This window comes from Micromonospora sp. NPDC048830, assembly GCF_043198215.1.
Lineage (GTDB): Bacteria > Actinomycetota > Actinomycetes > Mycobacteriales > Micromonosporaceae > Micromonospora.
This window is the reverse complement of record NZ_JBICUP010000003.1, coordinates 1-57,671: the sequence shown is the minus strand read 5'-3', so window position 1 is coordinate 57,671 and position 57,671 is coordinate 1. Positions and strand designations below refer to the sequence as shown.

The following is a 57,671-nucleotide window of genomic DNA, read 5'->3' as shown; positions in this document are numbered from 1 at the left end:
GTTTACCCAGACCGTAGACGAGGGTGAGCAGCTTGCGAGCCACCGGGACGGTGGCGATGTTGCACCCACGACGTTCCCCGATGCGGGCGCCGGCGACGACGAGCTTACGAATGAAGATCACCACTACCCGATCAACCTCCGCTCTGCTGGGCGCGCACGGAAAGGTTGGCGAGCTTTGTCAATGGGTGCAACACCGCCCGCAGCCCCTCAGCCGGCGGTGTGGGCCTGACCAAACGTGGTGAGCAAGCGGTCGAGCTGGTGCGGGGCGGCGGGGCGAACCAGGGGCATTGTGACGCCTGCCGCCCGGTAGGCATCGACGCGGGCCCGTACATCACCGACGGTGCCGGTCGCCGTCAGCGAGGTGACGTACCGCTCCGGCAACACCTTTTGCAGGGCCGCCTCCCCGCCGGCCTCGTACGCGGCGGCGAACCGGGGCAGGTCCGTCGGGTCGATGGTCGGCTCACCGACCGACATCTTCGCCTTCGGGGTGGAGGCGTACTTGAACTTGGTCGCCACCTCCCAGCGGATCGCCTCGATGGCGGCGGCGCGATCGTCCTCGATCGAGGTGTTGATGAGTTGGGCGACGGCGAGCCCGTCCGGGTCGCGGCCGGCCTGTTCGGCGCTGGCGCGGAGCAGCGCGACGGCGTTCGCCGAGTACTCCGGGGAGGTGCCGGCGTCGAGTAGCACGCCGTCGCCGATCGAGGCGGCGTTGACCAGACCCTTGCGGCTGGCGGCGGCGATCCAGATCGGAATGTCCGGCCGGAGCGGCTGGAAGTTGAGTGCGACGTCGTCGAGCCGTACGACCTCGCCGTGGTAGGTGACGGGTTCGCCGGTGAGTAGGGCGCGGATCGATTCGACATACTCGCGCAGGGTGGTGACGGGGTCGGTCAGCGGCCGGCCGTTGCGGGCGGCGTGTTTGGCGGTGTAGGCGCCGAGCACCAGCACGAGCCGGCCGCCGCTGAGTTCGTCAAGGGTGGCTGCGGACTGGGCCATCACCAGTGGGCTGCGCAGCCGCACGACCTGGGTGGCGCCGAGTGTGACTCGTCTGGTGGCAAGGCCGAACGCGGCCAGTGTAGAGACCGAATCGCGGTTGGTGAACAGCGTCTCGGAAAAGAACGCGGTGTCGAAGCCGGCTCGTTCTGCGGCGGCGGCCGAGTCGGCCATGCGGCGGACCGTGACCGTCGGGTCGTAGCCGAGTGCCAGGCCGATGGGGTTGGCGGAACTGGACGGCGTCACGTGATCTCCTCGAGGTCGGTCAGCACGATCTTGCCGATCAGGCCGCCGCGCTCAAGGTGGTCCAGAGCGGCGGCGACGTGGGCGGCGGGATAGCGGGCGGCGATGACCGGTCGCAGGTCGACCGGTCCGGCCCACGGTGTGGCTCGGCGTAGGTCGGCGATGATGGCGGCCTTCTCGGCCGGTGGCAGGCTGCGCAGGGAGCCGCCGGTGAGTACCAGGCGACGCCGGATCACCGTGCGTAGGCTCAGCGGCACCTGGTCACCGCCGAGTACGCCGACGCTGAGCCACCGACCGCCGGTGCGCAGCCCGGCCATGGTCATGTCGGCGACGGCGGCACCGACGAGGTCGAGTACGACGTCGAAGCCGTCGGGTGCCAGCCGGCGCAGTTCGTCGGCGGCGTTCAGGGCGGTGGAGACCACCACCGGGTCGGCGCCGAGCCGGTGCACGGCGTCGGCGAGGGCTGGGCCACGGACGGTGCCGGCGACGGTGGCGCCCAGCGACTGGGCGACCTTGACGGCGGTGGTGCCGACGCCGGAGTTCGCGGCGTGGACCAGCACGCGGTCGCCGGGGCGTACGCCGGCGATCATCCGCAGGTTCCACCAGGCGGTCGCCAGCGCCTCCGGCAGCGCCGCCGCCTCGGCCATCGTCCAGCCGGTCGGGACGGGCAGCAGTTGGTGGTGTGACACCAGAGCGTGGCTGGCGTAACCACCGCTGCCGAGCAGTGCGCATACCTGATCGCCGACCTGCCAACCGGCGACATCTGGACCGATCGCGGCGATGGTGCCGGCACACTCCAGGCCGGGTACGGCGGACTCGCCTGCCGGCGGCGTGTAGTCGAGGTCGCGTTGCAGCAGATCGGCGCGGTTGAGGCCGGCTGCATGCACGTGGATGAGTACCTGATCGGCAGCCGGCGCCGCCCGTGATGCCGACCGCCACACGGGTTGCGGCGGGGCCGGCCGGCCGCCGGCTGCGGCCTCGGCGGGGGTGAACAACACCTGCCGGGTCACCGGGTCGGCGGCGGTCACGGGGTGCTGTCCGGTCGCTGCGGCGGGCGGAACGGGTTCGGGGCGACGGCGCGGCCGTCGCGGACTAGCTGCTCGCCGTCCCGGTAGACGTGCCGGACCCGCAGGTCGGGCTCGAGAACGACGATGTCGGCGGGGCCGCCGGTGCGCAGGGTGCCGATGCCATGAGGGCCGGCGCTGTCCAGCCGCAGCGCGGCGGCCGGATTCGCGGTGACCAGGGCCAGCGCGTCCGGCAGGTCGAGGACGCCAGCGGCGACCAGCGCCCGCACGGTGGGCAGCAACTCCACCCGGTAGGCGAACGGTTCGACGTCGCCGCCGGGCAGGGTACGTGGCACCGATGCATTGCCGTCGCTGCTGAGGGTGAGCCGACCGGCGGGCACGCCCCCGGCCAGCAGGGCAGCGATCGCGTCCACCGGGGCGATGGCGCCGGTGATCCGGTCCGGATTGATCAGTGGATTGACGTCCACCCGGCAACCGAGCCCGCCGAGGCGGGTGGCCAGGCCGAGGGTGTCAGGGGTGTAGTTGGCGTGAGTGACCTGCACCCGGCCGGGGTCGGCACCGGATTCGTCGAGTGCCCGCGCTAGCAGGTCGGGGTCGCCGACGGCGGTGCCGAGGTGTACGTGCAGCAGGCCGGCCTTGCCGGTGGCGCCGGCGACCCATTCGAGTTCGCGGAGCAGTCGAGCCAGTTCGGTCGGCCCGGGGGCGGTGGCCTTGTGTTCGTACAGGGCGATCTTGACGCCGACGAGGTGGGGCAGCAGGTGCAGGTCGCGCAGGATCGAGCCGGTGACGGTCGGTGGCGGCCAGTGGAAGCCGCCGGCCATCGCCCAGGCGCGTGGCCCGGTGGCCGGTAGCGCGTACGCCCGGGCGAGCAACGCCTCGGGGTTCTTGGTGATCGGATCCACGCCGGGCATCCCGACGCAGCTCGTGGTGCCGGCTTCGACGATCACGTCAGCGGGCAGGTCGGGGATGCGCGTGTGGTATCCGCTGCCGCCGCCCCCGCCGAGGATGTGCAGGTGGCCGTCGACGACGCCGGGTGCGACGAGCAACCCGGCGCAGTCGACGACGGTCGCCTGGGCGGCCATGCCGGAGGTGGGGCCGGGCGGCCCGACCTCCAGGATGTCCCGGCCGGCGACGACCACGTCGCCGGTTCCGGCGGGCTGCGGCGCCAGCAGGACGCCCCCGCGCAGGACGGTAAGGGTCACGATCAGCTCGCCGGCTGGCCGTTGATCGTCACCGCCGGACGGAGGATGTCCGACAGGCCCCACTTGTCGCCGATCTGGGCGTAGGTGCCGTCGTCCATCACCGCTGTCAGCGCCGCCGCTACCGCGTCCCGCAACTCGGGCTGCTGCTTGCTCACCGCGATACCGACGGGAATCTCCGTGATCGGCTTGCCGATCAGGGCGTACTTGCCCGGTTCCTGCTCGCTGGTGACGTACCGGATCGACTCGGCACCCCGGATGCCGACATCGGCCCGCCCCTGCCCCATCTGCAACAGGGCGTCGGCGGTGCCGTTGGTGGTCAGCTCCTCCACCGGCGGTTTGCCGGCCGGAACGCAGACCTTCTGGCTGAAGCTGGCCAGGGCGTTCCGGTAGCCGGTGTCGCCGCTGTCGACGGCGACCTTGGCGCCGCAGACGTCAATCTCGGCGGGGAACCGGGCGGCCTTGTCCGCCAGGGTGAACAGCTGCGGGCCGGTCGTGTAGTAGTCGACGAAGTCGACCGTTGCCCGACGCGATTCGAGATCCTGCATCGCCGACTCGACCAGGTCGATCCGGCCGGTGGCCAATGACGGGATGTACTGTTCGTACTCCTGTGTCACGAAGGTCACCCGGACGCCGAGCTTCTCGCCGATGGCCCGCGCCAGGTCGACGTCGAAACCCTGCCTCTTGTTCCTGTCCTCCGTCCCCTTCGGCAAGTACGACATCGGGGGATATACCGGGCTGTTCCCTACCCGGAGTTCTCCCGCCTTCCGGATGGACTCCGGCAGCATCGCGTGCAACGCGTTCTCCGACTGGTCCGGGGCCGGCGCGTCGGCATCGGTGCCGCCGCATCCGGCGAGCAGGGCTGCGGCAAAGACCGCGCAGATGGCTCGCTTCTTCACGTGTGTCTCCTCCGGGTCGGCGGGGTGTCATCACACCCGCCCCGCACGTTCGCCACCGGTTTCCCTCGGCAACGTGGCCCCAGTGTTCAAGTAGCGGCGAAAGCATCGGAAGGGGACCGCTTGTCCAGTCGCCGCAGGTCGGACTGTACTTCACGGCCATGTCACCATCTGGCAACACTGGTCCAGAGCCGAGGAGATGGGATGTTCCCGTGACTGTGACGATTGCGCAGGTTCTGGCGCTGCCGGAGTTGAACCTGCGGGTATGCGCGGGCGACCGCGGTCTCGACAACGAGGTCCGGTGGGTGCACGTCAGCGAAACCATCGACCCGACCCCGTGGCTTCGCGGCGGGGAGTTGCTACTCACCACCGGCCTCAAGATCGATGATCCGGAGCAGTTCGGCCCGTACGTCCACCGGCTCGCCGATGCCGGCCTGGCAGGACTCGGCTTCGGCGTCGGACTCGGGTACGACCAGGTCCCTGGGCCGCTGATCCAGGCCGCCGAGGAGCGTGGCCTACCGGTGCTGGAGGTGCCGGTCGACGCGCCCTACGTGGCAATCTCCGAGGCCGTGTCGAACCTGCTCGCGGCGGAACGCTACGACACCATCGCCCGCGCGTTCGACGCTCAGCAGGCGCTGACCGCCGCGGCGGTCGAGTCCGGTAGAGGCGGCCTCGTTGCTGAGGTCTCGCGCGCACTCGGCGGCTGGGCAGTGCTCACCGACCTCGCGGCCAACGTTGTGCGGGCGCATCCGGCAGAGGCCGCCGACCGGCTGCCCGCGCTGCTGCCGGACGTGATGCGTACCCGCGAGCGCGGTATCCGCTCCAGCGGTTCGGTGGTCGGCCCGACCGAGTCGGTGGCGATCCACACGCTCGGGGCACGGGGCCGGATGCGCGGTTTCCTGATCGCCGGCGTCCCCGGCGCGGCCAGCGACTACAGCCGGATGGTGTTGGCCGGCGCGGTGGCGCTGCTGTCCCTGGAGATGGAGCGCTCGCAGGCGGCCCGCCAGCAGGTCCGCCGGTTGCGCGCCGACCAGTTGGCCCAGATCCTGCGCGGTGCGGTCACCGGCGAGGTCGCCGCCCAGCACGCCCTCGCCTGGGACCTCGACCCGGCAGCCGTCCGGGTTGGCGTCTATTTCTGTGCCGCCAGCCGGGGCAGTCAGGTCTGCGACGAACTCAACGAGCTGATGGCCGAGGCCAACCTGCCCGGCGCCGTCGTCGCGCAGGAGGCCGGTCGGCAGGCCCGGGTCGCCGTACTCATCGACGGCTCGGAGGCGGCCACCGCCGCGCTGGCCCGGCTGGCCTCGGTACGCCCGATGGTGCCGCTCGGGCTCGGCGACGTGGTGCCGATCGAGCAGGTGGGGCTGTCGTACCGGGCCGCGACCCACGCGGCCGAGGTCGGCCGGGCCGAGCGGCGGGCGGTGACTCGGTTCGACGATCTGGAGGCGCTGCACATGCTCTTCCGGGCCCAGTCGCCGCAGGCATTGGCCGGTTTCGTGCGCCGGGTCCTCGGCCCGCTGAAGCAGCACGACCGGGGTCGCGAGGGAGCCTTGGTGGCCACCCTGAGCACCTTCCTGGCGCACAACGGCCACTGGAACGAGTCCGCCGCGGAGCTGGGCATCCACCGGCACACGTTGCGGACCCGGATCGACCGGATCGAGCAGATCACGGGGCGCGACCTCGATTCGGCGTACGGCCGGATGGAGCTGTGGCTCGCGCTGCTCGCCGACAGCGCGGCCGACACCGACGACCAGCCCGTGCCGGAGCAGGGCACCGGACGGGCGGGCCGTGGCAGCGGGCCGGAGCAGGACAGGAAGTAGCGCCCGCCGTGCGCTGACTGGACCCGATGTCAGGTATCGCTGCCCCGGCCGGCCCGGTGAGACTCGGCGAAAGTACAGACGGGAGACGCGATGAGGAGCACTGGACAGGGCGGGGCCAGCACCTTGGCGACACCGCCGGGCCCCGGGCAGCTTGCCGGGCTGCCCCGGGTGCCGCTACGGCACTACGGCCGGTGGGTCTCGGCAGCCGTCGTGGTCGTGCTGGTCGCACTTCTGGTGCAGGCCTTCGCCCAGGGCAGCATCGAATGGTCGGTCGTAGGCCGCTACCTGACCGCCTCGGCGATCCTGCACGGTCTGGCCAACACCGTCATCATCACCCTCTGTTCCATGGCGTTGGCCATCGTCCTGGGTGTGCTGGTCGCGGTGATGCGGATGTCGGCGAACCCGGTGACCAGGACCATTGCCTTCGGCTACATCTGGCTGTTCCGCGGTATTCCGGTACTGCTGCAGTTGCTGATCTGGTACAACCTGGCGCTGGTCTTCCCCACGGTCGGATTCGGGCCGTTCGAGGCCCGCATGATTAACGTGATGACGCCGTTCATGGCCGCCCTGCTCGGCCTCGGCATCAACATGAGCGCCTACACCGCGGAGTTGGTCCGCGCCGGCATCCTCTCGGTCGACAAGGGCCAGATCGAGGCGGCCCAGGCGATCAGCCTGACCCCGAACCAGATCCGGCGCCGAATCGTGTTGCCGCAGGCCATGCGGGTCATCCTGCCGCCCCTGGGCAACGAGTTCATCAGCACGCTGAAGATGTCGTCGCTCGCCGCCGTCATCACGTACGGCGAGATGCTGGAGACCGTCGAGTTCATCTACTACTCCAACAACCGGATCATCGAACTGCTGATCGTCGCCGCGATCTGGTACCTGGCGGTGGTCTCCGTGCTCAGCGTCATCCAGCACTTCGTCGAGCGCCGGTTCGGCCGGGGCTTCCACGCCCTGCCGAACCGTAAGGCCCGGTCACTCGGGCGCCGGTTGAAGGGAGCCCCGCAGCAGTGAGCCAGCCACCACCGACAGACGGCACGACCCCGGTCGTCCGCGCGGTCGACCTGCAGAAGTCGTTCGGACCGGTACACGTGCTGCGCGGGGTGTCCCTGCAGGTGCGCGCCGGCGAGGTGCTGTGCGTGATGGGCCCGTCCGGCTCCGGCAAGTCCACCTTCCTTCGCTGCATCAACCAGCTGGAACGCCTCGACGGCGGCGAGCTGTGGCTGCGCGACGACCTGGTCGGCTACCGACTGCGCGGCGGCAGACTCCACGAGCTGACCGAACGCGAGATCGCACGGCAGCGGCGCGGCATCGGGATGGTCTTCCAGCGGTTCAACCTCTTCCCGCACATGACCGCGCTCGGCAACGTCGTCGAGGGGCCGATACGGGCGTTGGGGCACAACCGGCCCGACGCCGAGGCCGCCGCCCGCCGGCTGCTCGACCGGGTCGGCCTGTCCGACAAGTACGACGCCTACCCGGCCCAACTCAGTGGCGGCCAGCAACAGCGGGTCGCGATCGCTCGGGCACTGGCGATGGAGCCGTACCTGATGCTCTTCGACGAGCCGACATCGGCGCTGGACCCGGAACTGGTCGGCGAGGTGCTCGACGTGATGAAGTCCCTCGCCGCCGACGGCATGACGATGATCGTGGTCACCCACGAGGTGGGCTTCGCCCGCGAGGTCGGCGACACGCTCGTGTTCATGGACGAAGGGGTCGTGGTCGAGTCAGGTCCGCCCGGCATCGTCCTCGGTGCCCCGCAGCACCCGCGCACCCAGGAATTCCTCTCCCGCGTCCTCGGCTGAGAGCACCCACACCCCACCTCCGAGAGGCCCGTAATGCCACGTTCGCACCAATCGCGCAAGTTCGACCTGTGGGGAGTCCCCTTCGACGGGGGATCCACCCTGGGCTGGCCGGGCTCCCGGTACGCCCCCGGCCGGATCCGCGACGCGCTGCGCTGGATCACCCAACGCATCGAGGACGGCGCCATCTACTCGCTGGAGACCGACTCCGTCCACGAGGTCGGTGACGACCTGCTGCGCGATCGCGGCGACGTCGACGTCGTCGGGCACGACATCGAGGCCACACTGGACGCCTGCTCCGCCTCGGTCGCCGAGTCGCTGCGCGACGGCCGTACCCCGATCATGATCGGGGGCGACGACTCGGTGCTGTTCCCGGTCGCTCGCGGCGTGCACGACGCCTTGCCCGGCCGGATCGGAGTGATCCACTTCGACGCCCACCTTGATCTACTGGATCACAACCGGTTCCAGGGACGGCTCAGCCAGTCCAGCGGCATGCGCCGCAGCCTCGAACTCAGCCGGCTCAACGCCGACGACTGCATCCAGGTAGCCGTACGGCACTTCAACTTCCCGTCCTCGGCCCAGTTCAAGCGAAAGAGCGGCCTGACCCACATCACCGCCCGCGAGTTCCAGGCCCTCGGCCCGGTCTCCGCCGTCGAACAGATCCTCGACCGCGTCTCCGGCGCCGACCACATCTTCCTGTCCTTCGACATCGACGCGATCGACCCGGCGTTCGCGCCCGGCGCCGGGGCCCACGAGCCTGGCGGCCTCACCTCCGGCGAGGCCCTCGAAGCGGTCCGGCTGCTCGCCCCGCACTGCGACGCGCTGGCCGTCACCGAGGTCAACCCGCTTACCGACGACCGCACCTCGACGACCGCCACCCTCGCCGCCTACCTGCTGTTCCACTTCGCGGTCTTCGGCTCCGGGGCGGACCGCCGATGACGTACCAGGGCTTCCGGGGTACCGGAGTACGACTGACCGAGGAGCAACTGCCGCACCTGCAGGCGCACCGCACTGAGCTGCTCGGCGACTCACTGCCAGCGATCCACGCCTTCGACAAGGCACACGCGGTCATGCTCACCGAGCGCGGGTTGCTCGAGCCGGCGGCCGGGCGAGCCATCCTCACCGCGCTGCGGGGCATGGAGGCCGAGGCCGACGGAGTCACCGCGGCGCGCATCGAAGCCGGCGGTGGCATGCACTCCGGCGAGCAGTACCTGATCCGTGCGATCGGCGCCGACCTCGGCGGGCGGCTGCACCTCGGTCGCAGCTCCGGCGACCTGATCGAGGTGGCCCGCCGGATGACGATCCGCTGGCACCTGCACGCGATGCTGCCGGCTCTGGTCGACCTGCGCGCCGTGCTGCTCGGCCTCGCCGACACGTACCGGGAGGCGGTGATGCCCGGCTACACCCACGGCCAGCACGCCCAGCCGACCACCTTCGCGCACTGGGCCACCATGTTCGAGCGCGCCTTCGCCCGCGACACCGAGCGGCTGCTCAGCCTGCACGGCCGGCTCAACCTCTCACCAGCCGGCGCGGCCATCCTGACCGGCAGCGACCTGCCGCTCGACCGGCACCGGGTCGCCGACCTGCTCGGCTTCGACGCCCCGCTGCCGCACACCATGGACGCGATCCTCAGCCACGACCTGGAGATGGAGGTGGCCGCCGTTCTGGCCACGGCCGGCGCCACGCTGGCCCGGCTCGCCGACGACCTCTACCTCTGGTCCACCTCCGAATTCGGGTACGTCGAGCTGCCCGACAGGTTCTGCGGCACCAGCAGCATCATGCCGCAGAAGAAGAACCCCGACGCGTTGGAGGACGTCAAGTCGGTGGCCACCCAGGCGCTCGCGGCGCTGATCGGCGTGATCACCGCCGAACGCGGTCCGACCGGCTTCCCGATCATGGAGCGGCGCTACTCGCAGCAGGCGATCTGGTCCATGTGCGCGGCGATCACCGCCAAGGTCGGTGACACCACCCAGATCCTCACCGACCTTCGACTCGACGAGCGGCGCATGGCCGCCCGAGCCGGCGCCCACTGGGCCCAGGTCACCGACGTCGCGTCTGCCCTCGTCCGCTACACCGGCCTGGACTGGCGGCACGCCCACCAGGTCGTCGGTGTGTTCGTCCGGCTCGGCGTCGAACGTGGACTCGCCGCTCCCGCGGCGACGCTCGCACTGCTCGACGAGGCCGCCGGGCAACTTCTCAATCGACCCAGCGGACTCACCGCGGAGCAGTTCGCCGACGCCATGGACGCCCGCGCCTTCGTCGCTCGGCGCACCTTGTACGGCGGACCGGCCCCGGACGCCGTACGCCGGGAGAACGCCGAGTTCACCGACCGGCTCGCGGCCGACCGCACCCGGATCGACGGGCTGCGCCGCCAGGTCAGCGGTGCCGAGGTGGCCCTGGAAACCGCGATCGACACTATCCTCGCCACCGGCGGGACCAGCACCGAGGGGACTGAGGCCGGATGAGCGCGACTGCGGTCACCCCGACCACGGCACCGGCTGCCGCCGCGGCTGCCCACCAGGCCACCCGGCGGGAGTACCTGATGTGCCCGCCGACCTACTTCGACGTCGTGTACGCGATCAACCCGTGGATGGACCCCGGCGTGTCCGTGGACCGAGACCTCGCCCAGCGGCAGTGGGCCGAGCTGCGCGACACGTATCGCCGGCTCGGACATATCGTGCAGCTGGCCGACCCGCAGCCCGGGCTGGTCGACATGGTCTTCGCCGCCAACTGCGCCCTGGTCGTCGACGGACAGATCTACGGTGCCCGGTTCCGCGAGCCGGTACGGCAACCCGAAGCGCCCGCCTACCGAGCCTGGTTCGCCGCCGCCGGGTTCGGCGGCGTTCTCCTGCCGCGCTACGTCAACGAGGGGGAGGGAGACTTCGCCGTGGTCGGCGACATCGTCCTCGCCGGGGCGGGCTTCCGCACCGAACCAGCCGCCCATGGCGAGGCGCAGGAGTTCCTCGGCCGGCCGGTCGTCTCGCTGCGGCTGGCCGACCCGCGCTTCTACCACCTCGACACCGCCCTGTTCGTTCTGGACGACGACACCATCGCCTACTATCCGCCGGCGTTCACCCTGGGCAGCCAGCGGACGCTGGCCCGGCTCTTCCCGAACGCGATCGTGGCCAGCGAAGCCGACGCCCTCGTTCTGGGCCTCAACTCGGTGTCCGACGGCGCGAACGTCGTGGTCGCCCAAGCCGCGACCGGCCTCATCGACCAGCTCGCCGCACGCGGCTACCAGCCGGTGCCGGTCGATCTCTCCGAGTTGGCGAAGGCCGGCGGCGGTGCCAAGTGCTGCACCCTGGAGATCCGCCGATGAACCGTACTACCGCTGCCATCAAGATCGAGCGGGATGTGCTCGCCCACAATTACCACCCGCTGTCGGTGGTGGTCGAGCGCGCCGAAGGTTCCTGGATCACGGACGTGGACGGGAAGCGGTACCTCGACTGCCTCGCCGGCTACTCCGCACTGAACTTCGGCCACGGGCATCCGGCGCTGCTCGCCGCTGCCCGGGCTCAACTCGCGCGGGCCACCCTGACCAGCCGCGCCTTCCACAACGATCGGCTCGGTCCGTTCGCCGCCAAACTCGCCGACCTGTGCGGCATGCATCTGGTGCTGCCAATGAACACCGGCGCCGAGGCCGTCGAGACCGGCATCAAGGTCGCCCGGCGGTGGGCGTACCAGGTAAAGGGCGTGCCCGCCGACGACGCCGAGATCGTCGTGGCGGCCGGCAACTTCCACGGCCGGACCACCACTGTCGTCAGCTTTTCCACCGACGAGCAGGCCCGAACGGGTTTCGGCCCGTTCACCCCCGGCTTCACCGTGGTTCCCTACGACGACCTCGACGCCCTCGAGGCGGCCGTGGGTGAACGGACCGCCGCGGTACTCGTCGAACCGATCCAGGGCGAGGCCGGCGTCGTCGTACCGTCCGACGGCTACCTCGCCGGCATCCGGCGGATCTGCGACGACCGTCGCGCCCTGTTCGTCGCCGACGAGATCCAGTCCGGACTGGGCCGGGTCGGCGCCACGTTCGCCTGCGAACTCGCCGGTGTACGCCCCGACATCTACCTGCTCGGAAAGGCGCTCGGCGGCGGCGTCGTCCCCGTCTCCGCAGTGGTGTCCAGCCGCGACGTGCTCGGGCTGATCCGGCCCGGTGAACACGGCAGCACCTTCGGTGGCAATCCGCTGGCCGCAGCGGTGGGCTCGGCCGTCGTCGACCTGCTCGCCACCGGCGAGTACCAGGCCGCCGCCCGCCGGATCGGCGACGTGCTGCACCGCGGACTGCGGGACCTGATCGGTCACGGCGTCACCGCCGTACGCGGCGTCGGCGCCTGGGCCGGCGTCGACATCGACCCGGCGATCGGCAGCGGCCGGCAGATTTGTGAGGCACTGGCCGAGCGTGGCGTACTGGTCAAGGACACCCATGGCAGCACCATCCGGTTCGCCCCTCCCCTGGTCACCACCGACGACGAGATCCGCTGGGCACTGGACCGGCTGCGGGAGGTCCTCGCCGCGCGGCAAAGCACTGTCTAGCCGTAGGGTCGGCTGATCCCGTGGCCTGCGGACCTGACCCGTGCTCGGCCGCGTCGCCTGGTGGATACCGCGCTGGCTCGACCCCCACTGGCAATCCAGGGCGGTGGATTCTTGATCCAATACGCGATCGGCTACGGCACCTACCGTGCTACACGACCATGCGGACATCGACTTCCGAGCTACGCCGGCAGCAGGAGCACCTCCTACGTCGCCCGACCAGCCAACGAATTCCCGCTTGTCGTGGGATGAGCGGGCGAAATGGCGTTACTTCCCGCGCGGGAGACCTACGACTTCGCGGTGGACACCCTCATGGCCCGAGTCGGCCAGCTCGTCCCATACCGACCACAGACTGATGCAACAGGAGTAAGACACATGGCAGATCTCCCGCCCGAGTCGCTTGTCGGCAAGACTATCGCCGTCCTGGGTGGTACCGGACCGCAAGGCCGTGGCCTGGCCCGACGATTCGCAGCCGCCGGGCTGACGGTCGTCATCGGCAGCCGCGACCCAGAGCGGGCCGCCGACACCGCCACCGAGTTGGCTGGGGCGACGGGCGGCCTCGTGTCCGGCATGGACAACACCGGCGCGGCCGCTGCCGGGCACATCATCGTGATCGCCGTTCCCTGGCAGGGGCACGCGGACCTGCTGAAAGGGCTGGCGCCCAGCCTGGCTGGCAAGGTGGTGGTCGACTGCGTCAACCCGCTCGGCTTCGACAAGCAGGGTGCCTACGCGCTTGCGGTCGAGGAGGGATCAGCGGCCCAGCAGGCGCAGGCGCTACTGCCGGAAAGCACCGTGGTCGGTGCGTTCCACAACGTGAGCGCAGTCAAGCTCGACGACTCCGAGACCGCCTCGGTCGACACCGACGTTCTGGTGCTGGCAGACGTGCGGGAGGCGGCCGACCTGGTGCGGGATCTCGCCAGCTGCATCCCCGGCGTACGCGGCGTGTACGGGGGTCGACTGCGCAACGCACACCAGGTCGAGGCACTCACCGCCAATCTCATCAGCGTGAACCGCCGGTACAAGGCGCACGCAGGGATCCGGATCACCGACATCTGACACGCCCGCTCCGAACTGACCACGATGGGGCCCACCGTGCCATGACCACTGCTCCAGCCGCGCGATGTGCCGGCCCTAGCTGCTCACAAAGCACGAGGTCCCCTCGCACACCCGCACGTGCCGCCGGCCCCGGCGACCCTTCGCGAAGTCCGCGTAGGAGGTCGCCGTACCGGTCACGGCCGCCACCGCCAGGCGAACTCGCCCGCGGCCCGCGCCAGGTCCTCGGCACCGACCTGCCCGTCCTCGGCCTGTGCCCGCCGAAGCCGATCCAGCATTCGCGTATTCGCCACGATCGTGGCCGGGATGCTCGCGGGCGCGGACAGCATCGACGGCCTCGACATCGCCCGGCACGGTGGCATGCCCTCGCTGTTCACGAGTGTGTTCGCGCCGTCGACGCTCGGGGCGTTCCTGCGCACGTTCGCCCACGGACACGTACGGCAGCTGCAGGCCGCCGCCCGTGACACCCTGATCGGCCTGGCCGGCCGGGCCCCGATCCTTGCCGGCGCCGACGTGCTGACCTTTGTGGATATCGACTCGATGCTGCGCCGTGTCTACGGCAAGCAGAAGCAGGGCATCGGGTTCGGCCACACCAAGGTCGGCGGCTACAACGTCTACCTACGCGGCTACAACCCCCTGCTCGCCACGCTATCCACACCGCTGTCGGCGCCGGTGATCGCCGCGACCAGGCTACGTTCGGGTAACGCAGGCTCGGCCCGCGGCGCGGCGAGCATGATCGCCGAAGCGATCACCACCGCCCGATCGTGCGCCGCATCCGCCGCGACGACCCGCAACAGATCCCCGGCCAAGACGAACTGCTACCGACCTACCGGTATCACGCCGTGTTCACCGACAGCCCGTTCACGCTCATACAGGCCGAAGCCCAGCACCGCGGCCACGCGATCATCGAACAGGTCAACGCCGACCTGATCGCCGGGCCCCTAATACTGGCGCCATCAGCCCTCCTACCGTCCCAGCAAACCGAGCGCGGCCTCCACGATGGAGGAAGCGTCGATGCCGTGCAGCCGGTGGGCGTCGGCAAGGTCACTGGACTGCCCGAACTCCTCGACTCCAAGACACCTGATCGGGTCACCGCGCACGCCAGCCAGGAAGGAGAGTGTGTGCGGGTGCCCGTCGACCACGGTGACCAGCGGTGCGGGGTGTCGGCACGGGAAGAGTTCCTCCAGCAGGTCGGGACCGCCGGTCGCCTGCCGGTGGGCGCGTCGCTGGAGACAGCGGAATGCGAGGTCGGGACTGGTGAGGCAGACGACGCCAGCATCGAATCCCTTCTCCCGGAGGGTGGCGGCGGCCGCGACCACCTCCGGGAGGATGGCTCCGACTCCCACGAGGGTTACCTCGTCCGAGGTGGCAGGGCGCCCGCTGAGCCGGTACCCCCCTCGCACGACTTGTCGACGCCTTCGCTCGCGCAACAGCGGGTCCTCCGGGACCGCGGCGATCACCGGATCGATGGGTCGGGTCGACAGACGGAAGTACGCCGACGTTCCCCCCGCCAGACCCACCTGCGACATCGCGTGCAGGAAGGTCCATTCGAGGTCCTGGGCCGATGCTGGCTCCCAGGCCACGCACCCGGGCTGGGCGATGCCGATCACCGGCGTCGTGATCGACTGGTGCGCGCCACCCTCCGGTGCCAAGGTGATGCCCGACGGCGTCCCCACCAGGATCGACTGTCCGCCGGCGTACATGCCGTATGACCACGGCTCCAGCGCCCGGGTGACGAAGGGATCGTAGAGCGTGCCGATGGGGATCAAGCGCTCGCCCCAACGGCTCCACGTCGCTCCCAGCTCGCCCAGCAGGCAGACCAGATTGACCTCCGCGATGCCGAGCTCGATGTGCCGCCCCTGGCTGAGCTCCTGCCACTTCAGGAGCCGCTCCACGTCGTCAGCGAACCAGTCGCGTCGGTCGGCGGGGGACCACACCCCGCACTTGTTGATCCAGCCACCGAGGTTGGTGGAGGAGGCGACGTCCGGGCTGCAGGTCACCACGCGGCTCGCGAGCTCGGGCTGGTCCCGCGCCAGGTCGGAGAGCAGCCTGCCCAGCGCGGCCTGGGTGGACGTGGGCCGGCGGTGCGGACGGCCCAGCTCGTCGGGCACCGTTACGACGCAGCGTCCTGGCCCCGGGGGGCTCTCCTGTCTGCGGAGAGCCGCGCCGCGCCGTCGGCACAGCTCGGCCTCGTCCGAGTCCGCAGGGAACAGCTCCCAAGGCGCACTCGGGTCCGTGCCGCACCTCTTGGCGAGCTCGCGCATCTGGTCCCCGGTGAGGAGAGCGGAATGATTGCCGGGATGGCCTTCGGTCGGCAGCCCGTGCCCCTTGATCGTGTAGGCGAAGATCACGGTGGGCCGCTGCGACGACGCCGCTTGGTAGGTGTCGAGGAGCAGGGACATGTCGTGGCCGCCCAGGTCCCGGATAAGCTCGCCGAGCGCTTTCGGTCCGAGCGAGTCCACGAGGTGTCTCAGTGCCGGGCTGGCGTGATCGCCCGGCAGCCGCTGCGCGACCTGGTCCGGTGCCGACCGCAGGAGACGCTGGTACTCCTCGTTGGGCATGGTCTCCAGTCGCTGACGCAGGTCAGCGCCGCCCGGGCGCTCGAACACCTCCTGGATGCGGTGTCCCCACTTGAGGGTGATGACCTCCCAGCCCGCCGCCGAGAACATGCCGCGGAGTCGGTCGATCTGGATGTCGGGGATGACGCGGTCCAGGGACTGTCGGTTCACGTCCACGATCCACAGCAGTTCTCCGAGTCCGCCGACCATGGGGTCCACCAGGGCTTCCCACACGGCGCCTTCGTCGAGCTCCGCGTCGCCGAGCAGACTCACGAAACGCCGGGTGACCCGTGGGGAGTCGAAGTGCGAGTCGAGGTACCGGCGCGCCAGGGTCGCCCACAGCGTCGCCGTTGCTCCGATGCCCACTGAGCCGGTCGAGAAGTCGACGGTGTCGGGATCCTTGGTCCGGCTGGGATAGCTCTGCAGACCTCCCAGCGCCCGCAGCGAGCGGAGGTGCTCCTCGTCGAGTTCACCGAGCAGGTAGTTGATCGCGTGCAGCACCGGGGACGCATGGGGCTTCACCGAGACCCGATCGTGTGCGGTGAGCTCGTGGAACCACAGCGACACCATGATGTCGACCATCGAAGCCGACGAGGCCTGGTGCCCGCCGACTTTGAGGCCGCCCGCGCCCGGGCGGGCATGGTTGGCGACGTCGACGATCGCCGTGGCCAGCCACAGCACCCGCGCCGCCACCGCGCGCAGGATGGCCGGGTCCGGTCGCGAGGTACCGCCGACGGGTACGGCGCCGTTGTGGGATGGAGTCAGCACTCGTGCTCCCTGCGCCCCGGTCATCGGACATCGCACGCTGACTGGTGCACCGGTTCGCCGGTGAGGACCTCGGGCACGCGCTCGCTGCACTGGGGCAGAGCGTGGGGGCACCGCGTGTGGAACCGGCACCCCGGAGGTGGCGAGGCAGGGCTCGGCAGCTCCCCCTGCAGGACCGTGAACCCACGGCTGCGCTGCTCCCGCGGGTCCACGGAGGGGATCGCGTCGAGCAGACACTCGGTGTAGGGGTGACTCGCCTGCCCGTAGACCTCGTGCGACGGCCCCGACTCCACGATGCGCCCCAGGTACATCACCATGGTGCGGTGGGCTACGCGGCGCACCAGACCGAGATCGTGGGCGATGAACAGGTAGCCGAGGTTCAGCTCCTCCTGGAGGTCCATCAGCAGGTTCATCACCTGGGCCCGGACGCTGACGTCGAGCGCGCTCACCGGCTCGTCGCAGATCAGGAACCGCGGTTCGACCGCGAGCGCGCGAGCGATGGCGACGCGCTGCCGCTGCCCCCCGGACAGCGCTGACGGGGCGCGCTGGAGTGCGCTCTTGGGGAGCCCGACCAGGTGGAGCAGTTCGGAGGCTCGTGCTGCCCTGGTACGTCGCGGGTGGTCGACCACCGACAGCGCTTCTTCGAGCGTCTGTCCCACGGTCAGCCGTGGGCTCAGGCTGGCGTAGGGGTCCTGGAAGACGTACTGGACCTCGCGGCGGTACCGGCGCAGGGTTCGCCCGCGGGCGTTGGTGACGTCGGTGTCACCCCACACGATGGATCCGGACGCCGCGCGCTCGAGTCCGATGATCGACCGAGCCAGGCTGGACTTGCCGCAACCTGACTCGCCGACGAGACCGACGACCTCGCCGGGGCGGACCGAGAACGAGACATGATCGACCGCCCGGACCGTCTTGCGGGATCTGGCCCCGCCGAACTCGACCACCAGGTCGGTGACGGTGAGGGTACTCATCTTCGACTCACTTCCTCCAGGGCGGAGATGTCTGGGGGCTCGGCCCAGCACGCCACTTGGTGCTCGGCAGCCGGGGATTCGAACGGCACGAGCGCAGGGATGGCCGAGCACCGGTCGTGGGCCAGTTCGCAGCGCGCGGCAAAGGCGCAGCCCGAAGGGAGGTCGGCCATGTCCGGAGGCAGGCCCGGCAGGGTGACGAACCTGGTACCCGGCTCGACGTCCGCGCCGGGAATGGCAGCGAGGAGTCCGCGGGTGTAGGGATGCCGGGGGTTGGTCAGGACATCCACGACCGGGCCGAACTCAACCACCTTGCCCGCATACACCACCGCGACGTCGTCGGCCATGCCTGCCACGACGCCCACGTCGTGGGTGATGAGCACGATCGACATCCCGTGCCGTCGCTGCAGGCGCTGGAGCAGGTCCAGGACCTGCGCCTGCATGGTGACGTCGAGTGCCGTGGTCGGCTCGTCGGCGATGAGCACGCGTGGCTCATTCGCGATAGCCATGGCCACCAGGGCGCGCTGGCGCATCCCGCCGGAGAGCTCGTGGGGATAGAGGTCGTAGCGGTGCTCGGCCTCCGAGATGCCCACCTCGACGAAGAAGTCCTGCACCCGGCGGCGTACCTCAGCCTTGTTCATCTTGGGGTGCGTGCGCCGCACCGCGTCTGCCACCTGGGGCCCGACCTTGCGGGCCGGATTGAACGCCGTCAGCGGATCCTGGAAGACCATCCCGATCTGCGTGCCGCGGATCCGTCGATGACGCGCCTCGTTGAGCTCCATGAGGTTCTGGCCTTCCAGCCAGGCCTCGCCGTCGCACTCCGCGACGACCCCGGCGGGCCACAGGCCGGTCAGTGACAGGGCGCTGACGGTCTTGCCGCAGCCGCTTTCGCCCACCAGAGCCAGGGTCTTACCCGGTGCCAGGTGCCAGGAGACGTCATCGACCACCTGGACGCTGTCGTTGCGGGTGTGCAGCCGGACCGACAGATGACGGATGTCGAGCACGGGGTTGGCACTCATCGCGTCCTCCCGAAGTAGGCGTCGGTAAGTTCGTCGACCCTGTCCACCCGCCGGCCTACGCCCAGTGGCGGCAGCTTCGCGATGCGGCGGCGCAGCGTCCGACGACTGATGTTGCGGGGCAGGGAGTCGAGCGCGAGCGCCTCGCCGAGCAGGTTCAGGCCGACGATCGTCAATGTGAGCGCGAGGCCGGGGAGCACCACGAGCATCGGGTACCGCTCCAGGGTGAGCAGACCGTCCACGAGCATCTGCCCCCACTCCGCACCCGGGGGCTGCAGCCCCAGTCCAAGGAAGCTGAAGGTTGCCACTGCCAGCGCGACGAACCCGGCATCGCCGCTGGCGAACACCAGGGTCGGGGCGACCGCGGGAGGCAGCAGGTGCCGCACCAGCACCGTGAGGGGCGGCACGCCGATCAGCCGGGTCGCCTCGATGTGTGGCTGTTGGCGAAGCGAGACGACCGCCACGCGGGTCAGCCGGGCGTACGCCGGCCACCAGCACAGAGTCAGCGCGAGGATCATGTTGTAGTACCCGGGGCCCCGAGCGCCGAGCACCGCCAGCGCCATCACGAGCGAGGGAACCGACAGCCCGACGTCGGTGAGCCGCATGAGGACTTCGTCGACGATGCCCCCGGTCACGCCGGCGACCACGCCGACGACGGCGCCGATCAGGATCGAGAGGCCGAGCACGAGGGCGATGGCAACCAGGCTGGTACGAGCCGCGGTCAGCAGCCGGCTGAGCTCGTCGCGGCCCAGCGCGTCCGTTCCCAGCCAGTGCTCGCCGCTGAACGATTGCCGGACGCTGGCGAGATCGACTTGGTTCGGGTCGTGCGGCGCAAGCCAGGGGCCGACCACGCCGATCACGATGAACAGCCCCACGGCGACCAGCGCTGGCAACGGCACCCGGCGCAGCTGACGCGTAATCCGCGCCCCGGAGCGGGCCCGGGAACCGTCGGAAAGCACGATTTCCGATTCAGCCTCGGCAAGACTCACGTCCGGACTCCTTCGAACTGCCGCCTGATCCGCGGATCGAGGCGTGCCTGGATGATGTCGACCAGGGTGTTCAGCACCACGAACGCCAGGAGGAACACGAGCAGACTGCTTTGGAGGACCGGGATGTCACGGAACTTCACCGCCTCGTAGAAGTAGCTGCCGACGCCCTGCCAGGCGAAGACGGTCTCGATCACCACGGCCCCGGGCACCATCTGCCCGGTCTGCGTGGCGAGCACGCCCAGCACGGATGGTCCGATGTTGGGCAGGGCGTCCTTGACGAGTACCTGTCGCCGGGTGAAGCCCTTGCTGAAACCGGTCACGGCGAATGGTTCGGCCATGGCTCGTTCCAGGCCGACTCGGACCACGCGGCTGAACACGCCGGCGGGCCCGGTCCCGAGCGAGATCCAGGGGAGGATCCACGAAGCCGGACCGGAGAGGCCGAACGTCGGCACGACGCCGAGCTTCAGCCCGAAGAAGAGGATGAGCAGCGCGGCCAGGTAGAAGCTCGGGATGGAGGCGCCCAGCAACGCCAGCCCGCGGCCGATCCGGTCGATCCAGGAGTCGGGGTAAAGTGCCCCGAGCATTCCCAGCAGTCCCCCGACGAGTCCGGCGAAGACAGCCGCTCCGCTCACCAGGAGCAGGGTCTGGCCGGCGCGGTCCAGGAGCTCGGGCGTGATCGGGAGGTTGCGCTGGAGTGAGTCGCCCAGGTCGCCCTGCAGCGCGTGCCACACCCAGTCGACGTACCTGACGGGGAGCGGCCGGTCCATGCCCAGCTCGTGCGCCATCCGTGCGACGTCCTCCGAGGTCGCACCCGGCCCCGACCGCCGCTCCGCGACGAGGACCGTCACGTCGCCCGGAGCGAGGTTGATCAGGAGGAACCCGGTGAGTGACCCCAGGAACATCAGGAACAGGGCCGTGAGGAGGCGTCGTGCCACGAGCCTCCTCATGACTTCTCGATCCAGATGCCCTCAAGGGGGAACTCGTAGTCGGTCGAGGCCGGGCGCACGCCGTGGACGCGGGATCCCACCGCCCAGATGCGGTCCTGGACGAGCAAGGGACCGAAGCCTTGCACCTTGTCCAGGTACTGGTTGAGGGCCTGGTACGCCGCCTTGCGGTCCTCGTCCGACTGGGCTGCGAGTGCCTTGTTGATCAGGGGGTCGAACTCGGGGTTGCGGTAGATCTTGCCGTCGACTCCCGACTCCACGGTCGAGAGCATGAGGGCCTTGAGGGTGTTGTTCGGGTCGTACGGCGCGCCGTAGGTGGTGGTGAGGGCCATGTCGTACTGGCGCTTGGGGATGCGGTCGTGTGAGGTGGCGTGGTCGAGGTCGGCGAGTTCCACCTTGATGCCGACGTCTGCGAGCTGCGCCTGGATGGCCTCACCGACCTCGCGCGCCGCGGGGAGCCGCTCCTTGCTGATCAGCATCTCCAGCTTGAGCGCTTTCCCGTCCTTCTCCCGGACGTGGTCTCCGGTCCACCCTGCGTCCTCCAGGACCTGACGGGCCTGGTCGGGGTCGGGCGTCGGAGCATCCTTCGCGAACGAGTACGGCACGGCCGGTGGGAACAGGGACCCGATGGGCTTGGCACGGCCGAGGTAGATCGCCTTGGCGATCGAGACCCGGTCGATTGCCAGGTTCACCGCCTTGCGCACCGCGAGGTCGTGCATGACCCGGTCCTGGTCATCGTTGAAGGCGATGAGGAGGGAGATGTCGCCGGGCGCGGCAATGACCTGCGTGTCCCCGCCACTCAGCTGCTCGGCATCGTGCGGCGACAAGGGAGCGCTCATGGCGCCACCGATCATGTCGACCTCGCCGACGCGCAGGGCGGTGAGCCTGCCCATCGCGTCCGGGATGACGTCGAGCTCGACCTTGGCGACCTGGGGCTCCTTCCCCCAGTAGTGCGGGTTACGCACGAAGACGGTCTTGCTGCGGCTGTTCGACTGCAGAATGAAGGGACCGGTGCCCACCGGGTCGCCGCGGTACTTCCCGTTCGGTCCTGCCGCCTTGGGGCTGAAGAAGCGCACGGGGCGCACGATCGAGAGCTCCTGGAGCAGCCCCGGAAACGGCTTGGCCAGGGTAAGCCGCACTGTCATGTCGTCGAGAGCCTTGATGCCGCTGATCGCTTCCGTGGCTTCGAGGAAGTCGAAGCGCGAATTCCCCACCCACTGCTTCAGGCCGAAGACCGCCGCCTCCGCATTCCACGGGGCGCCGTCGGTGAACGTCACGTTGGGCCGGAGGTGGAAGTCGTAGTCGAGACCGTCCTCGGACACCGTCCAAGACTCCGCCAGAGCCGGTTCGGTCTTCCCTCCGTCGCCGTAGCGGACGAGCGGCTCGAACATCATCGCCTGGGCTTGCCAGAGCGCGTCGAAGGCATTGGGGTTCAGGTTGTCCCCCACCGGCGTGGAGATGGCGATGCGCAGGGTCGCATCGGGGTCGGGCTCGCCGGACCCGGAGCCGCCGGAGCCGTTGGCGTCGCAGGCGGCCAGGAACCATGTGGCGACCACCAGCGATAGCAAGGTGAGCCGAGTGTTACGATGGATCTTCATGGGTGTTCCCTCCACAGGATTTGACGTGAATCTAATGAGTGGAAGGGTGCTTGTCTAGAGCCTGCTGAGGAACGTGTCGGGGCGGCCCGGGAGTGGGATAGATAACTTCAAGTGATCATCTGACCACCGATCGTCCTCGCCGGTATCCATCGGACACCTCGCAGGCCGAGTGGGAGATCCTGGCACCGTACATCCCGGCGGGTGGGGATGGTATGGGTCGACGGCGCGTACAGTGGCGGACCGGTCACCCTCGGCGCCAGGCTCGGAATCGTCGTCGAGGTGGTCGCCAAGCTTGCCGGGCAGGTCGGGTTCAAGGTCCTTCCCCGCAGATGGGTGGTCGAGAGATCCCTGTCGTGGATCAACCGCTGCCGTCGCACCGTGCGTGACTATGAGCGACTCCCCGAACACCACGCTGCCATGGTCCAGTGGGCCATGGTCATCATCATGACCCGGCGACTGGCCCGCCATCAGACCTCAACCCTCGCGCCGTCGATCACCATGAAGGCCGCCTGACAAGGTTCTTCAAGCCCTCATTCGACATCAATTCGATGACTGACGAATCCTTGGCATCCCCTGGCGACCCATGATTAGATACATCTCGTGAGAAAACTCGATGTCGACCGAGCGCCGCTGGTGATCGACGTGACCGTGAGCACGACGGCGGAGCTCCTCATGCGCATGTACTCCTATGCGCACACGCTCCGTGGGGACTTCGTGCCCGCAGCGTCGCAGCTTGCTCCGGCACCCGAAGGTCATGAAGAGGCACTGTCCTGGTTCTTCGGCGACGACTTCGCTCTGGGCGGCAACCTCGCGGTCCACGCTTTCATCCAGGGATGGCACGACTCGCACAGCCTGCTCCTGGGACTGCGACAGTCCAGCGACGCCGAGGTGGTGAGCGGCTTGCTCCGACCCCCGTCGGCGACTCCTGCCGAGATCCGCAGGCGCAACCACCTGGTGAGTCGGATCTGTGAAGGCCGAACCGATGGCGTGAACGACCTAATCGCCCAGTGCGTCGCCGAGGGCTTCGAGCGAGAGACCCTCAGCCGGGTCCTGACCTCTCCCCAGCAGGCGGTGAGCCAGCTCGTTGCCCTGGTCGAGGCCGCGGCCCAGCTTTTCTCCGACGAGGTCGAGGTGCAGGAGCGCCTGACGAGGACCGTGCACGAGATCGAGGAGGTGCTCGAGAGCACACCGGACCTGCACGGTGAGCTCGCCCAGGTCACGGGTGGCTGGACCATCAAGGACGCCGAGGGCTACCACATCCAACTCGTCCCCAATGAGGCTATCCGTCCTTTCATGCTCCAGCGCGTGGTCCTCGGAGACTGCGCGATCGTCGTCTTCGCCCCGCCTGGCCCCCAAGGCCGCTCACTGGCCGAGGTCGCGGAGGCGTTCAAGACATTGGGCAACATCCAACGACTCACCATCCTGCGCAACCTCGTGGCCCTCCCGGCCACGGGACAGGATCTGGCGCAGCTGCTCGAACTGTCCGAGGCGACCATCCACCATCACACCTCGGCACTGCGCAGTGCCGGCCTCATCACGAGCGAACGTGAAGGGGTGCGCGTCTACCACCACGCATCGAGCGAGGCGCTGATCGATCTCCTGCAGGATCTTCGCCGGGTGGTGTTCGACCGGTGACCAAGGACGCGCCAGACAGCCCGCAACTGGTCCAGCTGCTCGCGTCATGGGACGCCCAGCAGGATGCCTACGTGCCACAGCGCAATCGCCGGTTCCACGTGATCGCCGAGGCGGTCCAGGCCGCGTGCGGCCCGCGCCCGACGATCCTCGACCTGGGTTGTGGCACGGGCACCCTCCTGCACATGATCGGCCAGAAACTGCCGGAAAGCACACTGGTGGGGCTCGACAGCGACCCCGTGCTGCTGCGGCTCGCGCGGACCCGACTCGGGCATGCGGCCCGACTCCTCGACAGCGACCTCCTCACCGGCGCGTGGCTGGGGGACGCGGAGTCGTTCGCGCCCTACGACGCCATCGTCTCCACCACTGCTCTGCACTGGCTCGGCGAGGAAAGCCTCGCGGCGGCGTACCGCTGGAGCGCCCAACTGCTGCGCCCCGGCGGGATCTTCATCAATGCCGACACCATGCCCGCCGCATTGGGTCGGATCGGCAGGATCCTGACCGTGCTGGCGGGGACGCCGACCACGGACCTGTGGTCCTCCTGGTGGCGCGCAGCGGAAATGTCGTCGGACCTGGCGCCCGAGTTCGCCGAGCGAGCGGAGCGTGGTGCCCGGCGGCCGCCCGAGTTCTTGCCGCCAGCCGAGTGGCATGTGACGGCGCTCAGCGAGGCTGGGTTGGACGACGCCATGTTGATCTGGCGTGACGCACACGAGGCGGCGGTGGCGGCGATGGCTTCGAACCCCGCGATGGAAGGGACTGTCCTATGAGCGAGCTGAGCTGCCCGCGATGCGGCCGGGACGGGAGTGGGTTCGCGGGCTGCACCCACTGTCGGCAGGAGGGCGTCCCGGTCAATCTCAGGCCACCGCTGGCCGACCTCCGCGGCAAGCGACTCGATGCCTTCCCCGGGGGTGTCTGGGGCTGGCCCGACGCACTCGCCTGCAGCGACGCTCCAGTGGTGACCTTGGGCGAAGGAAACACCCCGGTGGTGCAGATCGCTGCGGAGGGCGGGGACCTGTTCGTCAAGCTGGAGAGCCTGAACCCGACTGGTTCCCACAAGGATCGCGGGATGGCCGCGGGCGTCAGCGCCGCGGTCCGGCATGGTGCGGAGACGGTCGTCCTGGCGTCCAGCGGAAACGCCGGGGTCTCTGCTGCGGCCTACGCGGCCCAAGCCGGGATCACCTGTGTGGTCACCTCCTCGGAAGGCCTGCTGCCGTACTTCAAGTCGCAGATGCTCGCGTACGGCGCCAAGCTGGCCGTCTTCGAAGATCCAGCACTCCGAACCCGGATGACGGGTCACGCCGTCGAGAACCTGGGCTGGTATCCCCTCGCGAACTTCGTCCTGCCAGCCGTGGGAGGCAATCCGTTCGCCAACGAAGGCCTCAAGTCCATCGCGTACGAGTTGGCGCGTGACCTGCCCGACGCCGAGTACGTCGTGGTGCCGACCTGCCGGGCAGACCTGCTGTCAGGTATTCACCGTGGATACTGCGAGCTCGAGGCGGCGGGCCTGATCCCCCGTGCCCCGAGGCTCGTCGCCGCCGAGACCGCCACCGGCGCCGCCTTCGTTGCGGCCATGGCGCTCGACGAGAGGCACGCCCAGGAGCGCGCCGAGGTCGAGAGGCAACCATCGCCAGCGTTCTCGATCGGCAGCGACAACGCGACCTGGCAGGGCCTGGACGCCTTGTGGGCGAGCGGCGGCTCGGCGCTAGCGGTCGACCCGCTGACCTTTATGGCTGAGCAAGCTGCGTTGGCTCGCGGCGGCGTTCTCCTCGAGGCATCCAGTGCCGTGGCGGTCGCTGTTGCTCGTCAGATCGTAGCGGCCACCGGATCATGCGTGGTTGCGATCGGGACTGCGAGCGGCGTGAAAGACCCACCCGTCCCGCCCAAGGACGACCTTGACGTCATGGCTGCCCCCTCGCTGGCGCAACTCGCCCAACTCGGCCTGCCGCATGACCAGTGAGCCACCGGCCCCAACGAGTTTCGGGCCGCATCCCACCCGATCGCGAAAGCAGCGAATCCGGGTTGACGCGATGGCCCGGCAAAGAAGGGTGAGGTTCCCCCCGGGGATGTGGACACCGGGTTATGCCGCGATCTGGTGCAGCGTAGCCGATGTGAGGGTCTGTTCGTAGTCGGCGGGGCTGAGCTGAGGGGTCGGCCAGCGTACGACCAGGGCACGTGAACGGGGAAGTCGCTTACGCGCTGATGTCACCGGCGTCCGGCGCGGCGTAGTACTGCTCGCCGTAGCTCGTCGGGTGCCCATACGAGGATCGGGAAGGCGATCAGGAGGGCGAGTATCAGGGGGTGTCCCTATGGGTTTCGTATGCCGTCACCGTGCACCCCACCGACGACCATCGCCGGTTCACCCTCACCGAGTAACCGGGCCAGCTCGTCGCTCGGTCAACCTTCGCATCGTTCAACTCAACCCGAGCCCAAGCCCGGTGTCTGCGCTCCCATGGGGATGCCCGGCGGTTTGGGCCGCCGGGCATCCGTGTTCGTGCTGGTCGGGTGTCAGCAGCCGGGTCCGATGCTGACGCGGGCGAGGCGGGTTGCCCAGTTCCCGCCGACGAAGTATTGCTGGGCGAGGAGGGCGGTGCTGCCGGCGGGGCAGGTGCCGCTGGCGGCGACGGGGTCGACGTGGACGCTGGAGTAGTCACCGAAGCGGGTGTTGGTGGTGGTGTTCGATCCGGTGACCAGGGTGATGTCGCTGCCGATGAGGGCGGGTACGCCGCCTCCGGGGAGTACCCCGTTGAAGGTGGTGGACGTGTTGGTGCAGGTGGTGGCTCCGGTGTCGGTGTAGGCCCAGTTGAGCCAGATGTTGAACGAGTTCGGCGTGGTTTCGAAGGCGCCGAGGGAGGGGTTGAAGTCGTCGCTGGTGCCGCTGTGGAACGCGTTCGCCACGGTCACGGTGTTGGTGGAGGTGTTGATCGCCCCGTAGCGGACGCCGGGGAAGCCGGAGATGTTGAGGCCGTGGGTGAACCAGACGAAGGTCGAGTTCCTGGCCTGTACGGGTGCCCAGGCTATGCGGCCGTCGAGGGGGTCGAGGGTGACGGTGGTGCCGCACTGGTTGACGCGCCTGCTCGGGGCGGCGTAGGTGGAGGCGATGGTGGCCTGGAGTGCCAGGGTGGTGCCGGGTCCGGCGCTGTTGTTCATCCGGTAGAGGTTGTAGCCGGTGCCGGGGACGCCGGCGACGTAGTAGGTGTTGGCGGTGGCGGCGATGGGGATGCCGGTGACCGTGACCGGTGCGGTGGAGAAGGCGACGGAGAAGGCGGGGAAGCTGACTGCGGCGCCGACGTACAGCTGTGCCTTGGACACCGACCAGGCGGTGGAGTTGACGTAGCCGGGGTTGAAGTTGTTGGTCGAGGACAGGATGGCCACCCGGTCCTGGCCGAGGTACGGGTAGTCCAGCAGCATCCCGTTGGGGAACAGGGCGCCGGTGAAGGTCAGGGTGTAGACGAAGTAGCTGCCGCAGGCGTTGCTGCTGGTGCTGGCGGCCAGGAACAGCCGCGGAGCGGCGCCGGCGGTTCCGCTGGTGGTGGCGATGATGACGAACCGGTTGTTCAGGTTGTCGTAGATGGTGCGCGGGTCGAACACGTTGGTGGTGCCGAGCCCGAGCCACCCGGCCAGGGTGTTGGTGCACTGCAGCACGCCGGTCTTGCTGAACACGGTGACTCGGCGGTTGACGGTCTCCATGATCTGGGTTGCGCCCACGCTGGCGTTGATGTCGGAGGGTTGGGCACCGCCGCCGCCGGCCTGGTCGATGCCGGCGAAGTTGGAGTTGATGGTGGTCGGCGACGGGGCTCGTGGTTGTCCGCTCGGTCCGGTGTTCGGGCCGTCCGGGATGCGGGCGCTGGTTCCCGTGGCGGTCGGCTTGGTGGCCTTGCTGACGCCGGCGGGCAGGGTGGTGCCGGTGGGCTTGCCGTCGACACCCAGGGTCGGGTGGTCGGCAGCGGTGGCGGTTTGGCGAGCCGGTGAGTTGGTGCGCTGGTCGACGAGCGTCGGGGTGGCGTAGCCGCGACCGGCGGGGGCGATCGCGAGCTGCGCTGACGGCGCCGGGGGCGGGCTCGCGGCGGCAACCTCGACATTGACGAGCAGGCTCAGCAACAGGGCTGCGCACCCTGTCGCGGCCATGGCTTTACGTAGTCTTCCCACTGTTTCCTCGTTTCGAGGCACGGAACGAATGTGATCGTGAGTAGCGGGAAGCTTCCCGACAGTGAAGATGCCAGGCGCCGAGGCGTTGGCATAGGCGACTGTCGGGTTTCGTCAGTTACGGTGAGTTGCGAGGGGTGTGCAAGTCGGCGGATTGGTTGATGTCGATACATGCTGGGATGTGTCGGAGATGGCCCCAGGCATCATCTTGCGGTGGAGGCGCCCCTGATGCCGGAGTCGAACTGGATTTCGATCTCTGCGTACCGTCCTGGCTGGACCACGACGCTGACAGGCGTGGCCCGCGGGACCGGCCGACCGGTCGTGTTCTCGCCACGCAACTCGTAGCCGCCCGGCGCGAGGCCGAGCGTGAAGCGCCCGTCCTCGCCTGCCTCCGCCACCGCGACCTGATGGTCGGACCCGGCCCGCAGTGCCACGATCCGGGCCCGGAGCGGGATCCGCGGACACGGCGACCTGGCCTCGAGTACGGGGCAGCCGACGTCGACCGTTGCCGTGCCCCGGACTCCCGCGCTCCCGGCCGTGGGGGACGCCGGCACGCCTTGAGGGCCGGTGCCCGCACACGCCGCCAGCAGCACGGCCGGTAGCAAGAGAACCGTTCGCGGCCAGCCTGCTCGTACACCCATGAGTATGGGACGTCGGTCAGGCGCCGAGGGTTGCCGGCAACGTCCTGTCGGTCGGGCGGTAGGTGTCAAGGGATTGAGGCCAGTGGGAGTTGAACGACCAGCGGTTGCGGCTCCGTTTGCTGGCCTGACATGCAGCGCCACCGGAAGGGCCGGCCCTTCCGTCGCTATCTGTGGCCGGTCACGTAGTAGCTGTTGTTTGCTCGTCGACCGTGTTCACGGCCCGCCGGCCAACTCGATGGGGAACTGTTTTTCCGGCCCGCCCTCATCCTTGACCGTGCCACGGTGTCCGCCCCTGGCTGCTTGGCGCTTGGGGCGGACACCGAGCTGAGCGTTCCGCTGTTTGTTCGCGATACCGACGCCGATGTCGTCAGGCGGTAACCGTCGGACGGGCGGCCGGGACGGACCGGGCGCGGAGGCTGCGTTCGGTGAGCGCGCCGAAGAGTAGCCCGAGGGTGGTCCAGGTGACGAGCTGGGTGCCGAGTGAGGCGAGCCGGAACTTCCAGAGTACGAGGGCGGGGAAGCCGTCGGGTACCTCGCTGATCGTGGGTAGCGCGGCCTGGATGACCCCGATGAGGACGACGTACGCGGCGATCGCCATGAGGGTCGCGGTCCAGGCGCCGTACCTCGGGTTGAGCCAGCGTCCGAGGTTGACGGCGAGGAGTCCGGCGCCGACCGCGATCACGATCATGAGGAAGTACAGGCCGGTTCGTTGCCCGAGGGTGTCCGGGTTGCCGGTGGCCGGTGGGTTGGCCGGATATTTGAGGAACGGTACGAACGCGACGGTCACGAAGCCGCCGAGCGCGACGAGCGCGGCGGTCGCCCGGGGGTTGAAGCGCCCGATCCGGCCGTACGCGATGGCGAAGGCGAGTGCGAACAGGCCGCCGAGCGCGACCCCGTACACCAGGGCGGCAGTGGCCAGACCGATCGTGCTCTGCACGGTGCGGCTGACCAGCTCGGGTTCGCTGGCTTCGCCATGCGTGTGGGCGGCGGCAGCGGCATGCGTGTGCGCGACGGCCTGGGCGGACTCGAAGTCGATGGCCTGCCCGACGGGGCCCTCACCGAAGACGGTGGCGAACAGGTAGGCGGCGGCACCGGCGGCGAGGCCGACGAGCATGCCGCGGACGAGAAGCGAGCGGGTGGACAGCATGAGGGTGCTCGCCGCGCTCAGTGGCAGGGGAAGCCGAGCAGGTGGCGTCCGTCGTGCACGAACTCGTGCACTGTCTCGCCAGCGAACACGGACAGGACACCCTGTTCGACGCCGACGAAGTAGAGCAGTACGAGCGCGATCACCGCGGCGAAGGCCGCCCAGGGCAGGATCTGCCGCAGCGGTATGGCGACCGGTGCGGGTACGGCGGTGGGAGCGGGCAGCGACATGTCGGCCATGACAAGGACCTCCTGGGATCATGCGTCCCCTAGCGGTTTCCGTGACGGTGGAGGGTCTGACTCCCAGCCGGTCAGGTGAGGCACCCGTCGGGCTGGTTACAGTGGCGCGACCGTGCCGGGATTACACCGGCTTCCTCCCACCGTCACGCTGTGGCCTGGACGCTACGGGCGACAACGTCGCGGTGTCAATATCACGGGCACGATTGATATCGATGATCTTCTCATTGGGGATTGAGCCCTGAAGGAGGGGCGATCGGCGTGAGTAATCGCCTGATCCTGATCAGCCACGCACCCACCGCAGCGACCCGGTCCCCTGCCTTCCCGCAGGACGAGCCACTCGACGCGCACGGTCTGGCGGACGCGACCGCGCTCGCCGGTGCGCTGCCCCGCGCCGACGATGTGCGGTGCGCCCCGGCACTGCGCTGTATGCAGACCGCCACCGCGCTCGGGCTGACCCCGACCCTCGACGAAGGGCTGCGTGACGGCGAACTCGGCCGGTGGGCCGGCCGTACCCTGGACGACGTCGCCGCCGACGAGCCGAACGCTGTCGCGGCCTGGCTCACCGACCCGGCGGCCGCACCACACGACGGCGAGTCCCTCCACGACCTGCTCGACCGGACGGGTGGCTGGTTGCGCGCGGTGCCGGACAAGGGCCGTACGGTCATCGCCGTCACGCACCCCATGGTGATCCGCGCGCTTGTCGTCAACGCGATCGCCGCCACACCCGCGTCGTTCTGGCGGATCGACATCGCCCCGCTCACGAAGACGGTGTTGCGCGGCGGCGCCGGACGCTGGACCCTACGCGCGACCGCAGGCCCGTTACGCTGACCCGGGCCGACGCATCGTCGCGATGACCAGCCTGAAAGCGCTCACCGTTCGCAGGCCGCCTGGGCTGAAAGACATCCCAGAAGCTTGACCGAACCGCGTCGAGCAGGGTGCGCAGGACGTCCAGGCAGCTCGCCGGCGCCAGGTCCCGCAGCAGCCGGCAGGCGGCTAGACGCTGCTGGTGCTCGACGGGTTCACCCATGATGATGCGGGCGAGCAGGACGGCGACGGTGGACCGGAGGCCCGGATGCCGCCGGGCGATCACGTGCAGGGTCCGAACCGGGGCATCCCCCGCGACCCGCCCGGTGCTGTCGGCGAGGTGCTCCAGCACCAGCGTCAATAGGCCGGCGCGGGAGTTGCGAATGGCGGTGAGCCCGTCCAGCAACGACCCGGGCGGCAGGACGCCGTCGGCGACGAGCTGCCGGACCGGCGGTGGGGCCGAGCAGTAGTCGGGCGCCCCGCAGCCGCTCCGGCAGCGGAATCCGGATGTCCTCGCCGAGATCGGCCAGCTGGCGAGCGGCGAGACCACGGCCGCCACGGCCAGAGTGCGGCACCGGCAGGTGCGGGCGGTGCCGCCGCTGAGAGTCCGGCTGCCGTCTGCCGGTTCTACGACCTGGCCGAGGAGCGGCCGGCGCCTGGAGCCCGGGCCACTCTGACGGCCGGGTGGCCCTGGCGCCGACACCTCTGTACAATGAAAACCGTTTGCAACAAATGGAGCTCGCCTGGGGAACGCGGACGGGAGCCGTCATGGGTCATCTGCTGGTTGTGGAGAGTTGGGTGGGCGCGATGAGTGCCCTGTTGCCGAGGGCCATCCGGGAGGCGGGCCATCGGTTCACGTTCGTCACCCGGGACCTGCACCACTACCTGCGTACCACCCCCGCCGGCACGATCCACCCACTGCTGGCGGCGGAGAACGTCCTCACCACCGAGACCAACGATGTACCGGCACTGTCGGCACACGTGTCCCGGCTGCACGCCACCCTCCACTTCGACGGGGTGCTCACCTCCTGCGACTACTACCTCGGCATCGCCGCCCGGCTCGCCGCCGACCTCGGCTTGCCCGGACCTGCCCCCGAGGCGGTCGAGCGGGCGTACCGCAAGGACCTGGCCCGGGACGCGCTGTGCCGGGCTGGCGTGCCCGGACCGGAGTTCGCCGTCGCGCGGGGCTGGGCCGAGACCGTCGCCGCCGCCGAGCGGATCGGGTACCCGCTCGTGGTCAAGCCGGTCGATCTCTGTGCCGGGATGTATGTGCGGCGGGCCGACGACTCCAACGGGCTGCGGGCCGCGTTCGACGCCCTTGCCGGGTTCCCGGTCAATGCCCGCCGGCAGCCCCGGGTTCCCTTGGTTCTGGTGGAGGAGTTGCTCACCGGTCCTGAGGTGAGCGTCGAGACGGTCACGGTGCCTGCCGCCGTGGCTGGTGGGTCGGCACCGGTGACCACGGTCGTCGGGGTGACCGGCAAAAGCCTCGGCGGCGCGCCATGGTTCGTGGAGAGCGGTCACCTTTTCCCCGCCGACCTGGCCGCCGATGTGGCCCGCGCCGCCGCCGACACCGCCGTCGCGGCCCTTGCCGCCGTCGGGCTCGACCATGGGGTCGCCCACACCGAGTTGCGGCTGACCCCGGCCGGCCCTCGGGTGATCGAGATCAACCCCCGACCCGCCGGCAACCAGATCACCGAACTGATCCGTCGGGTCACCGGCATCGACCTGCCGATGGCCTACGCGCAGCTGGCTCTCGGCGAGCAGCCGGATCTCACCCCCACCGACACCGGGGTGCGCAGTGCCGCCATCGCCTTCCTGCTGCCGCCCCGGGCCGGCACCGTCACCGGCTTCACCGGCGTCGACCGGCTCACCGAGGACCCCCGAGTCGTGGACTACGCGGTGAAGCCCGCCGGGCACCGCACCGGCGACGCCAGTAACAACAACAGCTACCTCGGGCACGTGGCCACCGTGGACACCACCGGCACCGGGGCGCTCGCCGTTGCCGAGGAGCTGGTCTCCGGTCTCTGCGTTCAGTACGACGACGAGCTGGCCGGGGCCCCCGCGTGACCGCCCCGGCTATCGCCCCGTTCGGGACGGGGGCGTACCGGTCGGTGGACGAGCTGGTGGCCGCGGTGCTGGCCGGGCGGCTCGGACCCGATCCGGCGCGGTCGGCGGTCAGCGTCGGGTTCGTCACCCGGCAGGGCGCTCGGCACGCCGGCCGGGGCCGGGTGTACCGCAACCACGTGCTGAGTCTGCGCGTCGGGGCAGCCGTCGGCTCCTGCGCCGTGGAGCCGGGCGAACTGCCTGACGAGGTGGCGTACGACTGCGTCGGCGTCACCGTCGCCGACCTGCTCACCCACTCGCTCACCCAGGTCCGGGTGGCCGCGCTGGACGCGTATCTGATGGCGGCCCGGCCGCATGCCGAGGCCGGCGCGGAACCGGTGCCGCTGCCCGGCGGCTCGTCACTGGCCAAGTCGACAGCGCGGGCGGCGGCCGTGGTGGATCTCCTCCCAGCCGATCCGGGCGCGACGGTGCTGGTCGTCGGGGTGGTCAACTCGCTGCTCGCCGCGCTGCGCGAACGGGGGCTGCGCTACCTGCCCTGCGACCGCGTCGGCGGAAGCACCGAGTGGGGCGAGCCGTGCCGGCCCGACGCGACCGTGCTCCTCGACGGCTGCGACGCGCTGCTGGTCTCCGGGATGACCGTGGGCAACGGAACCTTCGAACCGCTGCTGGAGCACGCCCGGGAGACCCGAAAGCCGCTGGTCGCGTTCGCGCAGACCGGCAGCGCGGTGCTGCCCCGGTTCCTCGGGGCCGGGCTGACCGCCGTCTCGGCCGAGCCCTACCCGTTCTTCTGGCTCGACGGCGGGCCGAGCACCGTCTACCGGTACCGGGTGGCGGCATGAGTGAGCGCTGCGAGCGAATCGTCAACGTCCCGCACCTGCTCACCCTGGTCGGCCGGACCCCGGTGACGTACGTGGAGGCGCCGCTGCCACATCGGCACGGCGGGTTCTGGGCCAAGGTGGAGTGCGCCAGTCCCGGGGGGATGAAGGCACGGGCGGCGGTGGCCATGCTGACCGCCGCCCGTACCCGAGGCGAGCTGCGCCCGGGTGCCCCGGTGATCGAGTCGACCAGCGGCACGCTCGGCGTCGGGCTGGCCTTCGCCGGGCAGGCCCTCGGCCACCCGGTGCACCTGGTGGTGGACCGGGAACTGGAACCGTCCATGCGCGCCCTGCTTCGCGCGTACGGAGCCCGGTTGGAGATCGTCGACACCCCCGACCCGGTCGGCGGCTGGCAGCAGGCCCGGCTCGACCGGCTGGCGGCCGTACGGGCCGGGCTGCCCGGGTCGTGGTGGCCGGACCAGTACCACAACCCGGACAACGCGGCCGGGTACGTCAGCCTTGCCGACGAGGTCGCCGGCCAGGTCGACGGGGTGGATGTGCTGGTGTGCAGCGTCGGCACCGGTGGGCACAGCGCCGGCGTGGCCCGCGCGCTGCGCCGGCACTGGCCCCGGCTGCGGCTGGTTGGGGTGGACACCGTCGGGTCGACCGTCTTCGGCCAGCCCGCCCGGCCCCGGCTGATGCGCGGGCTGGGCAGCAGCATCCACCCGGGCAACGTCGACCACGCCGCCTTTGACGAGGTGCACTGGGTGGGGCCGGGCGAGGCGGTGGAGAGCTGCCGCCACCTCGCCCGGTACGCCTTCGTCACCGGCGGGTGGAGTACCGGGGCGACGGCCCGGGTAGCCGCCTGGGTGGCCCGTACCGAGCCGGGGGCCCGGGTGCTGGCGGTCTTTCCCGATGGCCCGCACCGGTACCTCGACTCGATCTACGACGACGGTTGGTGCGCCCGGCATGGGCTGCTCGGCCCGACCCGGGGATACCCGGTGGAGATCCCGTATCCGTGGGCGGTCGAGGTGACCCGGTGGAGCCGCTGCCGCACCGTCGTCGACCCGGCCCGCGCCGGTCGGGTGACGCTGGGCGGCGCCCCCGCACCGCCGACGGCCGACGGTGACCCGGGTAGCGCCGGCCGGCTAATGGGCGTCGCACCGGCCCGGACCGAGTGGGTGCCGGCGTGAGACTGAGCTGGCGGACGTACCCGCTGGTCCTACGCGAGCCACTGCGGATCTCCCGGTCCACGATGTACCGTCGGGACGCGGTCCTGGTGCGTCTCGACCATGACGGGAGCACCGGACACGGCGAGGTGGTGACCAGCCGCTTCCTCGGCCTGGACCTGGACCGGATCCACACCCAACTGAGCGTGCTAAGGGACCGGGTCGCCGGGTACGACGTCCCGGAGACGCTCCGCGCCGACCTGCCGACGCTCACCGCCGGGCTTCACCCCGGGACCGCCGCCGCGTTCGATGCCGCGCTGCACGACCTGCTCGGACGGCGGGCCGGAGTGCCGGTGCACCGCCTGATCGGGGCGCCGGAACCGGGGGCGGTGGCCACCGCGTACACCATTGGGCTGGTGTCCCCGATGGAGGCGGGGGCGACCGCCGGCCGGTTGGCCGCCGCCGGGTTCCGGGTGCTGAAGGTCAAGGCCGGCGACGACCACGACCTGGCCCGGGTCGCCGCGGTACGGGCAGCCGCACCGCAGGTGCGGCTGCTGCTCGACCCGAACGGCGGCTGGACACCGGAGCAGGCGCTCCGGCGGCTCGACGCGCTGGCCCGTCACCGCGTGGACGCGGTCGAGCAGCCGATCCCCGCCGGTCGGGTCGACCTGCTGGCCTGGCTGGCCGCCCGGACCCCGGTCCCGGTGGTCGCCGACGAGGACGCCGCCACCGAGGCCGACGTGCCCCGGCTCGCCACCGCAGTGGCGGGGGTGAACGTGAAGCTCGCCAAGTGCGGCGGGATCGTGGCCGCCATCCGGATCGTCGCCGCCGCCCGCGAGCACGGGTTGGCCGTCATGCTCGGCTGCCTGGTCGCCAGTTCGCTCGGCATCGCCCCGGCGCTGCACCTCGCGGGGTACGCCCGCTGGGTCGACCTGGACGGACACCTGCTGGTGGCCGACGACCCGTGGATCGGCCTCGGTGGCCACGACGGGACGCTACGCCCGACTGGTGCACCCGGTCTGGGCGTAACACCCCGACCGCCCGCCACCGGCTCGAACGAGCCGTCCCGGCCGCCTGTCACGGACGTGGCCCGATGAACGCCACCTGGCGTACGCTGCGCGGCTTTCCGGCGGAGATCCAGCTGCTGGTGGTCAACCAGTTCGGGGTGAACGTCGGCTTCTACCTGCTGCTGCCCTTCCTGGCCGGATATCTCGCCGACGACATCGGGCTCTCCGTCGCGCTGATCGGCCTGATCCTCGGCGTGCGCAACCTCAGTCAGCAGGGGCTGTTCCTGCTCGGCGGCACCGCCTCGGATCGGCTCGGCTCGCGCGGAGTGATCATTGCCGGCTGCGCGCTGCGCACCGTCGGGTTCGGGTTGTTCGCGGTCGGGGTGTCGCTGCCGGTGCTGATCGCCGCGTCGATCCTGTCCGGGCTGGCCGGAGCGCTGTTCAACCCGGCGGTCCGGGCGTACCTGGCCCAGGCCGCCCCGGATCGGCGGGCCGAGGCGTTCGCCCTGTTCAACGTTTTCGCCAGCGCCGGCTCCCTGGTCGGGCCGCTGCTCGGCGGGGCACTGCTGCTGATCGACTTCCGGGCCGCCGCGTTGGTTGCGGCCGGGGTGTTCGCGGTGCTGACCGTGGCCCAGGTGCTGGTGCTGCCGCCGCAGCCGAGGGCGGCCAGCGGGCAGAGCGTGCTCGGCGACTGGCGGGAGTGCGTCACCGACCGCCGGTTCCTCGCCTTCACCCTCGCGTTGAGCGCCCTGTATGCCTCGCAGAACCAGCTCTACCTGGTGCTGCCGGTGCAGGCCGAGCAGGTCACGGGGCAGCCGGCGGCGGTCGCCGGGCTCTTCGTGGTCTCCACCGTGGCCACCCTGGTCTGGCAGGTGCCGGTTACCGCCTGGCTGCGGCGGCACGTGGCCCGGGGGCCGGCGATCGCGCTCGGCCTGGCCGTGCTCGGCGGTGGCTTCCTGCTGCCGCTGGTGTCGCTGCCCGGCCCGGCACCGGTCCGGCTGCTGCCGGTGCTCGGCGCGGCGTTGCTGCTCGCCGTCGGGGTGTTGATCGCCCAGCCGTTCGTGCTGGAACTCATCCCGGCGTTCGCCCGGGACGGGTTGACCGGCACCTACTTCGGCCTGTTCTACCTGGTCTCTGGGATGGTGGCGGCGGCCGGGACGGCCGCCGTCGGCCGGGCCATGGACGCCGGTGACCCGGCGGCGGCCGTACCGGCGGTGGCCTGGCTGCTCTGCGCCGGGCTGGGCCTGGCCTCGGCCGCGGCGGTGTGGCTTCTGCACCGCGCCGGGTGGCTGGCCCCGCGGCCGGGTCCGGCCCTCCCGGCCGCGGCCGTCGCCGGTGAGGCCCGCGCGTGACCGGCCGTTCCGCCCCGACCGGGCCGTTGCGAACCGCCGCGCCGACCGGGAGCACCGGGCCGGCGGTCGTCTCGGCGAACCTGCTCACCGACAACCCCGAGTTGTACGAGACCCAGTTCCCCGACCCGAAACACCTCGCCGCCCGGTTCGTTGCCGATCTGGTCGACCGGTACGCCACGGACGACAGTCGGCGGTTGCTCGACGTGGGCTGTGGCACCGGCCGGGATGCCGGGTACCTGGCGGGGCTGGGCTGGTCGGTCATCGGGATCGACGTCTCTGACCGGATGCTCGCGTACGCCCGTAAGCGGCACCCGGCCGTGCGCTTCGTCGCTGCCGACATGCGCGGATACGAACTTCCCGGCCGCGTCGATGTCGTCAGCTGCCTGGACAGCGCCCTGCTGTACTGCCACACCAATGCCGATCTGACCGGCTTCCTCGCCCGCTGCCACGCCCATCTGGTCCCCGGCGGACTGCTGATCGCCGAAATGCGCAACGGCGCCTACTTCCTCGGCGGGGGCGGCGACCTGCTCGACCGGGAACACACCCGGACGGTGGTCTGGCGCGGAACCCCATATACGTCGCACACCCTGCTGCGGATCGATCACAGTGGGCAGTTGTTGCGCCGGAGGCGGACGTGGACCTGGCCGGGGTGCTCGGAGCCGCTGGTGCAGACCTCGGCGTGGCGGTTGCTCTTCCCGATGGAGCTGCGGCATCTGCTGGACGGTGCCGGATTCGACGTGGCGGCCCTGTTTGACACCCCCGGCCCGCGTACCGACCCGCCGTGGCACGCGCGGGCCGCCCTGGGCAGCGGGCTGGCCGGCGATCGGCTGCACCTGGTCGCCCGCCGCCGCGCCGACGACCACCCGTGCTGACAGCGCGGCTGAACCATGTTGTCAAGGAAGGACAATCCATGATCCCCTCCACGCGTACGGCCGGGCTGAGCCGGCGGACCCTGCTCGGCGGGGCGGTCGCGTTGTCGACGGCCGCACTGACCGGCTGCGGCGGAAACGCCACCGGCCAGGCGGGTACCGGCTCACCACGCCGTGGCGGCCGACTGCGGGCCGCGTTCGCCGGGGGCGGCGCGACCGAGACACTCGACCCGCACCTGGCGAACCTGTTCAACGAGGCGTCCCGGGCCAAGGCAGTCTTCGACAAGCTCGCCGACTACGGCGCGGACGTGTCGATCGAACCCCGGCTCGCGAGTAGCTGGGAGCCGAACGGCGACCTGACCCGGTGGCGGGTTGTCCTGCGGGAGGCCACCTTTCACGACGGTCGGCCGGTCCGCGCCGCCGACGTGCTCTACAGCTACAGCCGGATCACCGACCCGCAGCGGGCGTTCCGCGCCCGAGCCAGCCTGGGCCTGCTCGACCTGCGCCACAGCCGGACGGTCGACGACCGAACCGTCGAGTTCGGATTGACCCGCCCGTTCGCCGAGTTTCCGAACGTGCTCGCCGCCTTCGGCGCGTACGTGGTGCCGGAGGGCATGGACAACTTCGATCAGCCAGTCGGCTCCGGCCCGTTCCGGTTCGGCTCGTTCCAGCCCGGCCGGAGCCTGTTGCTCAAGCGGTATGACGACTACTGGGAGGGCGCGCCCTACCTGGACGAGCTGGAGTACCTGATCAGCAACGAGGAGTCAGCCCGGATCAACGCACTGCTTGGCGGGCAGGTCGAGTACGCCCACGACCTCACCCCGACCACCGCCCGCACCTACGCCGACGACGCCCGGGTGTCGATCGTCCGGATGCCGAACAGCACCATGCAGGGCTTCACCATGAAGGTGGACCGGGCGCCGTTCGACAACCGGGACCTGCGCGAGGCAATGTTCCTGCTGACCGACCGGCAACAGCTCGTCGACACGGTGCTCGCCGGTTCCGGACAGATCGGCAACGACCTGTTCGGCAAGGGCTACCAGTACTACGCCGACGACATCCCGCAGCGCACTCCCGACCCGGACCGGGCCCGCGCCCTGATCAAGAAGGCGGGCGCCGAGGGGCTCACCGTCAAGCTGGACACCGCCGCCGTGGCCAGCGGTTTCGTCGAGGCCGCCAGCACCTTCGCCGAGCAGGCGAAACAGGTCGGGCTGACCGTGGTGCCGACCACCGGAAACAAGGACACCTACTGGCGGGACATCCTCACCAACGGCTCGCTGGCCTGCTACCGCTCGGGAGCGATGCCGATCGAGACGCACATAACGCAGCGGCTGCTGAGCAACAGCACCACCAACGCCACCCGGTGGGCCCGCCCCGACTTCGACGCCCTCTACGCACGCGCCGTCTCCAGCGCCGACGAGTCCACGCGGACGCAGGCGTACGGGGACATGCAACGGATGCTGCACGCCGAAGGCGGTTTCCTGATCTGGGGCTTCGCCGACTTCCTGGTCGGCACCGCGCCGAAGGTGGGCGGAGTGGCCGGCAACACCCCCGCCAACACGCTCAACTGGGCACGCTTCGACAAGGTCTGGTTGGGATGAGCCTGCCCCGGTACGCCGGCCGCCGGCTGCTGCTCGGCCTCGCGCAGGTCGCCGGCGTCGCCACCGTCGTCTTCGTGCTGACCGAGGCGCTGCCCGGCGACGCCGCCGTGGTGATCGCCGGTGACCAACCCGACCCGGACCGGATCGCCGCCATCCGGGCGCAGTTGGAGCTGGACCGCCCGGTCTGGCAGCGCTACCTGGACTGGCTGGCCGACGTGCTCCGGGGTGACCTCGGCGTCTCCCTGGTGTCCGGGCGGCCGGTCGTCGACGTGCTCACCGGCAACGCCGGCCCCACCGTGCTGCTGGCCGTGGCGACTCTGCTGCTGCTCGTACCGATGGCGGTCGGGGTGGGGATGCTCGCGGCCCGGCGCGCAGGCGGCCGACTGGACCGGGGACTGTCGGCCGTGGTCGTCGGCCTGTACGCGGTACCCGAGTTCGCCCTGGCCATCCTGCTCGTCGCCCTCTTCGGGGTACACCTGGGCTGGTTCCCGCCGACCGCCGTCGGCACCGGTGGGAACCTGCTGGCCCAGCCGGCCGTGCTGGTGCTGCCGTTGGTGGTGCTGCTGGCCCGGCCGATCTGCTCGCTCAGCCGGCTCACCCGGGCCGGGCTGATCGAAGCGGCCGGCTCGGCGTACATGGCGCACGCCCGGCGGCTCGGCCTGCCGAGGCCCCGGCTCTGGTTGGGGCACGCGCTGCCCAACGCGCTCGCCCCGGTGGTGCAGCAGCTTGCCCGTACGACGGACTGGCTGCTCGGTGGGGTGATCGTGGTGGAGGCGGTGTTCGTGATCCCCGGGCTGGGCACCGCCCTGGTGGACGCGGTCACCACCCGGGACGTACCGACGATCCAGGGACTCTGCGTCCTGATCGCCGTGGTCACCGTCGTGGTGAACCTCGTCGCCGACCTGGTGGCGTTCCGGCTGGCCCCGCGTACCCAGGTGGCCCGGTGAGCGCGGCGGACAGGGGCGGTCGCGACCCGCGCCGGCACCGGTGCCGGGCGGTTGTCGGTACGGTGTTGCTCGCCATCCCCCTGCTGGTCGCCCTGGTCGGGCCAGTGCTGGCCGGGGAGCCAGCCGGACGCGGGCGGCCGTTCACCCCCAACGGCCCGCTCGGCACCGACTTCGTCGGACGGGACGTACTCGGTCAGGCGCTGCTCGGCGGGCGGTCGGTGGTCGCGGTGGCGGTGGCGGCCACCGCGTTGGCATACCTGGTCGGGGTGCCGTTGGGGCTCTGGGCCGCGACCACCCGGCGGCGCTGGCTGGACGAGCTGCTGATGCGTCCCCTGGACCTGCTGCTGGCGGTGCCGGCGCTGCTGCTGTTGATCCTGCTCTCCGCCGCCACACCCCGCACGCCGGCGGCCCTGGTGGTGATCGTCGCCCTGATCGGCCTGCCCGAGGTGGCCCGGATCAGCCGGGCCAGCGCGCTGCCGCTGGCCCACGGTCCGGCTATGGAGGCGATGCTGCTGTACCGGGAGAGCTGGTGGCACCGCGTGATCGGCCACGTCGGACGGGGTGTGCGGCGGGTGCTGCTGGCCGACGCGGGAGTCCGGTTCATCGGCGCCCTGTATCTGGTCGCCACAGCCAGCTTCCTCGGCATCGGGGTCGCCCCGGACGCCGCCGACTGGGCGGTGATGGTGGACCGCAACCGCTCCGGCCTGGCCCTGCAACCGTGGGCGGTGGTGGCCCCGGCAGCGCTGATCGTCGCCCTCGCCGTCGGCGTCAACCTGGTCGCCGACCGGCTGCTCGCCCACCCTCCAAACCACATCGGGGCGAAGGCTCCAATCGTCGGCGCGGAGGCGAGCCGGTGACCGGGGCAGTGGTACGGGTGGCCGGGCTGTGGGCCGAGGCGGGCGGCCGGCGGCTGCTCGACGACGTGTCGTTCGAGCTGGCAGCCGGGCGGGTGCTTGCCGTCATCGGGGCCTCCGGCAGCGGCAAGACCACCCTCGGTCGGGCGCTGCTAGGTGAGCCCGGGTCCGGGGTCCGCCTCACCGGCCGGGTCGAGGTCGCCGGCCGTGGCGTCACCCCAGCGGAGCCGCCCCCACCGGGCACCGTCGGGTACGTGCCGCAGCAGCCGTCGGCGGTACTCAACCCGGTCCGCCGGGTCGGCACGGTGCTGCACGAGATCGCCCGCCGGCACCTCCCGTCCGGCGGCGCCCGCCGGGACCGGACCCGGCAAGCCGTGCGGGCCGCCCTGCACCGGGTCTCCCTGCCGGCCGACCGGGACCTGCTGCGTCGCTTCCCGGACCAACTCTCCGGCGGGCAGCAGCAGCGGCTGGTCATCGCACACGCGCTGCTGGCCGGGGCTCGGCTGCTCGTCGCCGACGAGCCCACCACCGGACAGGACAACCTGACCCGGCGAGACGTGGCCGCCGAGCTGACCGCCCTGGCCCGCGGCGGGATGGCCGTCGTGCTGCTCAGCCACGATCTGCATCTGGTCCGCACGGTCGCCGACGACCTGCTCATCCTGCACCGCGGGGAACCGGTCGAGGCCGGTCCGGCCGCGCACGTGTTCGACGCGCCCCGCCACGAGTGGACCCGCCGGATGCTCGCCGCGCGCCCCGTCGGCACCCGGCCCAGCGGCGGGGACCGCCCGCCCGTGCTCGGCATCGCCGACATGGTCGCCGAACACTCCGGCGGAGGCCGCCGCCGCACCGTTCTGGAGAACGTGGGCCTCACCCTCGCCGCCGGGGAGTGCCTCGCCCTGGTCGGCCGCTCCGGCAGCGGAAAGACCACCCTGGCCCGGTGCATCGCCGGCCTGCACCGGCCGCGTACCGGAACCGTCGAGCTGGCCGGCCGGCCACTCGCCGCGACCCTGGACCGGCGAGACCGTGCCGACCTCGCCGCGGTGCAGTACATCTTCCAGGACGCCCGAGCCAGCTTCGACCCGTGGCGACCGGTCCTCGACCAGGTGGCGCGCCCGGCGATACGGCTGCACGACCGGCCGGTGCGCGCGGCCCGGGCGGCGGCCCGCGCCGCCCTGGACCGAGTGGGGCTGGCCGGACACCTGGTCACCCGGGACCCCGGCCGGCTCTCCGGCGGGGAACTACATCGGGCGGCCCTGGCCCGCGCCCTGCTCGCCGAGCCGCGGGTGCTGATCTGCGACGAGATCACCGCAGGGCTGGACGCGGTCACCCGGGACCGGATCCTGGACCTGGTCGACGAGCTACGCCGCGCGGACGATGTCGCCCTGCTGGTGATCAGTCACGACCGGGACGTGGTCGCCCGACTCGCCGACCGGGTGGCCGTCCTGCACGACGGCCGGGTCATCGAGAACGGGCCGGCAGCCACCCTGCTCACCTCGGCTCGTCAATCGTTGAGCCGATCGCTGTTACACGAAGTTGTCACCACCAAATGCACGGAAAAGAGTCAGCTCGGATGATTAACTCTACCGTCGGCGATTACCAGGTCCAGCTCGCTGGACGGCACCATCTCGACAGCGCCCGCCGCGTCATGCTGGACACCTTCTACCACGTCTTCGGCTACGGATACCGGCCGGAGTGGCACTTCGACGTGATCGACCTCGACGGCACCTACCTGCGGCCGCAGCGGCACGCGCTCTTCGTCGCGACCCTCGGCGACGAGGTGGTGGGCACCACCGCCGTGCGGGCCGCCGGCCCGAAAAGCCCGCCGCATCCGGCGTTCCTCGTGCAGCGGTACCCCGATGCCACCACCGCCCAGCTCTTCCGGGTGTACGTACACCCGGCGCACCGCCGCCGGGGACTGGCCCGCGCCCTGGTCGAACAGGCGGTCGCGTTCGTCGCCGACCAGCCCGGATATCGGGACCTCTACCTGCACACCGACACCGGAGTGCCAGGCGCGGAGGCGTTCTGGCGATCGGTGGCGACCCCGATCCACGACGCCCGCGACGGCAACTGCCGGACCATGCACTTCGAGATCCCCCTGCCGGGCCGGGTGCCGGCCATACCGGCACTGATGGACACCGCCCCCGCACCGGCTTGAACGCGCGGACGGCCGCGCCATGGGAGACGATCACAAGAAAGTTCTTGACGGAGTCGGGACTTGGCTTGAGATCGCCAAACGGATCGGGGAATGACAAATACGCCATGAAGAAGCGTGTAGCCCTGCTCACGCCGGGTGCGTCGGTGGTTCGGCCGGTCGGTCCGGACCTGATGGGGTTCCCCGAGATGGATGTGACCCCTGACGGCAGGACGGCAATCGTCTCGGTTTGGCGCAAGGGCAGCGGAAGCCTGGCCGCCGTCGACTCTCCGGCGGCGGCCGGTACGCCGAGCGGCTGGCCGCAGCCGACTGGGACACCGTCGAGGCGACCGAGGCGTACGCGGCCGAGCGCGGGCTCACCATGCTCCAGGTGGCCATCGGCGGGCTGGCCGCACGCCCGGCGGTGACCTCGGTCATCGCCGGCGCCACCATCCCCGAGCAGGTGCACGCCAACGCCGAGGCGGGCGCCTGGCAGCCCACCGACGAGGACCTGGACGCGCTCGACGCCCTCCTCTGACCGGGCCTTCCGCTGCCCCGATGCCGTACCGACGGCGCCGGGGCAGCCGGCTCTCCGGCGGCAGCCCGACGGCGCGAAACGCGGGCGGTCGAGGGCATCAGGACAGCGTGTCGTCAGCGGACCGTCACCCGCTGTCCCGCCTCCACCAGGGACGGTGGGTGGGAGAAGCGTCACCCACCCTTGGCGTGTCCGGTGGAACGTCGTACGGTAGGCCGCAAGTGACCCACGGGAGCCCGGTGCGTACCGGGCTGAGAGGGGGGCTGGAAGCCCCCGACCGTCGAACCTGATCCGGGTAATGCCGGCGCAGGGAGGAGTATTGCCGTGCCGTCCCTGGGACGACTGCATCTGATCACCGACACCCGGCCGGGGCGGGATCCGCTCGGCGTGCTGCGGGCCGCCCTGCCGGTGGCCCGCGCCGAGCTGGTCGTCCAGGTCCGGGTGGCGGACGACGCCACCGACCGGGAGGCGTACGAGCTGGCCCGCCAGGTGGTCGCGCTGTGCCGGCCGTACGGGGCGACGTGCCTGGTCAACGACCGGCTGCACGTGGCGCTGGCGGTGGACGCGGCGGGTGGCCACGTCGGCGCCGCCGACCTGCCGGTGCGGGCGGCCCGCCAGGTGCTCGGCGCCACCGCCGTGCTCGGCGCGACCGCCCGGGAACCGGTGGCCGCCGCCGAGGCGGTCGCCGCCGGGGCGAGCTACCTGGGCGTCGGCCCCTGCCACGCCACCACCACCAAGGCCGGGCTGCCCGAGCCGATCGGCCCCGCGGGGGTACGCGCGGTCGCCGGAGCGGTGGACGTGCCGGTCATCGCGATCGGCGGGGTGACCGCCGCGTCGGTGCCGGCGCTGCGCGCCGCCGGGGCGTACGGGGTGGCGGTGGTCGGGGCGATTTCCGCCAGCCCCGATCCCGCACGCACGACTGCTGACCTGATCGAGGCCCTGACGTGCTGACCCGACCGGACGTCGCTGTCGTGGGGGCGGGACCGGTCGGGCTGGCTGTCGCGTGGCGGTGCGCGTCCCGGGGACTGCGCGTGACGGTGCACGATCCTGCCCCTGGTACGGGCGCGTCGCACGTGGCGGCCGGGATGCTCGCGCCGGTCGCCGAGGCGTACTTCGGGGAGCACCAGCTGACCGGGCTGCTCACCGAGTCCGCCGCCCGCTGGCCCGGCTTCGCCGCCGAGCTGGCCGAGGCCGCCGGCGCCGATCTCGGCTACCGCACCGACGGCACCCTGGTGGTCGGGCTGACCACCGACGACCTGGCCGAGGCGCGTCGACTCTGGACGTACCAGCAGGGGTTGGGGCTGCCGATCACGCCGCTGCGCCCCTCGGAGCTGCGGGACCGCGAACCGGCGCTGGCCCCGCGCGTGCGCGGCGGTGCGGTCGCCCCCGGCGACCACCAGGTCGACCCGCGCCGGCTGGTCGCCGCGTTGCGGACCGCCGCCGAGCAGGCCGGCGCGGTGTGGCGGCCGGGCGTGATCGGCGACCTGTCCGAGGTGGACGCCCGGGTCACCGTGGTCGCGGCCGGCTGCGGCGCGGCGGCGCTCACCGGGCTCCCGGTCCGTCCGGTGAAGGGCCAGGTGCTGCGGCTCCGCGCGCCCGGTCGCGGCGCGCCGGACTTCCGGCACGTGGTCCGGGGGTACGCCGACGGCGAGTCGGTCTACCTGGTGCCCCGGGACAGCGGCGAGGTGGTGGTCGGAGCGACCGTCGAGGAGCGCGCCGACACCGAGGTGACCGCCGGCGGGGTGCTCCGGCTGCTCCGCGCCGCCGTGGACCTGGTCCCCGAGCTGGCCGAGTACGACCTGGCCGAGGCATCCGCCGGGCTGCGCCCCGGTACGCCGGACAACGCGCCGATCATCGGGGCGCTGCCCGGCCGGCCCGGCGTGCTCGCCGCCACCGGACACCACCGGCACGGCATCGTGCTCACCCCGGTCACCGCCGACCTGGTCACCGAGCTGATCGTCACCGGCGAGCCGGACCCGCTGCTCGCCCCCTTCACCCCCGACCGGTTCGCCGGCACCGACGCGCCGGCCACCACGGGCCGGGATCGGACGCATCCGCCATCGAGGAGGAGACGTGCAACTGATCGTCAACGGCACGGGGCGTGACCTGCCCGGCGGGACGACCCTCGCGGAGGTCGTCCGCGCGGTCACCGACCAGGAGCGCGGCCTCGCGGTCGCGGTCAACGGTGAGGTGGTGCCGCGCGGCGGCTGGTCGGTGACCGTGCTGCGCGACGGCGACCGGGTCGAGGTGCTCAGCGCCGCCCAGGGCGGGTGAGCGGGGTGTCCTTCGAACTCGGCGGGGTCGGCTTCGGCTCCCGGCTCATCCTCGGCACCGGCGGCGCGGCCAACCTGCACGTGCTGGAGCAGGCCGTCCGGGCCTCCGGCACCGAGCTGGTCACGGTGGCGCTGCGCCGGGTGGACACCGCCCCGGGCACCGCCGGCGGGCTGCTCGACCTGCTGGACCGCTGCGGCGTGCGGCTGCTGCCGAACACCGCGGGCTGCTACACCGCGTCGGAGGCGGTGAAGGTGGCCCACCTGGCCCGGGAGGCGTTCGGCACCGACTGGGTGAAGCTGGAGGTGATCGGGGACGACCGCACCCTGCTGCCCGACGGGGTGGAGCTGCTGCGCGCGGCCGAGGAGCTGGTCGCGGACGGCTTTACCGTGCTGCCGTACACCTCGGACGATCCGGTGCTGGCCCGGCGGCTGGCCGACGTCGGGTGTGCGGCGGTGATGCCGGCCGGCGCCCCGATCGGCTCCGGGCTGGGGGTGAGCAACCCGCACCACATCCGGCTGATCCGGCAGAGCGTGGACGTGCCGGTGATCCTCGACGCCGGCATCGGCACCGCCTCGGACGCGGCGCTCGCCATGGAGCTGGGCTGCGACGCGGTGCTGCTGGCCAGCGCGGTCACCCGGGCGGCGGACCCGGTGGCGATGGCCACCGCCATGCGGTACGCCGTGGAGGCCGGGCGGCTCGCGTACCGGGCGGGCCGGATCGCCCGCCGCTTCCACGCCCTCGCCTCCACCCCGGACGAGGGACGGCCGGACCTGTGAGCCGCGCGTCGCATCTCGCTCCGGCGGATCCCGGTGCGAATCCTCCCCGCCAGGGCTCGGTTGGTCGCAGGGTCGCAGCTTCGGCTCCAGATCTTGGCAGGAAGTGGCCCCTGGCGGGGCCGGAATCCGCCAAGATCCCGGGCCGCGCCGTGCCGTCGGGCGTGGTGCTGCTGACGGACCGGCGGGTGGCGCGGGGGCCACTCGCCGACGTCGTCGCCGGGGCCGTCCGTGGGGGAGTGCGGTGGGTGGTGCTGCGGGAGAAGGACCTGCCGCGCGCCGAGCGCCTCGCCCTCGCCGCCGATCTGCGGGCGATCCTCGCCGAGGTGGCCGGCGCGTTGATCGTGGCCGGCCCGGACCCGCTCGGCGGGGACGCCGTGCACCTGCCGGCGGCCGGCCCGTACCCGCCGCCGTGCGCGGGACTGGTCGGCCGCTCCTGCCACGACCAGGCGGAACTCGCCCGACTCAGCACAGAGGACTACGCCACCCTCTCCCCGGTCTTCCCGACAAGGACCAAACCCGGCTACGGCCCACCCCTCCGGCCGACCGGTCTCGCCAAGCTGATCAAGGCCAGCCCGGTGCCGGTCCTGGCACTGGGTGGAGTCGACACCCCCGACCACGTCAGCGCATGCGTCGCGGCAGGCGCCACCGGAGTGGCCGTGCTCGGCGCGCTCATGCGAGCCGAGAACCCCACCGAGGCAGCCACCGCGCTGACCGAGAGCTTCCACGAGGCAGTCAGCCCGCTGCCGCGCAGCCGGCACCGAACGACGGCGGTCGCCCCGACAGGGCTGCGGCCGACCGTGCCCACGGAGGGATCAAGCCTGACCGCCCGGAGTGGGCACGGTCAGCCGCAGCCCCCAGCGCAACGACCCCGGAACGCTGGCCGCAGCCCCCAAGCGCAACCAGAGAGGGGAAGGCGTGACGCCGCGAACAGTACTCACCATCGCCGGATCCGACTCCGGCGCAGGAGCCGGCATCCAGGCCGACCTCAAGGTCTTCGCCGCCCTCGGCGCGTACGGCACCAGCGTGATCACCGCGGTCACCGCGCAGAACACCCGGGGCGTCGACGCCGTCCTGCCACTGCCCCCGCAGACCGTCCGCGACCAGTTGGACAGCGTGCTCGGCGACTTCGCGGTACGCGCGGTGAAGACCGGCATGCTCGCCACCCCGGCGGTCGCCGACGCGGTGGCCGAGGCGGCGCAGGCGGGCCGGCTGCCCCGGCTGGTCGTCGACCCGGTGCTGGTCGCCACCAGTGGGCACCGGCTCGGCGTCGTGGAGGCGGTCGAGCGGCTGCTCCCGTACGCCGAGGTGGCGACGCCGAACTGCGCGGAGGCCGCGGCCCTCACCGGACGCCCGGTGACCACGGTCGTGGAGATGGTCGCGGCGGCCGAGGCCATCGCGGCCGGCGGCCCGGCGCACGTGGTGGTGACCGGCGGCGACCTGGACGCCGACGGCGAGTCGGTGGACGTGCTGGTCGGCGGCGGCACGACCACGCTGCTACGGGCGCCCCGGGTAACCACCCGGCACAGCCACGGCACGGGCTGTTCGTTCTCGGCGGCGATCGCCGTCCGGCTGGCGTCCGGCGATCCGGTGCCGGTCGCGGTGGCCGCCGCGAAGGAGTACGTGACCCGCGCGCTGACCGGCGCGCGGCACTGGGAGTTGGGCGCGGGTCGCGGCCCGCTGGACCACTTCGGCTGGTCCTGTTGACCATCAGGGAGGCTGTCATGCAGGCACGACGCAAGGTCTACGTGGAGGGGACGCGGCCGGATCTCCAGGTGCCGTTCGCCGAGGTGGAGCTGACCGGAGGCAACCCGCCGGTCCGCCTGTACGACACCTCCGGTCCCGGCTCCGACCCGGAGGTCGGGCTGCCGCCGCTGCGCGGGGAGTGGATCGCCGAGCGGGGTGACGTCGCTCCGGTGCGGGGCGCCGGGACGCCGCTGGCGGGCGCGGACGGGAAGCGCCCGACGCAGCTCGCGTACGCCCGGGCGGGGGTGGTCACCCCGGAGATGGAGTTCGTGGCGATCCGGGAGGGCGTCGCGCCCGACTTCGTCCGGGACGAGATCGCGGCAGGGCGGGCCGTGCTGCCGCTCAACGTCAACCACCCGGAGTGCGAGCCGGCGATCATCGGCAAGGCGTTCCTGGTGAAGGTGAACGCCAACATCGGCACCTCGGCGGTCACCTCCTCCATCGCCGAGGAGGTGGAGAAGCTGACCTGGGCCACCCGGTGGGGTGCGGACACCGTGATGGACCTGTCCACGGGCAAGCGGATCCACGAGACCCGCGAGGCGATCGTGCGGAACTCCCCGGTGCCGATCGGCACCGTGCCGATCTACCAGGCGCTGGAGAAGGTCGGCGGTGACCCGGTGAAGCTGAGCTGGGAGGTGTTCCGGGAGACCGTCATCGAGCAGGCCGAGCAGGGCGTCGACTACATGACGGTGCACGCCGGGGTGCTGCTGCCGTACGTGCCGCTGGCGGTGGACCGGGTGACCGGGATCGTCTCCCGGGGTGGTTCGATCATGGCGGCCTGGTGCCTGGCGCACCACCAGGAGAACTTCCTCTACACCAACTTCCGGGAGCTGTGCGAGATCCTGGCCCGCTACGACGTGACGTTCTCGCTCGGCGACGGGCTGCGGCCGGGCTCCATCGCGGACGCCAACGACGAGGCGCAGTTCGCCGAGCTGAGGACCCTCGGCGAGCTGACCGAGGTGGCCTGGGAGTACGACGTCCAGGTGATGATCGAGGGACCGGGTCACGTGCCGATGCACAAGATCAAGGAGAACGTGGACCGCCAGCAGGAGTGGTGCCACCAGGCGCCCTTCTACACGCTGGGCCCGCTGACCACGGACATCGCGCCCGCGTACGACCACATCACCTCGGCGATCGGCGCCGCGATGATCGGCATGTTCGGCACCGCGATGCTCTGCTACGTCACCCCGAAGGAGCACCTCGGGCTCCCCGACCGGGACGACGTCAAGGCGGGCGTGATCGCGTACAAGATCGCGGCGCACGCGGCGGACCTGGCCAAGGGGCACCCCGGGGCGCAGGCGTGGGACGACGCGCTCTCCACGGCGCGCTTCGAGTTCCGCTGGGAGGACCAGTTCAACCTCTCGCTGGACCCGGAGACCGCGCGGTCCTACCACGACGCGACGCTGCCGGCGGAGCCGGCGAAGACCGCGCACTTCTGCTCGATGTGCGGGCCGAAGTTCTGCTCGATGAAGATCACCCAGGAGCTGAAGGACTACGCCGCGCGGGGGATGAAGGACAAGTCCGAGGAGTTCGTCTCCGCCGGGGCCCGGGTCTACCTGCCGCTGGCCTGAGCGCCCTCCGGGGGCGGGCCGGTCGCACCGCCGGCCCGCCCCCGGAAGTCAGTCGCGGTGGTGGCGGCCGGTGCGCAGCGTACGGGCGTCGTCGTCGCCGTTCTCGTCGTCGGAGGCGAGGCCGGCCACCCAGTCGACGTACTCCTCGTCGGCCCCGGCCGCGTCGACCAGCTACGTACCCTCACCGAACTGCGGGTGGCTGTCGAGCCACTCGCCACCGCGGGCGGCGCCAGGCACGCCACCGCCGACGAGCGCGAGCGGCTGAGTACGCTGGCCACTCGGATGCGGCAACTCGGCGAAGCGGGCGAACTCGAGGCGTTCCTGGCCGCCGATGTCGAGTTCCACGCGCTGCTGCTGCAGGCGTGCCTCAACGAGATGTTCACCGCGCTGACCGACGTGATCGCCGAGGTGCTCGCCGGACGCCCGCCCCGCGTCACGACGAGCCTGCACCTGGAGGACCCCGGCCACCACGCCGGGCCATCAGCATGCCCCCGCAACACAACGACCCGCGGGACAGATCAACCGCACCGGCCGCCGCCTTGATCAACAGCTACCGAAACCGAACTTCCAGGTCGCCGGGTCGGGACCGGCGGACCCACCGCCGACCGTCAGCTCGGTGAGACGGCTGTCGGCGTCGTAGTCGGCGGTGACCGCGGTGCCGTCGGGGTAGCTGCGGGTGGTGACGTTGCCCCGGATGTCGTACCCGTAGGTGAACGTCTCGGTCCGGTCGCCGGCCTCCTTCCGGACCACCTTGGTGATCTGGTCCTCGTCGTCGTAGGTGACCTCGCGGACACCGGTCGGGTCGCCGTAGCCGGTGATCCGGTCCTTGGCGTCGTAGGCCCAGGTGTAGACCGGGCCGTCGGTGCCGAGGGCGCGGCGTTCGCGGCGACCGGCGATGTCGTACGTGTCGACGATGGTCCGCTTGGCTCGCTCGGCGTCGGTGGGCGACTCGTTCTCCCACCGGGTGAACGCGAACACCAGGTTGCTCTCGACGTCGTAGCCCAGCTCCACCCGGCGGTTCAGCGGGTCGATCTTGGCGATCGGCCGGCCCGCCCGGTCGTACTCGACCCGTCACCTTGGGGTGCTGGGCGGCCAGCGTCTGCGCGTCGGCGATCCCCCGCACCAGCACGGTCAGATCGTCCACGGGTACCGCCTCGAGCAGCGCCGGGTCGAGCGGCCCGGCGACCAGCGTGCGACCGGTGGCGGTGGCCAGCAGCGGGGCGAGGACGGCACCACGTACCGGACCGGGGCCGTGGTTGCCGTCGAGGTCGGACCAGACGTGCATCGCCCCACCGGTCAGTCGAGGGTTCACCGGTTCTCCTCCGGGGCGTGGGTGGGGCGGTCGGGCCGGCCGTGGTCGGTGGGCGACGCGGCGTCGGCCACCGGCGGGGCGGCTTCGGGCCAGCCCAGCAGCCGGCGCAGTTCGGCCGGCGTGAGCAGGCGGTCGGCACCCAGCTCGGCGACGGCCACCTCGCGGGCCACGACGGGGTCGACGTACGGGCCGTGCAGCTCCGCCCACTGCCGGCGGATGCGCGGCTGGCCACCCCAGAGCGGCACCTCGCCGGCGAGCCGCATCGGGTCGCCGTAGACGGCCGGTTCGCAGCCGGCAAGAATCCCGTAGAAGACGGCGCTGCACAGCCAGTTGGAGGCCACCCGCCGGTAGCCGCGCTGCTCGGCGAGTTGCCGGCGCAGGAAGTCCGGGTCGCGGTTAGCGGGACACCCGGGACGAACTCGTGGTCGCCGGCCATTCCGTCGCCGATGTTCCAGCCGTGCTGGAGGTAGCCGCCGATGCGGGGCGGGTCGCGGTCGTCGAGTCCGCAGTACCGGGCCAGTGTGTGGGAGTGCCCGTAGTAGTGGTTGGCGTGGTGCACGACAGCGTGGATCCGTCCCTCGGCACGGCGGCGGGAGAGGCGCAGCCTAGCCGCCCAGACTGAACGACCGGCGACGCCCAGGTGGACGCGCGGCTGCCCGGAACGCGAGCCCGGCCGCCCGGTGCGGCAGCACGGGGCCGCCGGAACCACCCAGGCCGACGCGTTCACGCGACGGTGGTCGACGCCGGTGACGGCGAGGTATCGGCAGTTCATGCCGCGATCCGCGCCTGACTACCCAGCTCGCCGGGACGTCTGCCCAGGCACGGCGAGAACTCTCGGCTGAGCGGACATCCAGAGGCCGCCTGTTGATCGACAAGTGGCCGTCTGGTGGTCAGGTGGCACAGGCATCATGCCTCGGTGCCGACACCGTCGAACGTTCCCGCGTATCGCCTCCTCGGAGGCGTGGGTGCCACCCTGCTGGCCGTCGCGGGCTGCGGCGCCGGGGCGCTGCCGGTGCAGGACGCGCTCTGGTGGACAGCTCTGCGCCGCCTGGACCGGCCGGCGCTGTTCCTCGGCTACGCCGGGCTGACCCTGCTCACGGTCGCCTGGTGGTGGGCGGGCCGCGACCTGCGGCGGCCCGGTCCGGAGGAGGTCGCCCGCCCCGCCGTCCGCAGTGTCGCGATCACGCTGGCCTGCTGGGCGGGGCCGTTGCTGCTCGCGCCGCCGCTGTTCTCCCGCGACGCCTACAGCTACCTGGCGCAGGGCGCGATGGTCCTCGCCGACCTGGACGTCTACCGGCTCGGTGTGGCGCACCTCGGCGGGCGGCTCGCCGCTGAGGTGCCGCAGATGTGGCAGCAGACGCCCGCGCCGTACGGGCCGGTCTTCCTGACCCTCGCCGCCGGCGTCCTGGCGGTCACCGGCGGGCACCTGACGCTCGGCGTGCTCGCGCTGCGGCTCGTCGCGCTGGCCGGGGTGGCACTGCTCGTGGTGAACCTTCCCCGTCTGGCCCGCCACTGCGGGGTCGACGCGGCCGCAGCGCTCTGGCTGGGCGTGCTCAACCCGCTCGTACCGCTACACCTCGTCGCCGGCGCCCACAACGAGGCGGTGATGCTGGGGCTGCTCGTCGTCGGGCTGCGGCTGGCTCTCGCGGACCGGTTCGGCGCGGCGGCCGTGCTGGTCACGCTCGCCGCGCTGGTGAAGGTGCCGGCGCTGCTGGGCCTGCTGGTGGTGGGTGCGCTCGCCGTCCGGCGCATCGGCGCCCGCGCCGCGGTGGCCCGCACCGCCGGCTTCGCGGTGGCCACCGCCACCGCCGTCACATGGGCGGCCGGCATCGGGTACGGCTGGATCGCTGCCCTCGCCACACCGGCATACCGGCACAGTTGGTCGATCTCGACGGCTCTCGGTCGGGGCGCGCGGCGCACGGTGGAGGCTCTCGGCCTGGACCTCGGCACCGCGCCGATGCGTGCCAGCGTCACGGTGGGGCTGCTCGGCCTCCTCGCCGTCGCAGGCGCTGCCTGGCGGTACCGGCACCGGCTCGGCCCGCCGTACGCGGTGGGCCTGGTCCTGCTGGCCGCGGCGCTGCTCGGCCCGGCGACCCGGCCCTGGTACGCGCTGTGGGGGCTGGTCCTGCTCGCGGCGGCGGCGCCCGACGGGCGGCCCCGGCAGGCGGCGGCGCTCGGCGCGGCGGTGTTGGCGTTCGTGGCCCTGCCCAGCGGCTTCGGCCCCGACGCCGAACAGGCGCTGCTCGCGGCGGCAGGTGTGCTCGTCGGGCTGGCCACCGTCGGTGTGCTACGGCTGCTCGCCCGGCCGCCTTCGCGCACGCTGGCGGCGCCCCGGTGACGGCCACCGGCTCGGGAGCCTGGCCCGACGGCGGCGCCGCACCGCAGCGTACCGGTGCTCCGGCGGACGGCACGGCATCCTCGCGTGCCCGGTCGGGCTGCCCGGCAGCGGGTCACCTCGACGGCGCCGAGACGCGGGGGCAGACATGGCGGCGGGTGCTCCTGATGGGTGGGCTGGCCACGGCGATCGGGGTGGCGATCGCCGTGCTGCCCGGACACCGGGGCTGGTTCGACATCGGGGTCTACCACGGCGCCGTGGGGCACTGGGCGGCCGGCGGGGAACTCTATGAGTGGGCGACCTGGAACCAGTACGGATTCACCTACCCACCGTTCGCGGCGATCGTCATGCTGCCGATGGCGGCCCTGCCGTGGTATCCGACGATCGCGGTCAACCTGGCGCTCACCGTCCTGGTGGCCGGGTTCCTGCTGTACCTGCTGGTCGATCCCCTCGCAAGGCGCGCCGGCTGGTCGCGGTGGTACGCGTTCGGGCTGGCCGGCTGCCTGCTCGCCGGGCTCAACCCGATCCGCGACACGGTCAGCTTCGGTCAGGTGAACCTGCTGCTGATGGCGCTGGTCTACCTCGACCTGTGGCTGCTGGAGCGGGGGCATCGGCTGGCCGGCATCGGCATCGGACTGGCCGCCGCGATCAAGCTGACCCCGGCGGTCTTCGTCGCGTACCTGCTGGTGACCCGGCGTTGGCGCGCCGCCGCGACAGCCGTCGCCACCGCCGTGGTGGCGACTCTGCTCGCGGCGGCCGTGGCCCCGGACGCCACCCGCACCTTCTTCACCGCGGCACTGTGGGACACCGGGCGGGTCGGGAAGCTGGAGTACGTGTCGAACCAGTCGCTGCTCGGGCTGGTCGCCCGGCTTGACCCGGCGCACCCCGACCGGCTGCTGTGGCTTGCCCTGATCACCGGGGCGCTCGCCGTATGGTGGCTCCGCGTCCGCCGGGCCGCCGCGACGGGCGACGAGCGGGCCGGTTTCGCGCTCACCGGCATGCTGGCCCTGCTGGTCAGCCCGATCACCTGGGTGCACCACCTGGTGTGGCTGGTGCCGGGCCTGGTCGTGGTCGCCGCGGCGACGCTGCCGTGGCCCCCGGCCGTGCCAGCGGCCCGGCGGCGGCTGCGCGCCGGGATCACCGCGTACGCGGTGCTGTGCAGCGGCGTGGTGTGGGTCTTCGCCAACGGCGCCGGCGGGCCGCACGGCTTCCTCGGCAGCAACGCGTACCTGCTGGTCACGGTCGGAATGCTGGGGCTGCTGCCGATCGATCCGAGGAGCGAGTGCTCTCCGAAATCCTGCCGTAGACCGGTCAGGCCGGGAGCCTGACCCGACTTGACTCATTGAGGAAGTGCGGACACGGCCGGAAGGTGCGGGAGCTGACCTGGCTTGACCTGCGCCGCCATGCCGGCGGCCACGTCCAGGAGCTGACCGCCGTGTTGACCCTCGTTCCCGTCCCATCGGGCACTGCGGGTGCCGGAAACCTCGTCCGTCCTGGTCACAGCCCTCTTGATGACTGAGATCAGGACGCTGGCGTAGCGTCGAGGGCTCTCGTGGCGGATGCGGCGATGATCTACGTCGCGTGCTGCGCGAGGATGACCGCCTGCGCTGTCTCGACTGGCCTACCTCGGTGTGACCAACGCTGTCGCGTTGCTACGGCTGCTGCCAATGAGCGACCGGGACAAGGACGCCGAGATCCTGGCACTGCCACACCAAGTCATAATCCTCGAACGGCAGCCGAACGGCGAGAAGGCCCGGTTCACCCCATCTGACCGGGCATGACCCGCCGCCCTGCCGCACCGGCTACCCCGCGACACGCTGCGCCACCTGCGGCTGCTGGTCCGCCCGAACACGGTGCCGCGCTGGCACCGGGACCTGCTAGCCCGCCGGCACGCCAGACGCTCCCGGCCCCGGCAGGCCGGACGGCCACCCACTGTCCGGTCGATCAGCCGGCCGGTGCTGCGCCTGGCCCGCGAGAACAGCGCCCGGGGGCACCGCCGCCGCATCCACGGCGAACCCCTCGTCCTGGGGGTGAAGGTCGCGGCCCCCCACCGTCTGGGAGATTCTCCAACAGGCCGGTACCGACCCGGCACCCCAGCAGACCAGCACCACCCGGGCGACGTTCCCGCGTTCGCAGGCGCAGGCCATCATCGCCGCCGACCTCAAGTACATGACCACGAAGGAACCACGTCACCACCGGCAACACAAGACGTGAATCTCCAGTCGTGTTACTACACACTCCAGCCGGCCGCCCCAACCGCAGCCGTCCGCGAGCTCTTGACCAGCACAGGAACAGAACCGATCAAGCTCGTGTTCCTACGAACTGCGGAACTCGGGTTGACAACGCCGTTGCGTTGGGGATTGCAGAAAAATAACCCGTAGCTTCGCGGAATCTCGTTCGTTGCCGTGGTATGGCGGCGATGATCTTCCCTGCAGAGGAGCCGCACCCGAACGAGACAACGCCGGCCCCTGTCAGGTCGGTGGGGGTGTGGTGTCGGGTTCTTGTTTGACGGGTGGGAAATTCTTCTCCGCGTCTTTCCCGCCGAAGTAGAAAGGGCCGTAGTCGGCGATGACGACGCGATTGGGGTTGATGACGAGGTTGAATAGGTTGTCCATGCCGAAGAGCACCGCGATTTCTTGTCGGCGGATTTTGTTTTTGTTGTCGGGGATCCTGACGGTGAATTGCAGGAGCGCCGAGTTGGTGCGGTAGGTGTCGGGTTCCCTGGTGCCGGGTTTGAGTGCGGTGTTGGCGAAAGCGATGGAGTTTGCGAAGTTTTCGGCGCTCATGGCGATGGTGCGCTTGACTCGTCGTTGAGGCTCAAGTCGCGGACGGCGAGGCCGACGACCAGGGTGTTCGTTGGAAGTGCGGTGGGTTTCGAGGTCCACCGAATAGGATGGGTACTGCGGGTGGTCTTCTTCCCAGACTGCTATTTGTTGGTTGTTTTCGAGTACGGCGCCGGGGTACACGCCGAGCAGTTCCATGAGGAAGCGTCGCCGGAGGGCGGCCAGGCCCAATCCCAACTTGTCTTCGAGTACGTCGCGTCCGCGTTCGTGAGGCTCCAGGAGGTCTGCGGTCATGCGGATGACTGCTACTCGTGGGTCTTTCAAATATCGGCGGAGGAACCTTGCGACCTTCTTGTCGAGCAGGGTCCACAGGCGCTCCAGCACCTCTGGGTCTTTTACTGATTCGCCGAGGGTCAGTCGGATGATCTCCGCTGCGACCATCTGATCGAGCAGGGGCCACAGGCGCTCCCACTCCTCGGGTGATAGGCGGGGTAGCCGGGGGTCGTGCGGGTCGTTGGCGATGTCCTTCAGGATCTGTTT

Annotated in this window: 53 protein-coding genes, 4 pseudogenes and 2 riboswitches (1 of these 59 running past the window's edge); of the genes and pseudogenes, 37 read left to right on the top strand and 20 right to left on the bottom strand. The window is 71.1% G+C overall.

Going from position 1 to position 57,671, the window contains the following annotated elements:
* The 5 genes from ACGFIZ_RS04435 to ACGFIZ_RS04415 form a co-directional block, all read right to left on the bottom strand.
* Positions 1-124: the 5' portion of a hypothetical protein gene (locus ACGFIZ_RS04435; protein WP_393415735.1), read on the bottom strand. The gene continues 122 nt to the left of window position 1, outside the view; 124 of the gene's 246 nt are visible here — the first part of the coding sequence; it begins with the start codon at positions 122-124; its stop codon lies off the left edge, out of view.
* Between the two features lie 83 nt (positions 125-207).
* On the bottom strand, positions 208-1,236 hold the full coding sequence (locus tag ACGFIZ_RS04430; protein ID WP_393415734.1) for an LLM class flavin-dependent oxidoreductase: 1,029 nt from the start codon (positions 1,234-1,236) through the stop codon (positions 208-210).
* Positions 1,233-2,261, bottom strand: a complete 1,029-nt coding sequence (locus ACGFIZ_RS04425; RefSeq protein ID WP_393415732.1) for a zinc-binding dehydrogenase — start codon at positions 2,259-2,261, stop codon at positions 1,233-1,235. Before ACGFIZ_RS04425 ends, ACGFIZ_RS04430 begins: the two co-directional genes overlap by 4 nt.
* Complete coding sequence (locus ACGFIZ_RS04420; RefSeq protein WP_393415730.1) at positions 2,258-3,460, bottom strand: amidohydrolase family protein; 1,203 nt, start codon at positions 3,458-3,460, stop codon at positions 2,258-2,260. The genes ACGFIZ_RS04425 and ACGFIZ_RS04420 overlap by 4 nt, the downstream gene beginning before the upstream one ends.
* Positions 3,461-3,462: 2 nt before the next feature.
* A complete protein-coding gene (locus ACGFIZ_RS04415) occupies positions 3,463-4,356 on the bottom strand; it encodes an ABC transporter substrate-binding protein (protein ID WP_393415728.1) in 894 nt (297 codons plus the stop codon).
* A 209-nt stretch (positions 4,357-4,565) separates the two neighbouring features.
* On the opposite strand from ACGFIZ_RS04415, the gene ACGFIZ_RS04410 reads away from it, so the two are divergent.
* From ACGFIZ_RS04410 to ACGFIZ_RS04370, 9 genes are all read left to right on the top strand, one after another.
* Entirely contained in the window at positions 4,566-6,170 is a 1,605-nt protein-coding gene (locus ACGFIZ_RS04410; protein ID WP_393415726.1) for a PucR family transcriptional regulator, read from the top strand.
* A 90-nt stretch (positions 6,171-6,260) separates the two neighbouring features.
* On the top strand, positions 6,261-7,184 hold the full coding sequence (locus ACGFIZ_RS04405; RefSeq protein ID WP_393415724.1) for an amino acid ABC transporter permease: 924 nt from the start codon (positions 6,261-6,263) through the stop codon (positions 7,182-7,184).
* Positions 7,181-7,972: an amino acid ABC transporter ATP-binding protein gene (locus ACGFIZ_RS04400; protein ID WP_393415722.1), complete on the top strand. Its 792-nt coding sequence runs from the start codon at positions 7,181-7,183 to the stop codon at positions 7,970-7,972. Before ACGFIZ_RS04405 ends, ACGFIZ_RS04400 begins: the two co-directional genes overlap by 4 nt.
* A 33-nt stretch (positions 7,973-8,005) precedes the next feature.
* Complete coding sequence (locus ACGFIZ_RS04395; RefSeq protein ID WP_393415720.1) at positions 8,006-8,908, top strand: arginase family protein; 903 nt, start codon at positions 8,006-8,008, stop codon at positions 8,906-8,908.
* Positions 8,905-10,434: an argininosuccinate lyase gene (argH, locus tag ACGFIZ_RS04390; RefSeq protein ID WP_393415718.1), complete on the top strand. Its 1,530-nt coding sequence runs from the start codon at positions 8,905-8,907 to the stop codon at positions 10,432-10,434. The genes ACGFIZ_RS04395 and argH overlap by 4 nt, the downstream gene beginning before the upstream one ends.
* Positions 10,431-11,288: a dimethylargininase gene (ddaH, locus tag ACGFIZ_RS04385; RefSeq protein ID WP_393415716.1), complete on the top strand. Its 858-nt coding sequence runs from the start codon at positions 10,431-10,433 to the stop codon at positions 11,286-11,288. The genes argH and ddaH overlap by 4 nt, the downstream gene beginning before the upstream one ends.
* Positions 11,285-12,502, top strand: a complete 1,218-nt coding sequence (gene rocD, locus ACGFIZ_RS04380; RefSeq protein ID WP_393416056.1) for an ornithine--oxo-acid transaminase — start codon at positions 11,285-11,287, stop codon at positions 12,500-12,502. Before ddaH ends, rocD begins: the two co-directional genes overlap by 4 nt.
* A gap of 372 nt (positions 12,503-12,874) precedes the next feature.
* Positions 12,875-13,555: an NADPH-dependent F420 reductase gene (gene npdG, locus ACGFIZ_RS04375; protein WP_393416054.1), complete on the top strand. Its 681-nt coding sequence runs from the start codon at positions 12,875-12,877 to the stop codon at positions 13,553-13,555.
* 117 nt (positions 13,556-13,672) lie between these two features.
* Complete coding sequence (locus tag ACGFIZ_RS04370; RefSeq protein WP_393415714.1) at positions 13,673-14,482, top strand: hypothetical protein; 810 nt, start codon at positions 13,673-13,675, stop codon at positions 14,480-14,482.
* Between the two features lie 35 nt (positions 14,483-14,517).
* On the opposite strand, the gene ACGFIZ_RS04365 is transcribed toward ACGFIZ_RS04370, so the two are convergent.
* Genes ACGFIZ_RS04365 through ACGFIZ_RS04340 form a run of 6 tightly spaced genes read right to left on the bottom strand, consistent with a single transcriptional unit; the run spans position 14,518 to position 22,390 of the window.
* A complete protein-coding gene (locus ACGFIZ_RS04365; protein WP_393416050.1) occupies positions 14,518-16,875 on the bottom strand; it encodes a pyruvate dehydrogenase in 2,358 nt (785 codons plus the stop codon).
* 23 nt (positions 16,876-16,898) lie between these two features.
* On the bottom strand, positions 16,899-17,846 hold the full coding sequence (locus ACGFIZ_RS04360; RefSeq protein WP_393415712.1) for an ABC transporter ATP-binding protein: 948 nt from the start codon (positions 17,844-17,846) through the stop codon (positions 16,899-16,901).
* Entirely contained in the window at positions 17,843-18,862 is a 1,020-nt protein-coding gene (locus tag ACGFIZ_RS04355; protein ID WP_393415710.1) for an ABC transporter ATP-binding protein, read from the bottom strand. The genes ACGFIZ_RS04360 and ACGFIZ_RS04355 overlap by 4 nt, the downstream gene beginning before the upstream one ends.
* Positions 18,859-19,848, bottom strand: coding sequence for an ABC transporter permease (locus ACGFIZ_RS04350; RefSeq protein ID WP_393415708.1), 990 nt, complete (start codon positions 19,846-19,848; stop codon positions 18,859-18,861). The genes ACGFIZ_RS04355 and ACGFIZ_RS04350 overlap by 4 nt, the downstream gene beginning before the upstream one ends.
* Positions 19,845-20,783: an ABC transporter permease gene (locus ACGFIZ_RS04345; protein ID WP_393415706.1), complete on the bottom strand. Its 939-nt coding sequence runs from the start codon at positions 20,781-20,783 to the stop codon at positions 19,845-19,847. Before ACGFIZ_RS04345 ends, ACGFIZ_RS04350 begins: the two co-directional genes overlap by 4 nt.
* An 8-nt stretch (positions 20,784-20,791) precedes the next feature.
* Positions 20,792-22,390, bottom strand: coding sequence for an ABC transporter substrate-binding protein (locus tag ACGFIZ_RS04340; RefSeq protein WP_393415704.1), 1,599 nt, complete (start codon positions 22,388-22,390; stop codon positions 20,792-20,794).
* 207 nt (positions 22,391-22,597) lie between these two features.
* Here ACGFIZ_RS04340 and ACGFIZ_RS04335 point away from each other — a divergent pair, with 207 nt between their 5' ends.
* The 4 genes from ACGFIZ_RS04335 (at position 22,598) to ACGFIZ_RS04320 (ending at position 25,979) form a co-directional block, all read left to right on the top strand.
* On the top strand, positions 22,598-22,903 hold the full coding sequence (locus tag ACGFIZ_RS04335; RefSeq protein ID WP_393416048.1) for a transposase: 306 nt from the start codon (positions 22,598-22,600) through the stop codon (positions 22,901-22,903).
* A gap of 87 nt (positions 22,904-22,990) precedes the next feature.
* Complete coding sequence (locus tag ACGFIZ_RS04330) at positions 22,991-24,025, top strand: ArsR/SmtB family transcription factor (protein ID WP_393415702.1); 1,035 nt, start codon at positions 22,991-22,993, stop codon at positions 24,023-24,025.
* Positions 24,022-24,789 (top strand): class I SAM-dependent methyltransferase, encoded by a 768-nt coding sequence (locus ACGFIZ_RS04325; protein WP_393415700.1) that lies wholly within the window; start codon positions 24,022-24,024, stop codon positions 24,787-24,789. The genes ACGFIZ_RS04330 and ACGFIZ_RS04325 overlap by 4 nt, the downstream gene beginning before the upstream one ends.
* Positions 24,790-24,977: 188 nt before the next feature.
* Positions 24,978-25,979, top strand: coding sequence for a pyridoxal-phosphate dependent enzyme (locus tag ACGFIZ_RS04320; RefSeq protein WP_393415698.1), 1,002 nt, complete (start codon positions 24,978-24,980; stop codon positions 25,977-25,979).
* A gap of 548 nt (positions 25,980-26,527) precedes the next feature.
* On the opposite strand, the gene ACGFIZ_RS04315 is transcribed toward ACGFIZ_RS04320, so the two are convergent.
* From ACGFIZ_RS04315 to ACGFIZ_RS04300, 4 genes are all read right to left on the bottom strand, one after another.
* On the bottom strand, positions 26,528-28,120 hold the full coding sequence (locus ACGFIZ_RS04315; RefSeq protein ID WP_393415696.1) for a hypothetical protein: 1,593 nt from the start codon (positions 28,118-28,120) through the stop codon (positions 26,528-26,530).
* A gap of 248 nt (positions 28,121-28,368) precedes the next feature.
* Positions 28,369-28,599: a hypothetical protein gene (locus tag ACGFIZ_RS04310; protein ID WP_393415694.1), complete on the bottom strand. Its 231-nt coding sequence runs from the start codon at positions 28,597-28,599 to the stop codon at positions 28,369-28,371.
* Positions 28,600-29,173: 574 nt separating this feature from the next.
* Positions 29,174-29,953: a CbtA family protein gene (locus ACGFIZ_RS04305; protein WP_393415692.1), complete on the bottom strand. Its 780-nt coding sequence runs from the start codon at positions 29,951-29,953 to the stop codon at positions 29,174-29,176.
* 17 nt (positions 29,954-29,970) lie between these two features.
* Positions 29,971-30,189 carry a CbtB domain-containing protein gene (locus ACGFIZ_RS04300; RefSeq protein WP_347671469.1) on the bottom strand — a complete coding sequence of 73 codons (219 nt, stop codon included), beginning with the start codon at positions 30,187-30,189 and terminating at the stop codon, positions 29,971-29,973.
* A gap of 54 nt (positions 30,190-30,243) precedes the next feature.
* Positions 30,244-30,324, bottom strand: a riboswitch (cobalamin riboswitch).
* Between the two features lie 123 nt (positions 30,325-30,447).
* Here ACGFIZ_RS04300 and ACGFIZ_RS04295 point away from each other — a divergent pair.
* Positions 30,448-31,017: a histidine phosphatase family protein gene (locus tag ACGFIZ_RS04295; RefSeq protein ID WP_393415690.1), complete on the top strand. Its 570-nt coding sequence runs from the start codon at positions 30,448-30,450 to the stop codon at positions 31,015-31,017.
* Here the strand turns inward: ACGFIZ_RS04295 and ACGFIZ_RS04290 are convergent.
* Positions 30,947-31,552, bottom strand: a complete 606-nt coding sequence (locus ACGFIZ_RS04290; protein WP_393415688.1) for a hypothetical protein — start codon at positions 31,550-31,552, stop codon at positions 30,947-30,949. The two genes, ACGFIZ_RS04295 and ACGFIZ_RS04290, sit on opposite strands and share 71 nt — an antisense overlap.
* Positions 31,553-31,761: 209 nt before the next feature.
* On the opposite strand from ACGFIZ_RS04290, the gene ACGFIZ_RS04285 reads away from it, so the two are divergent.
* The 20 genes and pseudogenes from ACGFIZ_RS04285 to ACGFIZ_RS04190 all read left to right on the top strand — a co-directional run bounded on the left by ACGFIZ_RS04285 (position 31,762) and on the right by ACGFIZ_RS04190 (position 51,244).
* Positions 31,762-33,060 carry an ATP-grasp domain-containing protein gene (locus ACGFIZ_RS04285; protein ID WP_393415686.1) on the top strand — a complete coding sequence of 433 codons (1,299 nt, stop codon included), beginning with the start codon at positions 31,762-31,764 and terminating at the stop codon, positions 33,058-33,060.
* Positions 33,057-33,896 carry a Rossmann-like domain-containing protein gene (locus ACGFIZ_RS04280; RefSeq protein WP_393415684.1) on the top strand — a complete coding sequence of 280 codons (840 nt, stop codon included), beginning with the start codon at positions 33,057-33,059 and terminating at the stop codon, positions 33,894-33,896. Before ACGFIZ_RS04285 ends, ACGFIZ_RS04280 begins: the two co-directional genes overlap by 4 nt.
* A complete protein-coding gene (locus ACGFIZ_RS04275) occupies positions 33,893-35,065 on the top strand; it encodes a PLP-dependent cysteine synthase family protein (protein WP_393415682.1) in 1,173 nt (390 codons plus the stop codon). Before ACGFIZ_RS04280 ends, ACGFIZ_RS04275 begins: the two co-directional genes overlap by 4 nt.
* Positions 35,062-36,138: a dipeptide epimerase gene (locus tag ACGFIZ_RS04270; protein ID WP_393415680.1), complete on the top strand. Its 1,077-nt coding sequence runs from the start codon at positions 35,062-35,064 to the stop codon at positions 36,136-36,138. Before ACGFIZ_RS04275 ends, ACGFIZ_RS04270 begins: the two co-directional genes overlap by 4 nt.
* On the top strand, positions 36,135-37,400 hold the full coding sequence (locus tag ACGFIZ_RS04265) for an MFS transporter (protein ID WP_393415678.1): 1,266 nt from the start codon (positions 36,135-36,137) through the stop codon (positions 37,398-37,400). The genes ACGFIZ_RS04270 and ACGFIZ_RS04265 overlap by 4 nt, the downstream gene beginning before the upstream one ends.
* Positions 37,397-38,272 carry a class I SAM-dependent methyltransferase gene (locus tag ACGFIZ_RS04260; RefSeq protein WP_393415676.1) on the top strand — a complete coding sequence of 292 codons (876 nt, stop codon included), beginning with the start codon at positions 37,397-37,399 and terminating at the stop codon, positions 38,270-38,272. Before ACGFIZ_RS04265 ends, ACGFIZ_RS04260 begins: the two co-directional genes overlap by 4 nt.
* Before the next feature lie 38 nt (positions 38,273-38,310).
* Positions 38,311-39,870, top strand: a complete 1,560-nt coding sequence (locus tag ACGFIZ_RS04255; protein WP_393415674.1) for an ABC transporter substrate-binding protein — start codon at positions 38,311-38,313, stop codon at positions 39,868-39,870.
* Positions 39,867-40,817, top strand: coding sequence for an ABC transporter permease (locus ACGFIZ_RS04250; protein ID WP_393415672.1), 951 nt, complete (start codon positions 39,867-39,869; stop codon positions 40,815-40,817). The genes ACGFIZ_RS04255 and ACGFIZ_RS04250 overlap by 4 nt, the downstream gene beginning before the upstream one ends.
* Positions 40,814-41,674, top strand: a complete 861-nt coding sequence (locus tag ACGFIZ_RS04245) for an ABC transporter permease subunit (protein ID WP_393415670.1) — start codon at positions 40,814-40,816, stop codon at positions 41,672-41,674. The genes ACGFIZ_RS04250 and ACGFIZ_RS04245 overlap by 4 nt, the downstream gene beginning before the upstream one ends.
* Complete coding sequence (locus tag ACGFIZ_RS04240; protein ID WP_393415668.1) at positions 41,671-43,245, top strand: ABC transporter ATP-binding protein; 1,575 nt, start codon at positions 41,671-41,673, stop codon at positions 43,243-43,245. The genes ACGFIZ_RS04245 and ACGFIZ_RS04240 overlap by 4 nt, the downstream gene beginning before the upstream one ends.
* A complete protein-coding gene (locus ACGFIZ_RS04235) occupies positions 43,242-43,826 on the top strand; it encodes a GNAT family N-acetyltransferase (protein ID WP_393415666.1) in 585 nt (194 codons plus the stop codon). The genes ACGFIZ_RS04240 and ACGFIZ_RS04235 overlap by 4 nt, the downstream gene beginning before the upstream one ends.
* 253 nt (positions 43,827-44,079) lie before the next feature.
* Positions 44,080-44,340 (top strand): annotated as a pseudogene (locus ACGFIZ_RS04230) (aldo/keto reductase); the annotation flags it as partial.
* Between the two features lie 216 nt (positions 44,341-44,556).
* A riboswitch (TPP riboswitch) is annotated at positions 44,557-44,667 on the top strand.
* Positions 44,662-45,288: a thiamine phosphate synthase gene (gene thiE, locus ACGFIZ_RS04225; RefSeq protein ID WP_393415664.1), complete on the top strand. Its 627-nt coding sequence runs from the start codon at positions 44,662-44,664 to the stop codon at positions 45,286-45,288. (Overlaps the previous riboswitch by 6 nt.)
* Positions 45,282-46,442, top strand: a complete 1,161-nt coding sequence (thiO, locus tag ACGFIZ_RS04220; RefSeq protein WP_393415662.1) for a glycine oxidase ThiO — start codon at positions 45,282-45,284, stop codon at positions 46,440-46,442. The genes thiE and thiO overlap by 7 nt, the downstream gene beginning before the upstream one ends.
* Positions 46,411-46,611: a sulfur carrier protein ThiS gene (gene thiS, locus ACGFIZ_RS04215; protein ID WP_347671719.1), complete on the top strand. Its 201-nt coding sequence runs from the start codon at positions 46,411-46,413 to the stop codon at positions 46,609-46,611. Before thiO ends, thiS begins: the two co-directional genes overlap by 32 nt.
* A complete protein-coding gene (locus tag ACGFIZ_RS04210) occupies positions 46,608-47,387 on the top strand; it encodes a thiazole synthase (RefSeq protein ID WP_347671720.1) in 780 nt (259 codons plus the stop codon). Before thiS ends, ACGFIZ_RS04210 begins: the two co-directional genes overlap by 4 nt.
* 149 nt (positions 47,388-47,536) lie before the next feature.
* Positions 47,537-48,181, top strand: a pseudogene (locus ACGFIZ_RS04205) (thiamine phosphate synthase); the annotation flags it as partial.
* Between the two features lie 121 nt (positions 48,182-48,302).
* Positions 48,303-49,091: a bifunctional hydroxymethylpyrimidine kinase/phosphomethylpyrimidine kinase gene (gene thiD / locus ACGFIZ_RS04200; RefSeq protein ID WP_393416046.1), complete on the top strand. Its 789-nt coding sequence runs from the start codon at positions 48,303-48,305 to the stop codon at positions 49,089-49,091.
* A 17-nt stretch (positions 49,092-49,108) separates the two neighbouring features.
* Positions 49,109-50,701 (top strand): phosphomethylpyrimidine synthase ThiC, encoded by a 1,593-nt coding sequence (gene thiC, locus ACGFIZ_RS04195; RefSeq protein WP_393416044.1) that lies wholly within the window; start codon positions 49,109-49,111, stop codon positions 50,699-50,701.
* A 60-nt stretch (positions 50,702-50,761) separates the two neighbouring features.
* Positions 50,762-51,244, top strand: coding sequence for a FadR/GntR family transcriptional regulator (locus tag ACGFIZ_RS04190; RefSeq protein WP_393415660.1), 483 nt, complete (start codon positions 50,762-50,764; stop codon positions 51,242-51,244).
* Here ACGFIZ_RS04190 and ACGFIZ_RS04185 read toward each other — a convergent pair whose 3' ends face one another.
* The 3 genes and pseudogenes from ACGFIZ_RS04185 to ACGFIZ_RS04175 form a co-directional block, all read right to left on the bottom strand.
* Positions 51,245-51,679 carry a hypothetical protein gene (locus ACGFIZ_RS04185; protein WP_393416042.1) on the bottom strand — a complete coding sequence of 145 codons (435 nt, stop codon included), beginning with the start codon at positions 51,677-51,679 and terminating at the stop codon, positions 51,245-51,247.
* A pseudogene (locus ACGFIZ_RS04180) lies at positions 51,671-51,751 on the bottom strand (hypothetical protein); the annotation flags it as partial. The gene ACGFIZ_RS04185 and the pseudogene ACGFIZ_RS04180, both read right to left, overlap by 9 nt.
* A 258-nt stretch (positions 51,752-52,009) precedes the next feature.
* Positions 52,010-52,572, bottom strand: a pseudogene (locus ACGFIZ_RS04175) (hypothetical protein).
* 327 nt (positions 52,573-52,899) lie between these two features.
* Between ACGFIZ_RS04175 and mptB the strand changes: the two are divergent.
* The 3 genes from mptB (at position 52,900) to ACGFIZ_RS04160 (ending at position 56,129) form a co-directional block, all read left to right on the top strand.
* Positions 52,900-54,351 (top strand): polyprenol phosphomannose-dependent alpha 1,6 mannosyltransferase MptB, encoded by a 1,452-nt coding sequence (gene mptB, locus ACGFIZ_RS04170; protein WP_393415658.1) that lies wholly within the window; start codon positions 52,900-52,902, stop codon positions 54,349-54,351.
* A gap of 164 nt (positions 54,352-54,515) precedes the next feature.
* Positions 54,516-55,676 (top strand): glycosyltransferase 87 family protein, encoded by a 1,161-nt coding sequence (locus ACGFIZ_RS04165; RefSeq protein WP_393415656.1) that lies wholly within the window; start codon positions 54,516-54,518, stop codon positions 55,674-55,676.
* Between the two features lie 303 nt (positions 55,677-55,979).
* Positions 55,980-56,129, top strand: coding sequence for a hypothetical protein (locus ACGFIZ_RS04160; RefSeq protein WP_393415655.1), 150 nt, complete (start codon positions 55,980-55,982; stop codon positions 56,127-56,129).
* A gap of 690 nt (positions 56,130-56,819) precedes the next feature.
* Here the strand turns inward: ACGFIZ_RS04160 and ACGFIZ_RS04155 are convergent.
* Positions 56,820-57,671 (bottom strand): hypothetical protein (locus ACGFIZ_RS04155; RefSeq protein WP_393415653.1); only part of this gene is annotated, 852 nt, incomplete at its 5' end.

Bases quoted from the DNA above. Each gene is read 5' to 3' on its own strand.
- rocD (WP_393416056.1), top strand. From the start codon at position 11,285: ATGAACCGTACTACCGCTGCCATCAAGATCGAGCGGGATGTGCTCGCC.
- ACGFIZ_RS04265 (WP_393415678.1), top strand. From the start codon at position 36,135: ATGAACGCCACCTGGCGTACGCTGCGCGGCTTTCCGGCGGAGATCCAG.
- ACGFIZ_RS04165 (WP_393415656.1), top strand. From the start codon at position 54,516: ATGGGTGGGCTGGCCACGGCGATCGGGGTGGCGATCGCCGTGCTGCCC.
- ACGFIZ_RS04305 (WP_393415692.1), bottom strand. From the start codon at position 29,953: ATGCTGTCCACCCGCTCGCTTCTCGTCCGCGGCATGCTCGTCGGCCTC.
- ACGFIZ_RS04395 (WP_393415720.1), top strand. From the start codon at position 8,006: ATGCCACGTTCGCACCAATCGCGCAAGTTCGACCTGTGGGGAGTCCCC.
- ACGFIZ_RS04360 (WP_393415712.1), bottom strand. From the start codon at position 17,846: ATGAGTACCCTCACCGTCACCGACCTGGTGGTCGAGTTCGGCGGGGCC.
- ACGFIZ_RS04405 (WP_393415724.1), top strand. From the start codon at position 6,261: ATGAGGAGCACTGGACAGGGCGGGGCCAGCACCTTGGCGACACCGCCG.
- ACGFIZ_RS04235 (WP_393415666.1), top strand. From the start codon at position 43,242: ATGATTAACTCTACCGTCGGCGATTACCAGGTCCAGCTCGCTGGACGG.
- ACGFIZ_RS04285 (WP_393415686.1), top strand. From the start codon at position 31,762: ATGGGTCATCTGCTGGTTGTGGAGAGTTGGGTGGGCGCGATGAGTGCC.
- ACGFIZ_RS04275 (WP_393415682.1), top strand. From the start codon at position 33,893: ATGAGTGAGCGCTGCGAGCGAATCGTCAACGTCCCGCACCTGCTCACC.
- ACGFIZ_RS04250 (WP_393415672.1), top strand. From the start codon at position 39,867: ATGAGCCTGCCCCGGTACGCCGGCCGCCGGCTGCTGCTCGGCCTCGCG.
- ACGFIZ_RS04300 (WP_347671469.1), bottom strand. From the start codon at position 30,189: ATGGCCGACATGTCGCTGCCCGCTCCCACCGCCGTACCCGCACCGGTC.
- ddaH (WP_393415716.1), top strand. From the start codon at position 10,431: ATGAGCGCGACTGCGGTCACCCCGACCACGGCACCGGCTGCCGCCGCG.
- ACGFIZ_RS04255 (WP_393415674.1), top strand. From the start codon at position 38,311: ATGATCCCCTCCACGCGTACGGCCGGGCTGAGCCGGCGGACCCTGCTC.
- thiC (WP_393416044.1), top strand. From the start codon at position 49,109: ATGCAGGCACGACGCAAGGTCTACGTGGAGGGGACGCGGCCGGATCTC.
- ACGFIZ_RS04355 (WP_393415710.1), bottom strand. From the start codon at position 18,862: ATGAGTGCCAACCCCGTGCTCGACATCCGTCATCTGTCGGTCCGGCTG.
- ACGFIZ_RS04340 (WP_393415704.1), bottom strand. From the start codon at position 22,390: ATGAAGATCCATCGTAACACTCGGCTCACCTTGCTATCGCTGGTGGTC.
- argH (WP_393415718.1), top strand. From the start codon at position 8,905: ATGACGTACCAGGGCTTCCGGGGTACCGGAGTACGACTGACCGAGGAG.
- npdG (WP_393416054.1), top strand. From the start codon at position 12,875: ATGGCAGATCTCCCGCCCGAGTCGCTTGTCGGCAAGACTATCGCCGTC.
- ACGFIZ_RS04335 (WP_393416048.1), top strand. From the start codon at position 22,598: ATGGTATGGGTCGACGGCGCGTACAGTGGCGGACCGGTCACCCTCGGC.